Origin of the sequence: Oligoflexus sp. (assembly GCF_035712445.1) — a bacterium.
GTDB lineage: Bacteria > Bdellovibrionota_B > Oligoflexia > Oligoflexales > Oligoflexaceae > Oligoflexus.
Genome location: NZ_DASTAT010000139.1, coordinates 1 through 57,671, shown reverse-complemented (window position 1 = coordinate 57,671; position 57,671 = coordinate 1). Strand labels below are relative to the sequence as shown.

Annotated in this window: 46 protein-coding genes and 1 pseudogene (1 of these 47 running past the window's edge); 16 read left to right on the top strand and 31 right to left on the bottom strand. The window is 55.3% G+C overall.

What is annotated here, in order from left to right; all coding sequences use genetic code 11:
• The 5 genes from VFO10_RS29010 to VFO10_RS28990 all read right to left on the bottom strand — a co-directional run.
• Positions 1 to 18, bottom strand: the start of a protein-coding gene (locus VFO10_RS29010; protein ID WP_325145523.1) for a hypothetical protein. 519 nt of this gene lie to the left of the window's left edge; the window shows 18 of its 537 coding nt (coding positions 1–18); its start codon is at positions 16 to 18; the stop codon falls past the left edge of the window.
• 158 nt (positions 19 to 176) lie between these two features.
• Entirely contained in the window at positions 177 to 809 is a 633-nt protein-coding gene (locus VFO10_RS29005) for an NUDIX hydrolase (protein ID WP_325145522.1), read from the bottom strand.
• A 17-nt stretch (positions 810 to 826) separates the two neighbouring features.
• Entirely contained in the window at positions 827 to 1,504 is a 678-nt protein-coding gene (locus tag VFO10_RS29000) for a hypothetical protein (RefSeq protein WP_325145521.1), read from the bottom strand.
• Positions 1,505 to 1,564: 60 nt separating this feature from the next.
• Positions 1,565 to 2,032 (bottom strand): cytochrome P460 family protein, encoded by a 468-nt coding sequence (locus VFO10_RS28995; protein ID WP_325145520.1) that lies wholly within the window; start codon positions 2,030 to 2,032, stop codon positions 1,565 to 1,567.
• Positions 2,033 to 2,072: 40 nt separating this feature from the next.
• Positions 2,073 to 2,999 (bottom strand): radical SAM/SPASM domain-containing protein, encoded by a 927-nt coding sequence (locus VFO10_RS28990; protein WP_325145519.1) that lies wholly within the window; start codon positions 2,997 to 2,999, stop codon positions 2,073 to 2,075.
• 156 nt (positions 3,000 to 3,155) lie between these two features.
• Between VFO10_RS28990 and VFO10_RS28985 the strand changes: the two genes are divergently transcribed.
• Positions 3,156 to 4,469: a hypothetical protein gene (locus tag VFO10_RS28985; RefSeq protein WP_325145518.1), complete on the top strand. Its 1,314-nt coding sequence runs from the start codon at positions 3,156 to 3,158 to the stop codon at positions 4,467 to 4,469.
• On the opposite strand, the gene VFO10_RS28980 is transcribed toward VFO10_RS28985, so the two are convergent.
• From VFO10_RS28980 to fabA, 9 genes are all read right to left on the bottom strand, one after another.
• Complete coding sequence (locus tag VFO10_RS28980) at positions 4,466 to 5,209, bottom strand: helix-turn-helix transcriptional regulator (RefSeq protein ID WP_325145517.1); 744 nt, start codon at positions 5,207 to 5,209, stop codon at positions 4,466 to 4,468. The genes VFO10_RS28985 and VFO10_RS28980 overlap by 4 nt on opposite strands.
• A gap of 154 nt (positions 5,210 to 5,363) precedes the next feature.
• Positions 5,364 to 6,695, bottom strand: a complete 1,332-nt coding sequence (locus VFO10_RS28975) for an Hpt domain-containing protein (RefSeq protein ID WP_325145516.1) — start codon at positions 6,693 to 6,695, stop codon at positions 5,364 to 5,366.
• Positions 6,696 to 6,782: 87 nt separating this feature from the next.
• Entirely contained in the window at positions 6,783 to 7,223 is a 441-nt protein-coding gene (locus tag VFO10_RS28970) for an OsmC family protein (RefSeq protein WP_325145515.1), read from the bottom strand.
• 126 nt (positions 7,224 to 7,349) lie between these two features.
• Positions 7,350 to 9,305 carry an ABC transporter permease gene (locus VFO10_RS28965; protein WP_325145514.1) on the bottom strand — a complete coding sequence of 652 codons (1,956 nt, stop codon included), beginning with the start codon at positions 9,303 to 9,305 and terminating at the stop codon, positions 7,350 to 7,352.
• A 4-nt stretch (positions 9,306 to 9,309) separates the two neighbouring features.
• On the bottom strand, positions 9,310 to 10,308 hold the full coding sequence (locus VFO10_RS28960; protein WP_325145513.1) for an efflux RND transporter periplasmic adaptor subunit: 999 nt from the start codon (positions 10,306 to 10,308) through the stop codon (positions 9,310 to 9,312).
• Positions 10,305 to 11,528: a TolC family protein gene (locus VFO10_RS28955; protein WP_325145512.1), complete on the bottom strand. Its 1,224-nt coding sequence runs from the start codon at positions 11,526 to 11,528 to the stop codon at positions 10,305 to 10,307. The genes VFO10_RS28960 and VFO10_RS28955 overlap by 4 nt, the downstream gene beginning before the upstream one ends.
• Before the next feature lie 251 nt (positions 11,529 to 11,779).
• The gene (locus VFO10_RS28950) at positions 11,780 to 13,057 is read right to left on the bottom strand and encodes a beta-ketoacyl-[acyl-carrier-protein] synthase family protein (protein WP_325145511.1); all 1,278 of its coding nucleotides are present in this window, start codon (positions 13,055 to 13,057) and stop codon (positions 11,780 to 11,782) included.
• Positions 13,054 to 13,509, bottom strand: a complete 456-nt coding sequence (locus VFO10_RS28945; protein WP_325145510.1) for a hypothetical protein — start codon at positions 13,507 to 13,509, stop codon at positions 13,054 to 13,056. The genes VFO10_RS28950 and VFO10_RS28945 overlap by 4 nt, the downstream gene beginning before the upstream one ends.
• A 14-nt stretch (positions 13,510 to 13,523) precedes the next feature.
• Positions 13,524 to 14,114 carry a bifunctional 3-hydroxydecanoyl-ACP dehydratase/trans-2-decenoyl-ACP isomerase gene (gene fabA / locus VFO10_RS28940; RefSeq protein ID WP_325145509.1) on the bottom strand — a complete coding sequence of 197 codons (591 nt, stop codon included), beginning with the start codon at positions 14,112 to 14,114 and terminating at the stop codon, positions 13,524 to 13,526.
• A gap of 190 nt (positions 14,115 to 14,304) precedes the next feature.
• On the opposite strand from fabA, the gene VFO10_RS28935 reads away from it, so the two are divergent.
• Positions 14,305 to 15,162 (top strand): bifunctional methionine sulfoxide reductase B/A protein, encoded by an 858-nt coding sequence (locus VFO10_RS28935; protein WP_349259394.1) that lies wholly within the window; start codon positions 14,305 to 14,307, stop codon positions 15,160 to 15,162.
• Between the two features lie 21 nt (positions 15,163 to 15,183).
• On the opposite strand, the gene VFO10_RS28930 is transcribed toward VFO10_RS28935, so the two are convergent.
• From VFO10_RS28930 to VFO10_RS28915, 4 genes are read right to left on the bottom strand one after another with little or no spacing between them, the layout of a single operon-like run.
• Complete coding sequence (locus tag VFO10_RS28930; protein WP_325145508.1) at positions 15,184 to 16,071, bottom strand: hypothetical protein; 888 nt, start codon at positions 16,069 to 16,071, stop codon at positions 15,184 to 15,186.
• Positions 16,072 to 16,104: 33 nt separating this feature from the next.
• Positions 16,105 to 17,322 (bottom strand): twin-arginine translocation signal domain-containing protein, encoded by a 1,218-nt coding sequence (locus VFO10_RS28925; RefSeq protein ID WP_325145507.1) that lies wholly within the window; start codon positions 17,320 to 17,322, stop codon positions 16,105 to 16,107.
• Positions 17,323 to 17,336: 14 nt separating this feature from the next.
• Entirely contained in the window at positions 17,337 to 18,005 is a 669-nt protein-coding gene (locus VFO10_RS28920; protein WP_325145506.1) for a hypothetical protein, read from the bottom strand.
• A 12-nt stretch (positions 18,006 to 18,017) separates the two neighbouring features.
• Positions 18,018 to 18,992: a hypothetical protein gene (locus VFO10_RS28915; RefSeq protein ID WP_325145505.1), complete on the bottom strand. Its 975-nt coding sequence runs from the start codon at positions 18,990 to 18,992 to the stop codon at positions 18,018 to 18,020.
• A 483-nt stretch (positions 18,993 to 19,475) separates the two neighbouring features.
• On the opposite strand from VFO10_RS28915, the gene VFO10_RS28910 reads away from it, so the two are divergent.
• Positions 19,476 to 20,957 carry a sensor histidine kinase gene (locus tag VFO10_RS28910; RefSeq protein ID WP_325145504.1) on the top strand — a complete coding sequence of 494 codons (1,482 nt, stop codon included), beginning with the start codon at positions 19,476 to 19,478 and terminating at the stop codon, positions 20,955 to 20,957.
• Here the strand turns inward: VFO10_RS28910 and VFO10_RS28905 are convergent, their stop codons facing one another.
• A complete protein-coding gene (locus tag VFO10_RS28905; protein WP_325145503.1) occupies positions 20,958 to 21,707 on the bottom strand; it encodes an enoyl-CoA hydratase in 750 nt (249 codons plus the stop codon). It lies immediately after the preceding gene.
• A gap of 69 nt (positions 21,708 to 21,776) precedes the next feature.
• A complete protein-coding gene (locus VFO10_RS28900; protein WP_325145502.1) occupies positions 21,777 to 23,741 on the bottom strand; it encodes a 7TM diverse intracellular signaling domain-containing protein in 1,965 nt (654 codons plus the stop codon).
• Positions 23,742 to 23,853: 112 nt separating this feature from the next.
• On the opposite strand from VFO10_RS28900, the gene VFO10_RS28895 reads away from it, so the two are divergent.
• From VFO10_RS28895 to VFO10_RS28875, 5 genes are all read left to right on the top strand, one after another.
• A complete protein-coding gene (locus VFO10_RS28895) occupies positions 23,854 to 25,332 on the top strand; it encodes a flippase (RefSeq protein WP_325145501.1) in 1,479 nt (492 codons plus the stop codon).
• An 89-nt stretch (positions 25,333 to 25,421) separates the two neighbouring features.
• Complete coding sequence (locus tag VFO10_RS28890) at positions 25,422 to 26,606, top strand: ABC transporter substrate-binding protein (protein WP_325145500.1); 1,185 nt, start codon at positions 25,422 to 25,424, stop codon at positions 26,604 to 26,606.
• A gap of 15 nt (positions 26,607 to 26,621) precedes the next feature.
• Positions 26,622 to 27,542, top strand: coding sequence for a branched-chain amino acid ABC transporter permease (locus VFO10_RS28885; RefSeq protein ID WP_325145499.1), 921 nt, complete (start codon positions 26,622 to 26,624; stop codon positions 27,540 to 27,542).
• Between the two features lie 7 nt (positions 27,543 to 27,549).
• Entirely contained in the window at positions 27,550 to 29,205 is a 1,656-nt protein-coding gene (locus VFO10_RS28880) for a branched-chain amino acid ABC transporter ATP-binding protein/permease (RefSeq protein WP_325145498.1), read from the top strand.
• Positions 29,205 to 29,924: an ABC transporter ATP-binding protein gene (locus VFO10_RS28875; protein WP_349259395.1), complete on the top strand. Its 720-nt coding sequence runs from the start codon at positions 29,205 to 29,207 to the stop codon at positions 29,922 to 29,924. The genes VFO10_RS28880 and VFO10_RS28875 overlap by 1 nt, the downstream gene beginning before the upstream one ends.
• A 3-nt stretch (positions 29,925 to 29,927) precedes the next feature.
• Here VFO10_RS28875 and VFO10_RS28870 read toward each other — a convergent pair whose 3' ends face one another.
• Positions 29,928 to 30,185 carry a DUF493 family protein gene (locus tag VFO10_RS28870; RefSeq protein ID WP_325145496.1) on the bottom strand — a complete coding sequence of 86 codons (258 nt, stop codon included), beginning with the start codon at positions 30,183 to 30,185 and terminating at the stop codon, positions 29,928 to 29,930.
• Between the two features lie 609 nt (positions 30,186 to 30,794).
• Between VFO10_RS28870 and VFO10_RS28865 the strand changes: the two genes are divergently transcribed.
• Both VFO10_RS28865 and VFO10_RS28860 read left to right on the top strand, forming a co-directional pair.
• On the top strand, positions 30,795 to 31,817 hold the full coding sequence (locus VFO10_RS28865) for a hypothetical protein (RefSeq protein ID WP_325145495.1): 1,023 nt from the start codon (positions 30,795 to 30,797) through the stop codon (positions 31,815 to 31,817).
• Positions 31,818 to 32,090: 273 nt separating this feature from the next.
• On the top strand, positions 32,091 to 34,694 hold the full coding sequence (locus tag VFO10_RS28860; protein ID WP_325145494.1) for a GH36-type glycosyl hydrolase domain-containing protein: 2,604 nt from the start codon (positions 32,091 to 32,093) through the stop codon (positions 34,692 to 34,694).
• A 40-nt stretch (positions 34,695 to 34,734) separates the two neighbouring features.
• Here VFO10_RS28860 and VFO10_RS28855 read toward each other — a convergent pair whose 3' ends face one another.
• Positions 34,735 to 36,234: a hypothetical protein gene (locus VFO10_RS28855; RefSeq protein WP_325145493.1), complete on the bottom strand. Its 1,500-nt coding sequence runs from the start codon at positions 36,232 to 36,234 to the stop codon at positions 34,735 to 34,737.
• A 197-nt stretch (positions 36,235 to 36,431) separates the two neighbouring features.
• On the opposite strand from VFO10_RS28855, the gene VFO10_RS28850 reads away from it, so the two are divergent.
• Positions 36,432 to 37,826 carry an MFS transporter gene (locus VFO10_RS28850; RefSeq protein ID WP_325145492.1) on the top strand — a complete coding sequence of 465 codons (1,395 nt, stop codon included), beginning with the start codon at positions 36,432 to 36,434 and terminating at the stop codon, positions 37,824 to 37,826.
• A 32-nt stretch (positions 37,827 to 37,858) separates the two neighbouring features.
• Here VFO10_RS28850 and VFO10_RS31515 read toward each other — a convergent pair whose 3' ends face one another.
• The 3 genes and pseudogenes from VFO10_RS31515 to VFO10_RS28845 all read right to left on the bottom strand — a co-directional run bounded on the left by VFO10_RS31515 (position 37,859) and on the right by VFO10_RS28845 (position 41,799).
• Positions 37,859 to 38,047 (bottom strand): PAN domain-containing protein, encoded by a 189-nt coding sequence (locus VFO10_RS31515; RefSeq protein ID WP_414697046.1) that lies wholly within the window; start codon positions 38,045 to 38,047, stop codon positions 37,859 to 37,861.
• Positions 37,995 to 38,195, bottom strand: a pseudogene (locus tag VFO10_RS31510) (hypothetical protein); the annotation flags it as partial. The gene VFO10_RS31515 and the pseudogene VFO10_RS31510, both read right to left, overlap by 53 nt.
• Before the next feature lie 379 nt (positions 38,196 to 38,574).
• The gene (locus tag VFO10_RS28845) at positions 38,575 to 41,799 is read right to left on the bottom strand and encodes a bifunctional cytochrome P450/NADPH--P450 reductase (RefSeq protein WP_325145491.1); all 3,225 of its coding nucleotides are present in this window, start codon (positions 41,797 to 41,799) and stop codon (positions 38,575 to 38,577) included.
• Positions 41,800 to 41,934: 135 nt separating this feature from the next.
• Here VFO10_RS28845 and VFO10_RS28840 point away from each other — a divergent pair, with 135 nt between their 5' ends.
• The gene (locus tag VFO10_RS28840; protein ID WP_325145490.1) at positions 41,935 to 43,794 is read left to right on the top strand and encodes a glycoside hydrolase family 36 protein; all 1,860 of its coding nucleotides are present in this window, start codon (positions 41,935 to 41,937) and stop codon (positions 43,792 to 43,794) included.
• 39 nt (positions 43,795 to 43,833) lie between these two features.
• Here VFO10_RS28840 and VFO10_RS28835 read toward each other — a convergent pair whose 3' ends face one another.
• The 3 genes from VFO10_RS28835 to VFO10_RS28825 form a co-directional block, all read right to left on the bottom strand.
• On the bottom strand, positions 43,834 to 45,846 hold the full coding sequence (locus tag VFO10_RS28835) for an ATP-binding protein (RefSeq protein ID WP_325145489.1): 2,013 nt from the start codon (positions 45,844 to 45,846) through the stop codon (positions 43,834 to 43,836).
• Positions 45,843 to 47,009, bottom strand: a complete 1,167-nt coding sequence (locus tag VFO10_RS28830; RefSeq protein ID WP_325145488.1) for a tetratricopeptide repeat protein — start codon at positions 47,007 to 47,009, stop codon at positions 45,843 to 45,845. Before VFO10_RS28830 ends, VFO10_RS28835 begins: the two co-directional genes overlap by 4 nt.
• 134 nt (positions 47,010 to 47,143) lie before the next feature.
• Positions 47,144 to 50,047, bottom strand: coding sequence for an SNF2-related protein (locus VFO10_RS28825; RefSeq protein ID WP_325145487.1), 2,904 nt, complete (start codon positions 50,045 to 50,047; stop codon positions 47,144 to 47,146).
• A gap of 64 nt (positions 50,048 to 50,111) precedes the next feature.
• Here VFO10_RS28825 and VFO10_RS28820 point away from each other — a divergent pair, with 64 nt between their 5' ends.
• A complete protein-coding gene (locus VFO10_RS28820; protein ID WP_325145486.1) occupies positions 50,112 to 50,459 on the top strand; it encodes a hypothetical protein in 348 nt (115 codons plus the stop codon).
• On the opposite strand, the gene VFO10_RS28815 is transcribed toward VFO10_RS28820, so the two are convergent.
• Positions 50,456 to 51,268 (bottom strand): J domain-containing protein, encoded by an 813-nt coding sequence (locus VFO10_RS28815; RefSeq protein WP_325145485.1) that lies wholly within the window; start codon positions 51,266 to 51,268, stop codon positions 50,456 to 50,458. The genes VFO10_RS28820 and VFO10_RS28815 overlap by 4 nt on opposite strands.
• 203 nt (positions 51,269 to 51,471) lie before the next feature.
• Here VFO10_RS28815 and VFO10_RS28810 point away from each other — a divergent pair, with 203 nt between their 5' ends.
• The 3 genes from VFO10_RS28810 to VFO10_RS28800 all read left to right on the top strand — a co-directional run bounded on the left by VFO10_RS28810 (position 51,472) and on the right by VFO10_RS28800 (position 54,000).
• Positions 51,472 to 52,737 (top strand): pitrilysin family protein, encoded by a 1,266-nt coding sequence (locus VFO10_RS28810; protein WP_325145484.1) that lies wholly within the window; start codon positions 51,472 to 51,474, stop codon positions 52,735 to 52,737.
• 34 nt (positions 52,738 to 52,771) lie between these two features.
• Complete coding sequence (locus VFO10_RS28805; RefSeq protein ID WP_325145483.1) at positions 52,772 to 53,419, top strand: response regulator; 648 nt, start codon at positions 52,772 to 52,774, stop codon at positions 53,417 to 53,419.
• A 293-nt stretch (positions 53,420 to 53,712) separates the two neighbouring features.
• Positions 53,713 to 54,000 (top strand): RNA-binding protein, encoded by a 288-nt coding sequence (locus VFO10_RS28800; protein WP_325145482.1) that lies wholly within the window; start codon positions 53,713 to 53,715, stop codon positions 53,998 to 54,000.
• A 75-nt stretch (positions 54,001 to 54,075) separates the two neighbouring features.
• Here VFO10_RS28800 and VFO10_RS28795 read toward each other — a convergent pair whose 3' ends face one another.
• A complete protein-coding gene (locus VFO10_RS28795) occupies positions 54,076 to 55,431 on the bottom strand; it encodes a glycoside hydrolase family 125 protein (protein ID WP_325145481.1) in 1,356 nt (451 codons plus the stop codon).
• 8 nt (positions 55,432 to 55,439) lie between these two features.
• A partial coding sequence (locus tag VFO10_RS28790; RefSeq protein ID WP_325145480.1) for a DUF5060 domain-containing protein occupies positions 55,440 to 57,671 on the bottom strand: 2,232 nt, incomplete at its 5' end.

The window sequence follows — 57,671 nt, the reverse complement described above, 5'->3', positions numbered from 1 at the left end:
GAAAACCGTGGATTTCATGGTTCCAGATCCTCCTCGCCGCGTGTTGGTGTGAACAGCTATGACGGCGAGCATAGGGAATAGCGTCGCCTGAGGTCAACACAAAAACCAATTAGGGGTCTTTGAGACGCTGTGGCTCAAGGGATTGATCGTAAGAGATAAGGGGGTTTTTCCGGACCTTAGCGCGTTAAGAGACGCTCACGCAGGGCCTGCAGCTTATAAAATTGTCTGTGCATACTCCGTTCATCTGTCAGAGCTTGAGCGTCACTAAGGCTCAACCAGCGGAGATCGTGTGACTCCTCGCTGATGACAAAGGGCAGCGTGGAATCAAGACGGCACAGAAATCTCACGTCAAAGTGAAAGTGAGCCGGGTCCTGTTTGCGGGCCGGGATTTCATGAATATCAAGATCGAAGGGCAGGGGGCGCGGCAACTGGCCGGCGCCGAGCCATTCCTCGTAGGGGAAAAATTCCACCTCGGGACGACCGGATTCCTCCTGGGCTTCACGCAGGGCAGCATTCGCAACATCGCTTTCGCCATCGACATGACCGCCGAGCTGCAACCATTTATTAAGCTTGGCATGCAGAGTCAGGAGCACATGCTGACCCGTGGGATCCGTAACCAGCGCGGAACCTGTGATATGCCCTTCCACGCAGCTGCGTTCCAAGCAATCGGGCGCGCGCAGGACAAAGTCCCGAAGGCGGATGAGGGCCGCGCGTTCTTCATCAGCATCAAATGTGGGATAGGGAAGGACCCCGCTGGCCCAGGTCTTTTCGTAAGCGTGGAGCAAAGCGAGAAGTTGATTCCGGTGCATCGCGAGGTCCCCTCTTCTTAAAGACGGAAATCAGCAGCGAACAGGAAAGTCTGCTCGCTCATCAGGAAAAGGTCGGCGCGCAGATCGATGGCAGGATCCACCGAGAAAGCACCGCCCAGACGAATGTTCAGGCGATCGTCGCGTTCGACGTCGGCGCTTGCGTTGCCGAAATCGATTTCACCATCCGAAAAGAGGTAGGCTTCCAGGCCGCCGTAGAGGGAGGCGCGGCTGATTCTGTGTGTGAAAAGTCCACCGATCTTGATTTCGGTCACGGTGAAATCACGATCGACTGTGCCGCCCACGAACTGCTGCTCGAAGTTGTAACGATCGTGGGAAAGCGCGAAGGTGCCGAGGATGCTATTGGCACCCCACTGCTTGAATTCAAATTGGCCATCCACAAAAAGGCGAAGGCCGCTGCCGTCCTCGGCCCGGACATCATTACCCAGTTCGCCATCCAAAACCACACCCAGACCAGCACCCAGGGCAAAACTGGGCGACAGGGCGGCTTTATAGCCCGCCATCAGCTGAGTCGTCTCAACGTTAAAGTCACCAGTGGTTTCATAGTCGGTGTCCTGGAGAAGAAGGCCACCCGTCAGGCGTCCGCCGCTATTAACGCCGGTAACGCTGGTGTAGGCCTGGGCCTCGGCTGTCGCCAGCACAAGACAGAATGCGGGAGCTAGATAGGAAATGCGCACAGGATACTCCGAAAAAAGGCTGCAAGATACGTGAGCAACTCACAGCCTTCCGTCTTATCCTCAGTCTATATATTTTTCAAATACATAATCAGTGGCTTTGGCTTGAGCATTGTGGCATTCGTAGCAGTTCTTGACCACGTCCACGGCCTTTTTCTTGCCGGTCGCGTCGTAGACGCCATAGGCCCAGCCGCCTGTCGCCGCAGCTTTCGCCGTCTTCAGCATCACGGCGTCCATGATCTTCGCGCCCTGGCTGCTGGCGCCGCCTTCATTCTTCACTTCATAAAACGAAACGACGAAGGCCGCGCCCTCGGGATAGGTGCCGCCCGATTTCAGGGTCGGCAGAGCCTTCTTGTTCGCATAGATGTTATGGAAACCATAGAGTCCATGCGATTTGTCGGGAATCACCATGGATTTGGTATGGGTCCACATGCGGAAATTTTTGGGCAAAGGCGCAAATTCCGCAGCAAAAGCCAATCCTGCCGAACAAAGAATACTCACAACACTGAGTGCCATCAGAGATGTCTTCATGACAAACCTTTCGGTAAATGGGAAATAATGCGCGTGATATTCAGCATTGTACCGAAGATTGGGGGCGCTGCGAAGATAGTTTTCGGGCTTTATTTGCGAAGCGATCTATGAAGGGGCAACGCTGGCACAAGTCCTCGACGCGTTCTCCGCGTGCAAAGCCCTTTCTTATGCCTTCCGCGCGCGGGCCTTCCAGAATCTCCAGGAGGTTTTGCTCACTGACGTTGCCGAGGTTGATGACCGCTTCCTTATCCAGGCAGCAGGGCACGACGGTGCCGTCGGCATGAATTCCGAAATGATTGGAAAGCCCGTGACAGAAGCCCTGCTTTGAGATGATGGGGAGTTCAGGCGCGGGCCATGTGAAACGGGAATCGAAGTGCAGGTAAATGCGGCCTTTCAAAGGCAGATTTTTACGGCGACGAATATCGACCTTCAATTGGGAAAGGTCGATCGTGAATTCCGTTTCGATGTGCTGGCGAATCGCGGCGTTCGTTTCATTCAGACTCGATGGATCCGTCAAGTCCCAGAGCCTTAAATTAATATAAAGATCAGGACGTTTTTCCAGAGCCTCGCGCGTGAATTGAAAAACGCGCTCCATGTAGGGACCGACATCGCGCAGGCCGAAATTCGCCTCAAAACTGTGCACCGAGATATTCACCTGCCGCACCGTGGGATGCAGGGCCCATTCGCGCCGCGAAGCATTCAAAAGCAGACCATTGGTGGTCAGGTTCACCGGCAGCTCGTGCCGCGCGCAGGAGGCGATGAATTCCGCAAAGCGCGGATGATTCAAAGGCTCGCCCATCAGATGCAGACAGACTTCGTCGACCAAAGGCGCGAGCTGGGCCGCGAGCGGATCAAAGCTTTCCGGCTCCATCACCTGCTTTTGACGCGCGACCTCGGGGCAAAAACTGCATTTCAGATTGCAGATATTGCTGATTTCAACATTGGCGCGACGATAGGCTTTCGGCATTGTGATGCAAGGACCCCAGTGGGTTTATGAAGAATGGGACACTATTACGGATTGCCTGGTCTCGCAACTGCGCCATTAATATCAGGCAAACGTCCACAGTCTTTCCATAGTGCTCGACTATCCTGCCTTTCAAACTTTCATACAGGAGTCCCCAAGATGAAAATCCGAACACGTCCGTTTTGGATCCTTATGCTTCCCCTGGCCTGCTCGCCGCAGGACAAAAGTCCGTCCGCTGCGCCTGAATCGTCCAGTTCGGGCGTCGGTTTGAATAGCGAATTGACGTATTATGCCGATATCAAGCCCATCCTGGAATCAAACTGTGTCAACTGCCACGGGGCGGGAGGGCTGGCACCCTTCGCACTCGATGATGCGACCAGCGCCACCCGGATGCATCGAGCGATTGCGGCGTCGACTCAAAGCCGTAGTATGCCACCCTGGATGGCTGCTCCTGGCTGTCAGGATTATGAAAACGATCGCTCACTTTCCGAGGCGGATATTGCGGCTCTGGCGGCCTGGTCGCAGTCCGGGGCGAAAGTGGGGAATCCAGCGGATTATAAGGCTCCTCCTGCCCGCGCGTCCGGTTTAAGCCGCGTGGATCGCGAGATGACCCCAAGCGAAGCGTATCAACCCAAAGCCGGGACCAACGATTATCGCTGCCTCGTTCTGGATTGGCCCGAGACCAGCACGCAGTTCATCACGGGTGTCGGCGTGATCCCTGGACGGCCGGATATTGTGCATCATGTGATCGCCTATCGCGTGCCGCAGGAGCAGCTGGATGCCGTCAAGGCGCTGGATGAGGCCGAGGCCGGTCCGGGTTATACTTGTTTTGGTGGGCCGCTGGGAGGTGGCGCGAATCTTCCGCAGATCGCCTCATGGGCGCCGGGAAGTTTGGGACGCGATCTGCCGGCAGAAACCGGCCTTAAAATGGAGCCTGGATCCAAAATCGTGATGCAGGTGCACTACAACACCGAGCATGGACACAGCGCCCCCGATCAATCGAAGCTCCTTTTTAAACTCGATGAGAAGGTGTCCAGGGAAGCTTATGTCGTGCCCTTCACCAACCCCGATTGGGTCAGAAATCATACGATGCTGATTCCCGCGGGACACAAGGGAGTGAAGCATTCCTACAGCGCGCCTTTCACAGCGTATGCAGCGGCCGCAACGGGTGGCCAGCTGGCGCCGACCGCAGCTTTGCGGGTTTATTCCACAGGACTGCATATGCATCTGCGCGGGCAGACGACGCGCCTGGAAGTGGAACGAAAAAGTGGAGGTCCCAGCTGTCTTTTGGATATCCCGCGCTGGGATTTTCACTGGCAGGGGAGTTATGCCCTGAAACAGACTGTCAGCGTGATGCCGGGGGAACGCATGACATTGGAATGCACCTTTGATAATCCCGGTGCCAAGGATGTGAATTGGGGCGAAGGGACGGAAGATGAGATGTGCATAGGCTTTGTCTACGTGACGCTTTAGTCGACGGGCGGATGCAGGAGGACGCTGAAATCGTGAAGACCCTGGATATCGGTGCAGCCGCAGGCGACTTCCAGGGCTGCGAGGTCCTGTTCCAGTGAGCCTGCATCCACGATAACCGAGAGGAATCGAGGATTATCCCAGGAGCGTTTCTGCAGCCGCATGAGTTGGACAAAGGAACGCCGGCCGGAAGACGCGAACTTCGGCTTCAGCATGCAAAGAGCGTAACGCTTGCCGGGCGCGTCGCCCAGAAGACGTTCGAAGAGCAGCGCGATCGTGCTTTTATGATCGAACATCTCGCATAGACTGTATTGGGACAGGGGCAGGTTCAGAAGTTTCTGCGTCGCGGGATTCAGATGAATGCTTTCCAGCGAGATTTCACAGAGCGGCCACGATTTGGACGCCAGATCACGGAAGCCGCTTTCCAGCGCGGGACGCCAGGTTTCGACCAGCGGCCAAATTTTGTCCTGCAGATTCCTGGAAACTTCATCGGTGAGGCGTTCGTTATAATAATCGCACTGCAGACACACCCAGGGCTCATTCAAAGGCACGCAGGGCTCCACGAAATATCCCGGTGAGACCTGAAAGATCTTGGCCAGCTTGAAAAGAACATCCACAGTGATGCGCGTGTCGGAATATTCGATGCGTTGCCACGTTCGATGCGACACTCCAATGGCAGTGGCCATGGACTTCTGGTCGAGGTTCCACATCCGCCGAAGCAGAACCAATCGCTTAACTGTCATATCTGGGTTCACACGATCCTCTTCGTTGCCTGTGTGTCAAAAGCTAGCAGGAATTTAAGAGGTTTGCATGAAGAGAATGCAAGAAATCAAGCACGGCGAACGCAAACGCCACGAATGACGTTTTTTGTGATGAAAACTTACAGTTTGCTTCAGATCACGCGGAGTCGCGAAGCAAATACTCCTCCAGCGTTTCGTCGAAAGATGCGTGTTGACGGATAAACGACGTAACAGAGTCACAAAAGAAGCGGATGCCATCCGGGTCCCTCATCAGACGCTGGCTATGAAACTCCTGCATAGCCTCGTCATGATGTTTTACATGCTGCTCCAAAAACTTTTTGCAGGGATTCGAGTCGCGCAATATCACATTTTCTTCCAGGAAATGTTGTTGGATGCAGTCAAGCAGATGGCGATGACGTAAACGGACAAGGGAAAAAGGCAGGGTTTTTTGGTCAATACGATGTATCAGGTCGTGCAGAACCAATTCAATTTCGCCGTGCACGTCCGATAAAGTCAGGCGCTTGTCCATGTGAGAATGATTTTCAAAATCCCAGTCCTGATGGGATGAGGCGACGGCGCGCAGTTTGTCCTGATAGTGCATGAGTGTACGCGCATCCTTTGCCATGCAAGGGTCCTGCTGGGGATCCAAAAACCAGACCGCGCGCAGGGCCCGACTGAACATCGCCGCCTGCCGGCCCTTGATGATGCGCTTCTCTAGATTCTGCAAAAACATCTGGGGAGTCAGAAGCGGCCTTAAAAAGCAGCTGATGTTTTCCTGGCGGCTGAGCTGAAGCAGGAGGCAGGGCGCTATGCTATCGGCCAGAAGCAGGATGGGCAGGGATTCCGAGGCGCGGCGAATCTTGCGGATCAGACATCCGTGAACAAGATCGAGACTGGAAAAATCCAGGACCACGGCATCCACAATATTTTCCTGAAGTACGATCGCGATATCCTCGGTCGTATCCCGCCATTGAAGGGCGACGCTGTGATCGTCCAAAAAGTTTTGATAGGCGCGAAGGTGCTGGCGATCGCCTGTGACCAGGACGCGCAAATGTTCCGGCAGGACCAATCCCGTTTTCTGCGAGGACGTCACGCGGAGCGCCGTGTCCCGCTGCGCTGCGGTCTGTGCCTGCGGGGCCAGAGGCTCATTTTTCCGCGGCACCAGGGGCAGGGGTTTTTGAATAAAACGATCCGCCTCGCCAGGATGGGCTTCGGGTTCCGCAAGAGAGAGGCTCAAATCCATGCCAGAGAGTATGGTCTCCAGAACCAGCGGCAGAGGTTTATCCAGAAGCAGCGTTTCAAGATAATGAATCACGCGTCCACAGGCCTCGAAACCGGCGACCCGGGACGAGCCCTTCATATTATGCAGGATGCGCTGGGCCTGTTCCATGAGTGCAGCTTCAGGTTTTTTCTCGAGACTCAAAAGTATCAATTCAAGTCGGGAGAATTCTTCGTTCAGCTCGTCACGGAACACTTCACTAATTTCCATGCATGCCCTCCTCTCAATGCACTATCGAACAAAAAGAGGGAAAATACACGCCAACGCTGTCGTGCGTTTTATTCGCTGGAATTATTTTTAGAAACGAGCCTCGCCGCTGCCTACGGATTGACCATTCACGAAAACCTCCCAGGTGATCGGGAAGGCCTTCACCAGCATCGCGCTGACGCCGCACTCCTTGGTCTGTGAAAGTTGCACGGCCTCTACCGCTTTCGCGGGATCGACGTTTCCTTCCAAAAAGAAGTTGAGCTTGGCTGCAGTGAAGACCGCAGGATGCACGTCCTTGTCCGAAGTCTGGATGTCCGTGGCTATCGAAAAACTGGTGACGTCCTGCCTATGTTTTCGCATAAAAGCCATCACATCCATGGCGGTGCAGCCCGCGAGCCCGGCCGCGACCAGCTCCTTCGGGGAGGGCGCTTTGCCCCGTCCCAAAGGCGCTTTGGCATCCATCGACACTGTGTTGAGACCGGCTTTCACATCAAAAGCCAAGCCTTCCTTCCAATTCAATTCGACTTTCATAATACGTCCTTTGCTGGATGATGCGCGATGTCATCGGACTTCTGCTCGAATTCCCTCGCGAAGAGGCGGCTGAATCCCTATTCAGCCTGCCTCAGGGGAATTATCCATAAAATGTGCCAAACTTCGCTATTCGTAGCGGAGGGCGTCTATGGGATTCAATCGGGCGGCCTTACGGGCCGGATAGATGCCGAAGAGTATGCCCACACCCGCGGAGAAGACGAAGGCGAGGGTCACGGACGCAGGCGTAATCGTGGTATTCCATCCCGATACCGCCGAAAGGGTCACTGTGATGAGGATAGCCAGAGCAATCCCGGCCACGCCTCCGACCAGGCTCACCACCACCGACTCGATCAGAAACTGCCAGAGGATATCCGCGCGTCGGGCCCCGATGGCTTTACGCAGACCAATCTCACGCGTGCGTTCGGTGACTGATACGAGCATGATGTTCATGATTCCAATGCCGCCGACCAAAAGCGAGATGGACGCGATCACGGACAGGAGCACGGTCATGATCCGCGTGCTTTCACTCAGAGCGTTCTGAATATCGGCCATATTGCGAATCGTAAAGGCATCCTCCTGCCGGGATGGGGGAACGCGTTTGCGCGCGTACATCAGCTCCTGGGTGCGGTCCTGGACTTCGTCCATCTGGTCGGCGTTCGTGACCTCGATCTCGATGAAGTCGACATATTCCTTGCCCATGACGCGATGCATGGCCGTTTCCACTGGAATCAGAATGCGATCATCCTGATCCTGAAAACCCGTGGCGCCTTTTTCCGGCAGAAGACCGATGACCTGAAAATTGATGCGGTTGATCTTGATCATCTCGCCGATCGGATTCTGACCGCCGAAGAGTTCCCGCACCAGCGTTCGGCCGATGACGGCGACGCGGGCCCTTTGCTGATTCTCCTCTTCCGTGAAAAAGCGCCCGACATCGGGCACCATCGCATGCATGCGCGCATAGGATTCCGAGCAGCCGGTCAGCGTCGTGGACCAGTTCTTATTGCCGAAGGTGACCTGGCCGCGACTATTGACGTTGGCCGTCGCAACATTCACGCCGGGCACGCGCTTTTGAATGAGTTCCGCATCCTCGACCGTGAAGCGCGTGACGGCACCGGCCTCGGACATCGCACCACCCGGTCCGCGCGAGGCGCCGGAGCGCAGCACGAGAAGATTCGAACCTAAAGATGACAGCTGATTTTCAATCGCGGATTGCGCGCCTTTTCCCAAGGCCAGCATCGCAACCACGGCCGCGACGCCGATCATGATGCCGAGCATGGAAAGACTGGTGCGCACCTTGTTGGCCGCGAGGGTCTTGATGCCCTGCACGAAATGCTGCCAGATGTGGCCCAGGCCTGAGCCGCCCTGGGTATCGGCTTCACTCAGGCTCGGGGGATTTTTCACCGTGGGAAGGGGCGCGAGCCTTTCATCCGATTGGATCTCGCCATCGCGCATGCGGATGAGGCGCCGCGCCTGCTGACCGATCTCGTCTTCATGAGTCACCATGATCACGGTGATGCCCTGCTCGTTCATGCTGCGCAGAAGGGCCATGATTTCCTTTTCACTGCGCGAATCCAGGTTTCCCGTCGGTTCATCGGCGAGCACCATCAAAGGCTTGTTGATCATGGACCGGGCAATGGCCACGCGCTGCTGCTGGCCCCCCGAGAGTTCGTTGGGTCGATGTTCCATGCGGGTGCCAAGACCCACGGCTTCGAGCACCTCGTGGGCTTTTTCCGCGGTCAATTTCCCTTCGGAATAAAACAGCGGAAGCGCCACGTTCTGCGCAGCGGTCATGCGCGGCAGAAGATTGAACTGCTGAAAGATGAAGCCCAGCACTTTCCTGCGGAGAACAGCCAGATCATCCTCGTCCAGCTGCGAAACCTCACGACCGTTGACCAGATAGGATCCCGACTCCGGCACATCCAAAAGACCCATGATGTGCATCAGGGTCGACTTGCCGGAACCGGAGGGGCCCATGATGGCGACGAAGTCACCATTCTCGACCGTGACCGAAACATTGCGCAGCGCATAGACCACGCTATCGCCCATGCGGTAACTTTTGTTGACGTTTCGCAGTTCGAGCATGCGTTTACCGGCCTCCTCTGTTGCCGCTGCTTCCACGCGGACGGCCCATCGGCATGAAGGGGTTGCCGCCAGCGGCGTTGCTTCCCATCGAAATATCGGCGATCAGGATCGTGGCGCCTTCTTCCAGACCCTCCAGGACCTCGGTGCGCTTGCCATCGTTCACACCGATTTTGATCGGATGCTCGATCGGTTTCTTTTTATCCTTGGGATTGGGCAGGAGCACGGAAGGCTTGCCGTCCACGAATCGTATGGCTTCACTGGGGATGGTGAGGGCCTGGGGTTTTTCCGAGACGAGGAAGGTGACGTTCGCGGTCATCCCGCTGCGCATGAAATCAGGGGTATTATCCGGCAGAATATCGACGGTATAGGTCGTCACGTTATTCACGGTCTTCGCATCATAGGCGAGCTTTTCCACTTTGCCGGGAATTTTTTCCTTGGGATAGGCATCGAGCACGACGTTGGTGGTCTGGCCCTTCTTGATTTGAGCAAGGTCGGTTTCATCCACCTGGGCCTTGATCGTCAAACGATTCGACATCGAGAAAACGGAGTCCGCATTCGAGAAGGTCTGACCCGCCTCCACATTGCGCAGGATGATGGTGCCATTGATCGGAGCCATGATCGGCGTCGGTCGATAGAGTTCCTCCCAGCGTTTCACCTCGGCCGCGCCTTTGGCCCGCGCCGCATCCAAAAGCGCCGCGCGTTCGGTCGAACTCATCCAGGCGAGGATCTGGCCTTTTTTCACGTCCTGGCCTTCGGCCACCAAAACCTCTTCCACGCGACCGGCGATCGGCGGTTTGATCTCCAAACGGTTTTCCGGCTGCACGATGCCGGTGCTGAGGATCGTGATCTGCAGGTCCTCGCGCGTGACCTGGGCTTCGGTATAGCTTGCGGTGGGAACGCTCTTCTTTTTCTTATAGTAATAATAGCCTCCGCCCGCAAGAATCAGGACGACGCCCAGGATAATCCAAATTTTCAGACGGGATTTCGACTTCGCTTGACTCACTGCAGTGCTCCTCTTCCCTGCGCTTGTTCCCATGCGGCTTCCGCGATCACTCGATTGCCTTGACTGGATAGCACCGCGCGCTGCCGATTGATCAGATCACTTTCAATCAGATCCCAGTCGTCAAAGGTTGTCAGGCCATTGTTATATTTACTGCGCGCGATTTCCGCCCGCAGCGTGACGGCTTCCTGGAAGCTCTCATCCACCTTCAATCGCTCCGACGATTCCAAAAGGTTGACGTGCGCCTGGCGCAGACGGGCCACGATATCGCGCTCGGCATTTTCACGCGTAAGGCTCGCAGCCGTGAGACGATTGATCGCACCCTGCCGCGCATAGTAATCACTGCCGCCGGAAAAGAGGGGAACGGTCAGGACGAGGCTGAGCGACCAGCTTTGATTTTCGGGAAAGAACTGCTCATCCTGCCGACCGATGCTGCCTTTCACACCGAGCTGCGGATAAAATCCGGCCCGCGAAAGGGAGAGATCGGCCGTGGCGGTCTGCTCCTGGGCCACGCTCAAGCGAAAGTCAGGCGTGTTGCGGGCCAGCGCGGTGAAATCGACAAGACCGGGAATTTCGCCGATGGGAACGTCATTGCGCAGTTCATAGCTGCTGTCATCCCCTCGGCCGAGGACCTTGTTCAAACGTGAACGCGCCACGTTCAGATTATCGCGCGCCTGCATCTCTTCAAAGCGCGCCTGGCGGAGATAGGCTTCAGAAAGCCTGACAGCGCCCTTATTTTCCTGGCCTCCCGCGAAGCGGAGTTCGACCAGCCTCAGGTTTTCTTCACGACGCTTGATGATATCCTGATAAAGACGAAGGGAACGCTGCGCCTGCATCATGCCCGAGTATGAAGTTTTCAGATCATAGGAAAGGCGCGCCTTCAGAATCCGGATCTGCTGCTCGGCTTCCTGAACGCGGGCCTGAGCCTGACTCACGCGCGACTGCGTGGCAAAGCCATCGAAGATGGTTTCACTCGCTTGAATCGAAGCGCCATAGATGTCCTGGGTGCGCGCCTGCAGTTCGGAGTAACTCGAAGGCCGGGAATTTCCCGCGCTCGCGTCGCTGCCGTTCACGCCTGCTGTAAAGCTTGCGCTCACCTCTGGCAGATAACCGGCCCGAGCGACCTGCACATTGGCATTGGCAGACTGCAGATTTTCCTGAGCGGCTTTGAGTTCGGCATTGTTGCGACTGGCCTCGCTTACCGCGGCTTGCCATGTCAGCAAACTTGGGGCTGCATGCAAAGATGAGAAGGGAATAAGAACGCCGCTGAGGAAGAGCAAGAGGCTGAGACCATGGTAAACCTGGGTTCGAAGCCTGGGAGTAATCACATATTCCATCGGGATGTCTTTCTGGGCTGATTCTGTTCTTGTACGGATTTACCGCAATCAGCCAGGACAAGGCAAGGTGGGATCTAAAGGATATCCTGGCATGGAGAGGGCTCGGGTGAGCGCCTCCCCTGCAGGGTTTCAAAGGATCAGTAGGCCCATTTTCTGAAAACAACGCAGCTATTGACGTCACCAAAACCGAAGCTGGACTTGGCAGCCACCTGAATGGCCTTGTTTTTGGCCTCGTGCGGAATGCTCGCGGCAATCTTCACGATATCAGGATGCAGATCCTCGCTATTGAGCGAAGGATGAACAAAGCCTTCATGCATCTGAAGGACTGTGGCAATACACTCAATCGCCCCGGCCGCGCCCAGAGCATGACCGATCATGGACTTGGTCGAGTTGATCAGTGGGAATTTTTCCGCGGGTAATTCAAGGGCCGACAGCCAGTTGCCGACTTCCAAAGGATCAGCGCCGGTGGCCGTGAGGTGACCGTTGATATAATCGAGTTCCTCGGACTGTATACCTGCATTCATCAGCGCATCGCGAATACAACGGCGCACGCTGTAGGGGCTTGGGGCTGTCATGCTTCCACCCCGACGCATACCGCCGCAGTTGATGGAGGCGCCCAAAACTTCAGCATAGATCCGCGCGCCGCGGGCTTCGGCGGATTCCAGGGATTCAACGACCAAAACGCCGCCGCCGCTGCCGGGAATGAAGCCTTTGGCTGTGGCGCTGAGTGGTCGCGAGGCTGCCGCGGGATTATCGTTGCTGTTACGGTTCAAAACGCGCATGGCATCAAAACCAGCCCAAATATAAGGATGCGCACCTTCCGCGCCGCCGACCATCATACGCTCGGCCAGGCCATCGCGAATGCGCTGCACGCCCATGATAAGGGCCTCAGTGCCCGTGCTGCAGGCGCTGCTATTGGTCGTGACCTGATTGCCCAAAGCGAAGAGCCCACCGAAACGGGCGCTCACTGAGCTGGCCATGATCTGCTCAATAATGGTACTGCCGAGGCGCCTGACGTTACCGGCGCTGGCCTGGGGAATCACTTTTTCCGAAAGGGTATCGACCCCGCCGATGCCCGTGCCGATGATGGCGCCGGTTTCCTCGTTCACATGATCGGAACCGAATTCCGGCAGGGGCAGGCCCGCATCCTTCCATGCATCCACGCCGGCGATGCAGGCGAAGGTCATGGCGGTGTTCATGGCCAAAAGCTCATCCGGGCTGAAGTAGGATGTCTTCACACTATCAATGTTCTGAGGAACGCCCGCGACCTGGCAGCCGAATTTGAGCTGCTCAAGTTCCGGCTGATGACGCAGACCGGATTGACCCTGGCGCAGAGCCTGGCTGAAGGTCGCCAGACCATGACCATTGGGGGCCACGACGCCCATACCTGTAACGACAACGCGTCTTGTACTCATTGCTTTTTCACTCCCATACCGGACAGGGTGCCCCGAGCGATCAGTTCACCCTGCTCGTTATAAAGTTCCGCTTTCGACCGAATCTTGCGGAAACGCCAGCTTTGCTTTTCGCCGTGCACGCGCACTTTTTCACCGGCATGCACAGGTTTGAAGAATTCCATCTCCACATCGGTGAAAAGAGTTACGTATTCCGCCGGATTCAGGCCCTTGCCGCTTTTGGCATCGATGTCGATGAGATGCAGGCCCATGGCCACGACCACGGTTTGCGCCACGGTTTCGATCAGAATGGTTTCAGGGACCTCGCGTTCCTTTTGATAGAAGGGCAGGTTCGGGTCGAAGGTATATTCTCCGATGATCGTCTGCGCGTCGAGATCCACGATGCGATCGAGGAAACGAAAAGGATACTGCTGGGGCACCATTTCGAGAATGGATGCTTTGATGTCAACCGTCATGCCGGACACTCCTCTTATCGAACCAGGATACCGCCGCGCGAGTTGGCTGATGGCAGCGGATAGTCGGGATAATTGATACCGGTGAAGCTGCCGACACGGGCGCCTTTGATATTATAAATCGGTTGATCATCCACCAGGACGCGCGCATCACCGACGGCGATAGCCGCGCCTTTGCCCTTCAGAATGGAAAGACGGCGAATGTTCACTTCATAACGCACAACCTTGTCATGCGGACGAATCTGGCCCAGGAATTCCACGCTCTCGCAGCCCAGCGCGCGACCGCTGCCAAGGCCGCCATTGGCAAAGCAGTAGAAACCCACGAGTTGCCATACCGCATCGAGGCCAAGACAGCCCGGCTGTACAGGATCGCCTTTGAAGTGGCATTGGAAATACCAAGCGTCGAGTTGGACATCCTGCTCGGCAATGATGGAGCCGGTGGAGCCATTGCGCTTCAATTCGATAATGCGATCGAACATCAGGAAGGGAGGCGCGGGAATGCGGCCAAACTCGGGTATTGGAGTATCTTCCACAAGCAGGCCATTGGCATGGGCGATCAATTCCTGCTTGTTAAAAGAGCTGCGCTCTAGAAATTCTGCGTAAAGCATTGAGAAACTTCCTTCGATTGTTGGGACTCATCCTCTTACATAACCTTTGTTAGCTTTCGCTCCAACTGTAATGTTGCTTACCCGCCGCTCTTGCGAAAAGTTTACACAAGAACTAGGATTTTTTTGTTTGTATTTCAGAGTAGAATTTAGGCGATTCTTCGCAGTTTCACCCCACTCAGCAAGGCATATTATGTCACAAAGGCAACTAACACCCTTCGAAAGTTGGGTGATGGAACAAAAAGGTACCGAGCGTCCCTTTACGGGGCTTTACGTCAACACCACAGCACCTGGCGTTTATCACTGTAAAAAATGTGGAACGGCGCTGTATCGCAGCGAAGACAAGTTCCATTCCGAATGCGGTTGGCCGAGCTTTGATGATGAAATTCCTGGCGCCGTGGAACGCAAGACCGACGCCGATGGGTCGCGGACCGAGATTCTCTGTAAAAACTGTGGGGCTCACCTTGGCCATGTCTTCAAAGGCGAGCGCTTTACCGCAAAAAATACCCGTCACTGCGTGAATAGCGTCTCCTTGGAATTCCAACCGACCAAAGTTCCGGGCGTGCGCACCGTGGTGCTGGCGTCGGGCTGCTTTTGGGGGACGGAATACTATCTGGGACGCATACCGGGCGTATTAAAGACCGTGGTCGGGTATACCGGCGGGCATGTGGACAATCCGAGCTACAAACAGGTATGCACGGGGACGACGGGGCATGTCGAAGCCACGGAAGTGACCTACGATCCGGTGCAGGTGGACCTTGCGGAAATTCTGCGGGTGTTTTTCGAAACCCACGATTTTTCGCAGACGGATGGGCAGGGCCCTGATATCGGTCCCCAGTATTTATCGGTGCTGTTCTATGAAAATGATGAAGAAAAAAAGTTGGCCGAGGATTTGATTGGTCAGCTGAAAGCCAAGGGCATGAAAGTGGCGACGGCTTTGAAGCCGCGCGTCAAGTTCTGGCCAGCCGAGGATTATCACCAGCATTATTACGAAAGCAAAGGTGATATCCCCTACTGCCATCGGTATCGGGAGATCTTTACAAGGTCGTGACGGGCCAAGCGTCCCTGATGATCAAAGCCCTTCGCCTGTCCGCCATGGACCGATCGCCGTGTTCACAGGACCTGCGTTGGTACCCTGATGGGCGCCGGCAGGAATGTTCGGGCGTATGCCGCCGTTCAGCGAGGGGTCGATGATTTTCAGGTTCTGACCACAGGCGGTGGCGATGTCCTTATCCATGAATTCATAGGCGAAGAGTCCGCTGTGACAGGACTTGCAGGACTGCAGCGCCGTGGCCACATTCTGAAAGTTCTGCGGGGACTTGCATTCCCGATAGTTGGGAATGCCATCCAAAAGAGCATCAGCCAAAGGCTCAAGGGCCGAGAAACGCAGTTTGATCGAAGCACCCGCGCTGATGTTCTCAAAGCTGATCGTGGTCAGTCCTGCAAGAGGAACCGTACGGCCTTTGGGAATTTTCAGGTTGATGTTCTGTCCGATCGGATACTGGGTTTCCTTGCCACCATCCATCAGCACCAGAACCGGACGATACAAAACAAAGCCGGTGTTGGCCGGAGTCTTGACCGCCATGTTGCTGAAGGTGATGGACGCAGGGGCCGCACCGGCCGCTGCGTTCACAGTGAGATTTGTGGTAAACGAGGCTCCCGTGAGAGCCGGTTTCGCCGACGCAAGATCGAAGCTCATCGTACCGGCGGCCACGGTTACGGCGGTGGTCGTGGGACCAGCCGGAATCGTTCCATCCACCGGAGTCGCGGGCGTCGCTCCCGTTCCAGGAGTCCCCGGGGATGGTTTCCCATCCGCGCTGGTGCCTGGAGTCACGTTCCCTTGTTGTCCCGGTCCCACAGCCGTGGTCGGCTGCGAACGGGAAACTTTAGGTGCTTCTTCGGCACAAGCGTTGAAAAGCAGGCCGACCATAAGCAAAGCAGACAAGGGAGCGCGCCGCATGATTGCATCCTTTCTATCAAACGTTAAGAGCGATTAGACCTTGCTGATCGCTGTGTGTGGGTTGCCACCGAAGCCCTGCACCACCGCAGCGGGAGCCTTGGCCACAGTCGCGACATAACCCCAAAGACCGTTCACACCGGGTGTGCCGCCGGGCAGACCGACGTTGGCGTCCACTTTACCTGTGGTGCCGAGTTTCACGTTCGGGCCGATCACGGTCGCCACAGTTACAGACGCATGGTCCGAACCTGGAAGCGAACGGGCGAAGTCACCGAAGATCACGACGGTCACGTTGCTGGTCGCGGTCACCATGCGATCGGTGAACACTTTCAGGCCAGGCATGATGTCCTGGGCGAAACGCTGACGGGCGCGAGCGCCGGATGTATCACCGTGCGTATCCCAGGTCAGAGCGCCACCGGCGACAGCCGTGACCACGTTCGAACCGGAGCGGATCATCAGTTCCGCAGCGGCGAACTTCGCCATCATGCTGTTGACAGTGGTGCCGGTAAGGTTATACGCGGTCATCAGTTCCTGGGCGTTGAACGGTTGCGCAGGCTTCGAAAGAGTATCGAAGGCCGCTTTATAACCGTTGGTCATGCTCACCAAAGACTCAGGGTTACCCTTGAGGCGCTGCTGAGACATCTGCTCGGCCGCCGTGATGCCTTTGGCAGCGAATTCACGCTTGGGCATCGTGGGATCGGGAGCACCGCCGCCGAGGGCGTCGATGGTCGATTTCATATCAGTGATCTGCTGCAGCGATGTTCCACTGACAGCCGTGCCGGGACCAGGGGCCATCTCAGCGCCGACGTTGGCGGCTTTGATGGAACCGCTTCCGCCCATGCCGGCAGCCAGTGTCAGAACCGGGCTGACGTTGCCAACCGTAAATTGAGCGGCCTTGGCGCTACCGTGAGCGGCGATGCCGTGAGCCACACCCACCGAAGCCATGTTCGCTTTCGCGAAGGCGCCGAGGGTGTTGAAGGTGCTGTCCACGACAAGACCGTTGCCGAGGTTCAGCATGTTGGCGTTCGTCACACCGAAGGTGCCGGCGCCGCTGAAGGAGTCGGCCGAACCGAAGAGAGCGTTACAACCACCTGGCAGGAAAACGCAGAGGACTGCCGATTGGGTGGCGGTTTGCGCCAAGGCTTCCGGGGTCATGATACCAGGGACCATGCCGCCAAGGGCGAGGGCGCTGGTGGTGCCGGCTGTCAGCTTGATAAGATCGCGACGTGAAATATTGTTCTTGTTGCTGCTCATGATCGTGTTGCTCCTTAGTAAGCGAGAAAGCCGGCTGCTGTTAATACCGATGCCAGGGTATAAGCCCAGCGTGCCTTGATATCCGTCTCTGCAGCCGTCACCACCAGGGCGACGTTCTTACAAGCATTCACTTCATCGACGCTGGGCAAACGGTTCCAGGCCTGACGGGCGAACGTTGTGCAGTTTTCCGTTGCGGTCGATTCGGTCGGAGCGGCCGCATATTTGCTGTCGCTGCCGGCCAGAGCCAGACCTGCTTCATAAGCGACGCGATAGCTGGTGAAAAGCGTCACGGCGCTTGCTTCGGTCGTTACATACCAGCGCTCGGGAGCTGCTGCGAAAGTCGCTGCGTTCGCGGTCAGCGAAGCAGGTACAGCGCCCATCACGCGGGTGTATTCACCGGAGAGCGAGGTATAAGGTTTCACGCGGAAACGATCACCGTCCTTCGCCACTTCGGTCGGACGACCGGCGACGAGGTTCACGTTGCCGAAGCCTTTATACTGTTTCCCGTCGGTCAAAGAACAGGTCAGCATACCGGTTGCCGTGGGATCCATACCGGGATTATTGGGATCCACGTTTCCACTTTGGGTGGTGCCCACGGTGGTGCCGGACTGAATCTTGGGAGCTTTGCCGCAAGCCATGAGGCCTGCTGCGAGAATGATCGAAAGGCCTATAGTCATTTTCATGGTTGGTCTCCGTTATTGACAGAAGCTTGGGTCTTTGGCCACAGTCGACAGAGCCGACTGGATCATGCCCGATGTTTTGAGAGCGTCCACACACTTGTCAAACACGGCGGCTTCGCAGGCGTTTTCTTCACGACCATAAAGGTACTGGAAAACGGTGCGGCAGGCGTTGAACACAAACTGCTCGGAATCAACCATGGCGTTGACGAGTTCCTTGTCGTCTTTCAGCATCAGGCCGCCCAGAACTTCCTTGGGGGTGCCGTCGGTCGGCGTGAAGGTCACGTTGTTGCCTTGACGCTGGACGCGGGTCAGAACCTGGGCGGTTTTATCGAGAGCGTACCAGCCATCGTAGTGACAGCCTTTACAAGCAGGAGCTGCGCGGCCGGTGGCCGAAACGTCAGCACCAGGAGCGTTGGTCGTTGCCACTAAGTGAAGACCAAGGACGTTGTTTGGCAGGCGATAGGCCGAGTTCAGTTTCAGACCGGTCAATTCGTTACCAGCGTAACGAAGGAGCCAGGCCTGGCTGCGGAAGTAACCAAGGCCGTTGGGGTCAGGCTGAACGCTGACAGTACGGGCATTGGCGGCGCCAGTGGCGACGATGTTATAGGGACCGTTGAAGAGCTCCTTCCAGGGCTTGGCATTCTGCATGATGTACTTGCTCAGGTGATACGCACCGTCCTCTTCGGTCGTGGCACCAGGAGAATCGTTCATGATGCTATTGATGAAGCGGGCGAAGCGTTCCTGAAACGCCGCGTCGGCGATCATCGCATCGACTTGCGACTGCGGATCGGTGCTTTGCAGCAGTTCGGGTGTTGGGGAAGTTCCCAGAAACGCTACTGATAGACGAGTCGCGCAGCGGACGTTCTTACCGGGATCAGCATCATTCTGAGCCTGGGCTTTGCTGCCGATCTGCAGGCTGGTGAGCACACCGGCCGCGATGGCCAACACCGCTCCCACTCCTATGACCGTTTTTCTGATGTTCGTCGACATTCCAAATCTCCTGATGCTCTTGAAAATGTTGTGCTCCTTCCAAGTGCATTGCATGTGCCAGAGTGGGCCTTGAAAAACTTCTCAATCAAAACAGAAGACTGCAAAAACCCTTACAAAAGACGTAAGGACGAAAGCTCTGTCACTCAAATTGGTGTTTTTCGTTTTAGCCTGGAGTTTGGCCTGTTTACAAATTTAACTCTGGTTTTCGCGGGCGGGTAACGAAGGCATTTCCACCCAGTTTTTTCATAAAGCAGAACTATTTCCGAGTTTTAGAATTTTGGACCAGGTTCACGAGGGATTTCTGCCCAGGATTCTGACGCCAAGGAAGAATTTGGACAGTGGAGGGGCCCATTGCCCAAGGAATTGACAGCCTAATCTTGAGAATTGGATCCGGAAGTTAAAAGTTTTTTTCGTCTGCACCAAAAGCGAAGCCGATACGACCTTAAGTTTTCTCCACGTGCCTGGTGAATAGAGGGAGGTTTTATGCCTCTGTTTACGATTCTTATGAGTCTCCTGCTTTTGCAGGTGCTTTTGACTGCGAGTCTCTTTTGGGACCACAGGGGTGGCCGGATGCTGCTTTTGCATCTGGGCGCGCAGACCCTCTGCTGGACTCTTTTGAAGCATTTAGAGGATCCTTCATCGCAGCTCTTCAGCCTCGGCATGGAACAAACCGTATTCTGGGCCAATATCCTCCTCGGTTTGGTTTGGGTGGATTGGTCGCTGGCGTCACGCCCGATCAAAATCCTTTTCGCAGGACTCATACTCCTGGGCGCTGCCGCGTCCTTCCTTGAGCTTTTTGAATTTGACGTCGCGCTTTATGTGGCGGGAACGCAGATCGCCTTGCAGCTCGTGATTGCCTTTCTTTTGGCGCAAACGATCCAAAAGGATCAGGATGTTTCCCTCTCGGCTTTTTTAGGCGGATGGCTGGGCCTTATGGCCATTCATCTGTGGTCCCTTGTGAGCGTTCTCGGCTTCGAGCAGGAGCCGGACATGTCCTCGCAGTTCATTGGCGCTTTCATCGCCGGTACGGCCGCCTGCTTCCGCCTTGCCTGGCTTATGATATCCGAGCGGAATCAGGAAATGGAGCGCCTCAAAGACGAGCTTCAAGCCCGTGACGAGGCTCTGGAGCAAAAAGATAAGCAGGTGCTGGAGGTGTCCGAACAGTTCCTGACTTTGGAAAAAGAATTCTTGAAAATGGAGAAGGATCTGAAGCGGAGCCAGGCGGAGCTTTATCAGCAGGCCAAGACCACAAGCCTCGGCCAATCCTCGGTGCAGATAAGTTATCAGCTTCAGAGCATGCTGGTCGGCAGCATGAATCGGCTGCGGCGCATCGTGCAGGGGCTGGAGGATGCGGGGCATCGCGATTCCGCTGTGTGCCAGCAGCTGGCCGTTATTTTAAAAAGCATGGACCAGGCCACGATCCTGACCAGCTCTTTGCAAAAATTCGGCGGCGGCCGCAAGGAATCCGCGGATGCCATGCTCAATGTTCAGACCTGGCTGCAGGAGGTCATCAGCCTTTGCGATCAGCGTATGAAAAAGAGTGACATCCACCTGGATATCAAAGATGAAGCCGGCGACCTTTGGGTGAAAGGGCGGGTGGCGGATCTGATGCATGCGCTCCTGATTCTTTTGAACAACTCCTGCGAGGCGCTCGAATACAGTGAAGTGAAACGCATCACGATCGAACTGAAGCGCGTGGCGCACGAAGGTCAGGAATGGCTCCGCTTCATTATCAGCGATAGCGGCCAGGGGGTACCGACCGGCATCCGCGCGCGCATCTTCCAGCCCTTCTTTTCCACCAAGAATCAGGGGCAGGGAAGTGGCCTGGGCCTGACCATAGCCTCGCGCATCTTTGCCGATCACGGCGGGGGCATTCAGCTGGATGCCGAAGCGCTGGCCACCACCTTCATCGTCGAGCTGCCGCTGCAGACCTCGATGCCCCAGCTTCACGAACAGCTGCCCTGATCATTTGCGGGCGAAGAAAGCCTGGATCGCCTGGGCGACTTCAGGTGAACGAAGCCTTTTGATGAAGGCGTCGCCTTCCACGCGCATATGGTTCAATAGCTCGGCCTCCTGACTTTTCTTCAAAAGAGCCTTGGATTCCAGCATGGCCGTTCGCGGCTTGGTCGCCAGGATTGCTGCGCGCTGCCGCGCATATTCCAAAAGCTTCGGCTGCTCGACGATCTGATTGATGATGCCATGCTGCAGAGCGGCCTTGGCATCGAAGGCCTCACCGAAGTAAAGAAGTTCCTGGGCGGCTTTGGATCCTGCTATACGGGGAAGCAGAAGGCTCGATCCTCCCTCGGGCACCAATCCGAGATTGATGAACGGCAGTTGGAAACGGGCGTTGTCGGCCGCATAGACGATATCAGCGTGCAGCAGCAAAGTGGTGCCAATCCCCACCGCAAAGCCTTCGACGGCACAGACGATGGGTTTAGGAAAGCTGGCGATCGCGCTTAAAAAATGGAAGACCGGGGCATCGGTACCCGAGGGCGGAGATTCCAGAAAATCTTTCAGATCATTGCCTGACGAGAAATTATTCCCCGCGCCCCAGATCAGGACGGCCGCGACCTCGGCCCGTTGGGCGGCCTGGTTCAATTCCTCAGTCAGCTTTGAGTACATGGCGTTGGTGAAAGCATTCTTGCGCTCAGGACGGTCCAGGACCAATTCCAGAACGGAACCTGCGACAACACTGCGGATACCATCGGTGCTCATAGGGACTCCCTCTTCGTTCGATCAGAGGCCCATCATGCGGAAATTTAGGGGATATGCAAGCGCTAACACCTACGCAGCCAGCAAACGACACAGAAGGTAGGAGGAATCGTCTTCCAGCGTAAGCTGATTCCTCTGCATCATCTGCCCAATATCCCCATGAATGCGGTCCATGGAAAATTCCGGGCGGATATGTTCGGCTATGGCTTTCAGATGATTGCGCTGGCCGTTTTCCGCTTGATCCAAAAGACCATCGGTGAAGAGGAAAATCACGTCCCCTGCGGTGGCCTGCCAGGAGTCGTGACCAAAATCGGGTTCGTCGCTGATCCCCAAAGGCGAGCCGCCTTTCAGCATGAAATGCTGGCCCTGGCGGCTGCTGATCAGAACAGGTGTATGCCCAGCGTTGCGATATTCGATGCGATAGGTTTCCAGATTGATGCAAACCAAAGCCATGGTGGCCATGAGTCCGGTGTTTTGGGCCGTCGTTCGCACCACATGATCCAGCCGATCCATGAGAACGCGCACCAGCTCCGCGTCGGAGAGGGATTGCACGGGTTCGGCAGCGGTCAGGCCATAAAAGGCCCCATGCAGTGCCCCGGTCAGCAGCGCCGAGGGCAGGCCGTGGCCGGTGACATCCGAGATGGCGAGGACGAGGCGCCGCCGCGGGGCATCGTACGCATAGCCCAGCCAGTCGCCTCCGATCTTGGCGCTCATCTGATGCGAGCTGCGAATTTCAAAGAGGGGATTGACGCTATCGCTTCGAATGAAGGCTTCCTGCACCGTATGGGCATCATCCAGGCTCTGCTCCAATTTTTCACGAGCCTCCTGCTCCTCGCGCTGTTCCCTTTGCGTGCGGCGGAACTGATCACCGACCGCGACACCCAGGAGGATCGCCTGGATCGCAGCGCCGAGGATGGGAAATTCAAAGCGGATCGTTTCCTGCCATTCAGGGCTGGGCGCAACCCACAGATTCAGGTCCTGAATGAAAACGAGGGCATTGCCGATCAAAACCGGCAGCCAGGCTATGGAAAAATATCGGGCCGGAGCATAGCCGCGCGCCCAGATCTTCAGACCGAGGCCATAGTAAAAGAAGATGCAGAGCATCGAAGCCAGGACGGAATACTTCATCACCTCAGGCGACATATCAAAAATAGCCCAGCTGATAAAAAAGAGCGCGCGCAGAGGCACGAGCCGGATCACAAGATCAAGACGCGGACTGTGATTCTGCGTTTGCAGCGTATCCCTGACGAAGAGAGCGCCGAAGATATGAGTCAGCTCGCCCAGCAGGATCGCGGCCCGGTTGGACCACCAGGGGGACTGAGGCCACAGATAAAGCCCGGCCATCTGATTATAGGTGAACTGATAGACGAGGTGAAAGAACAGCAGCAGAAGACTGTAATAGAGAAAATTCAGGTGACGCGTGCGGATGAAAATATAAAGCGTCAGCATATAGGTGAAGACCATGACGCCGGCATACGCGCCCAGAAAATAGGCTTCGCGTTTTTCCTTGGCTTCCAGGGTTTTTTGCGTATGAATCTCGGGATTCAGATTCATAGCGTGATCAGACCTGATCCGAAAATACCAGAGTCCCGGACGACCCGGATCCAAGGTGATGCGAAAGGCCGGAGATCGGGTGTGGTCCGACGGTGAGCGGGGCACGCTCAGGCCTGCCTCATAAACAGGCTGGTCCCGGCCCGGGACGAAGACCTGCCAGTGACTCAGCAGCGCGGAGTCGAATTCGATCCAATGCGGCTGCGCGTAAAGATCTTGATGCGGCGGCAATTCCAGGCGAACCCAGAGGGTGCCGCGGGTGAAGCCAAATCCCAGGGAGCTTTTGGGAATAGTTTGAAAATCCTGATTTTGCGCTGCTGCGAAATCGCTTTGACCCGTGGCATCGAACCAGTACTTCAGATTGTCCCCATGACGCTCGAATGTGTGATCGGCCTGCGCGGGCCCATCACCGAAGAGGACGAGCGTCGCAAGCATGCTGAGAAGCAACGCTATCCATGGGGTCTTGGGAAGATTCCAAGGGGTCAAAGTCCACCTCCGCGCCTCTTCAAATATCGGGTGTTTTTGTGATTTCTAAAGATCCCCGGGGTGCTACACTGAGTAGACAGCAACGCCGCTTTTTGAAGGGGATCCGTGACGCATGGATGAGACGCAGCCGCACAGCATGCATCGCAAAATCGCTCGTAACGTCTCCCTTCTCAGTCTGTCCGTGGGCATGACCATGCTGATCGGTCTGGCCCTCAAGATGATCCTGCCGCGCATCATGGGCCCGGAAAAGATGGGGGTCTTTTATTTCGCGGATTCCTTCACCACGGCGTTCTTCGCTTTTCTTCCGCTTGGTTTCACGACCTATATCAATCGCACGGTGCCGAGCGACCACGGGCATGTGCGGGATATTTTCGGAACCATCGTCCTTGTGGAACTCATGATGGCCGCCCTGATTTCCGTGGCCATGTTCGTCGGTCTCTGGGTCTTCAAACGCGATGCGGGGGCCGAGACCTGGAGCACGGTGATGATCATGGGCGTCTATGCCGCGACCTTCAACTTCCAGCGGAACATCCTGCAGAAGATCTTCATTGCCATTGACCAGGTGCGTTTGGTTTCCATCATCAACGTCGTGGTGAAAATCGTTCTGGTCGGCGGCTGCTTCATCGTTTTCAAACTGCATCCGACCATACTTTTGGTGGCGGTGATGCATGCCCTCTCGGAAATGTTCGGCCTCGCTTATATGATGCTGCAGGCGCGGCGTCAGCAGTTTTTCGGCGCCGGATTCAACAGCGATCGGCTCCAGACGCTTCTGAAAGCCAGTCTGCCCTTCTATATCGCGGGTGTGCTGACCACATTTTTTACCGAGACCGACACCAATATGCTCAGCTTTTTGAGCACGGATATCGAGGTGGGCTACTTTGGTTCGGCGAATAAGCTCATCGGCGTTTTCCTCCTTCTCATCCCCATCCTGCAGAGCTCCTTCACGCCGGCTCTGTCGCAGGCGCTGCATGATGGGCAGGGGCAGTTTGAAAAACTCTATAAGCAGCTGATGAATCTGATCCTGGTTTGCTGCCTGCCCCTCAGCATCGTGCTTGTGCTCTTTGGCGACTATATTTCGCGGCTGCTTTACGGGGATGGTTTTCAGGCCAGCTATAAAATTCTCTGCTTTCTGGCGCCCGTTTTAACGATGATGTACATCAATACCTTTACCGGAGCCTGCCTCTATCTTTCGAGTTCAGGTGGAAAGATTTCGCGGATTTTCATCGTGGGCTTGATCATCAACGTGGTGCTGGATTATTTCGCCATTCCATTTGGTATGAAATTCGGTCCTGGTGGTGCCGGTGTGGCTGTTACGTTCTGCACCTTCCTCTGCGAAGTTTACACCTTTTTGGCGATGACCCGCATCTTTCCGAACCGTGTCCTGGACATGAAGCTCTTCAAAAATATGCTCGTCATCCTTGCTCCCTGCTGGCTGGGCATGATTTTCTATGAACTCATGATCGCTCTCAACTTCTGGCAGCGCCTGGGAATCGCGGCTCTGGTCCCGTTTTATGCGCTGCTCACGCGCCTTGTAACGATGACCGAGATCAAGGCTTTTACCAGGTTCCTGCGTTCGACTCTTACTTCGTGACATACTTATTCTTCCGTGATGTTTGACAATTCGCCGGCTTTTGGGCAGTTTTATCCGACAGTCCATCCCTCTTCTCTTTGGAGAAAGCCATGCGTGCGAATCGAAGCGTTCAACGGATCGTTCTGGGCGGTGCCCTTCTGATCCTTGCCCATAGTTCCCGGCTTTGGGCCGTCGTCCAGGGGCCCCTGCCTATCGGCGTGGCCGTGTCGCAAACCTCAAACGTCGCTCTGCTCGGTCAGGAGCAGGTCATCGGTGTGCGCCTCGCCGAGGAATATTTCAATAGCAAGGGTGGTGTCGGCGGCACGAAGATTCAAATACTGCTCGAAGATTCCGCCGCTGATGAAGCCTCGACCATCAATGCCTTCAATGCGCTTCTGCGAAAAAACGTTCTGGCCATCATCGGGCCGACTCTTTCGCAGCAGGCTTTTGCCGCCGATCCTTTGGCTGATAAGGCCAAGGTGCCCGTGATCGGTCCTTCCAATACGGCCAAGGGCATACCCCAGATCGGGAATTACGTCAGCCGCGTCTCGGCTCCGATTGCGATCGTGGCCCCGCATGCTTTGGAAGCTGCTTTGAAGCGCAATCCGCAGCTGAAGAGTGTCGCGGTTCTCTTCGCGCAGAACGATGCCTTCAGCACCTCGGAATCGCAAACCTTCCAGGAGGCGGTGAAGGCCGATAAACGCCTGCAGCTCGGCACCGCGCAGAAGTTTCAAACCACCGATACGGATTTCACGACTCAGGTGACCGAAGTGATGAAGGTGAAGCCTGACCTTGTGATTATTTCCGGCCTGGCCGCGGATGGCGGAAACCTTGTGAAGCAGCTGCGGCAGCTCGGTTATAAGGGTCTTATCATCGGCGGTAATGGTCTGAATACCCCGAACGTTTTTCCCGTTTGCCAAAAATACTGCGATGGAATTCTGATCGCCCAGGCCTATTCTCCAGAAGCGCCCGATCCGATGAACAAGGTCCTGGTTGACCTTTATCAAAAGAAGCATAAGAAAATGCCCGGGCAGTTCACAGCCCAGGCCTTCACTGCCGTTCAGGTCGTAGTCGAGGCTTTGAATGCCCTGGATCAGAAGAAAAAAATCACCAGCTACGATCTGAAGGATCTGCGGCAGGATCTGAACAAGCAGATTCTGAGCCAGAGCTATCAGACGCCGCTCGGGGCCATCAGCTTCGACAAGGACGGCGAGATCGTTCAGAAGTCCTTTTACGTCGCTGAAATCAAAATGGAAGCCGATAACAAAAACGGAACATTCGCCTTTCTTAAATAAGCGGAGCAGGTTTTCATGCTGCAAATCCTGCTGAATGGACTATCCATCGGATCGGTCTACGCGCTTTTTGCTTTGGGCTATGCTTTGGTTTTTTCGCTGCTCGGCGTGATAAACTTCGCGCAGGGCGCCGTCTTTGCCATCGGTGCTTACTTAACCTGGAGCCTGACGAGCGGCAGCTGGGGCGGTGGCCAGCTGCCTCTTTGGGAGACGGATGTTCGGCTGCCCTTTCTTCTGGCCGCAGGAATCTCCATCGTGGTCTGCGCCGCGCTCAGCGCCCTGATCGAACGCTTTGCGTTTGAACCTTTGCGCCGCCGCAAGGCCGAGCCTTTGCTTTACCTCGTTTCGAGCCTGGGCGTGGCGATCGTCCTGGTCAATGCCCTTCTTCTGATTTACGGCGCGGAAACCCGGAATTTTGATTTGGAAAGCATGAGTTTCATTCCTGTGCTTGTGGAGTGGGGTGAGCTACGCGTTCGCGGCATTCAGCTCGTGATCCTGGCCATATCCCTTCTATCTTTGGCGGCGCTCCTCCTTATCTTCCGCTTCTCCATGCTCGGCAAGGCCCTGCGCGCCGTGGCGGAAAATCAGACGACCGCGAGCCTTCTGGGCATTCCTGTTCATCGTACGATAGTTCTGACCTTCGCTCTGTCCGGGGCGCTCGCGAGTCTTGCCGGTACCCTGGTCGCCAGCGGTTTCAGTATTCCTGGTCCGCATTTCGGTCTGCTCTTTGGCCTGAAAGGACTGGCGGTCATCGTGCTGGGCGGCATGGGCGAGATCTCCGGGGCTGTGCTCGGCGGCCTTATGCTCGGATTGATTGAAGCCGCTGTGCCCGCAGAGTATTCGGGTTACAAGGAAGCGGTAGCCTTTGCCCTTTTATTCGTGGGTCTGATGGTGCGTCCGCAGGGTCTTTTGGGACGGCGGACTCTGGAAAAACTTTGAGATCATTATGCCGGAATTGGATGCGTTCATAATTATTGTGATGCTGCAGCAGGCTCTGCTCGGCATCAGCCTTTACGTGCCTTTGATGAGTGGTCAGCTGTCGTTGGCCTCGCCCGCGTTTTATGCGATCGGTGGTTATCTCGCAGCTTTGATATCGACCAAAATGTTTCAGGACGCTGAAGGTCTTTATCCCTGGACCTGGGTGCTCGCCGAGATGCTGCTGGCCGGTGTTCTTTGTTTTATCCTGGCCCAGGCTATCGGCCGCATGGTGCTGAGGCTGCGCGGAATTTATCTGGCGCTTGCGACGCTGGCCCTGGTCGAAGTCGTGCGCGTGACCTGTTTGAATCTGGAGTGGACCGGCGGCGCGATTGGAATCTTTTCCATACCGCAGGTTTTTGAAGAGCAAAAGGGCTATCTTTGGCTGTTTTTGCCGCTTTTTTTGCTGATCCTCGCCGCTGTTCGCGGGCTGGAACGCGGACGTCTGGGTGAAGCCTTTCGCGCTCTGCGTGAAGATGAATATGCGGCCGCGGCGATGGGGATTGATCCCGCCCGCTGCAAGACGCTGGCTTTTGCGCTCGGGGCTGCGATCGCAGGGATTACAGGAGTAGCCAGTGCCCATCTTCTGAATACCTGGAATGCGCGGCAGGGCACATTTGATGCGAGCATCAATATCCTTGCCTACGTGGTCATCGGCGGGCCCTGGTCGGTGTGGGGCGCGGCTCTGGGGGGCGCGATGCTTTCAGCTTTGCCCGAGGTTTTAAGACCGCTTCAGGATTATCGCCTTGTGGTGAATGGAAGCCTGATAGTCCTCGCGAGCCTCTATCTGCCGCGCGGACTCATTCCCGATCGCCCTCGGCGGCGTCCGCGTCCTCAATCCTGGCCGGCTCTGCGGGAGGCAGGCCTGCCGAACCGTGATACGGTTCTGAAGGTGGATCAGCTGGCTGTGCAGTTCGGTGGTCTTAAAGCCGTTCAGAATCTTTCGCTGGAGATTCGGCGCGGAGAAATCTTCGGACTCATCGGCCCGAATGGAGCCGGGAAAACCACGGTATTCAATGCGCTGACAGGTTTTGTGACGCCCAGCTCGGGAGCCATTTCATTTTTGGGCCAGGACCTGACGCGTGCCTCGGTGCATCATCGAGCGCGGCTCGGACTCATGCGAACCTTTCAGAACCTCAGGCTTCTTCGCAAGCAGACCGTTTTGGATAACATACTTTCGGCCACCCATCGCTTCTCTGCTCAGGAAAGAAAGAAAATCTTTCCCGCGGGCGCTGCGGCCGAGGCCTGGGCCTGGATGGAATTCGTCGGGCTTTTGGATAAAGCGGATCGCTCTGCAGGGGATTTGAATTATGGGGATCAAAGGCGTTTGGAATTGGCCCGGGCTTTGATGTCACGACCTGAGGTGCTGTTGATGGATGAACCTGTGGCCGGCATGAATCCCAGCGAAAAGGCCGGCATGCAGGCTCTGATTCGCCAGATCCGGGATCGCTTTGGAATCACGGTGATCCTGATCGAACATCATGTGCCGCTTGTTTTAGGTATCTGTGATCGCATCGCGGTTTTGAATTTCGGCGAATTGATCGCGCTCGGTGAACCGGCCGTGATTCAAAATGATGCCGCTGTGCGCAAGGCTTATTTGGGATCGGCTGAGGAGACGCCTTTATGATGTCCAAACCCCTTCTTCAGCTGGACCAGGTCTCCGTTCATTATGGAGGCATTCAGGCCCTGAGGGATGTTTCGCTGAGCGTCGCGTCCGGTGAGATCGTGACTCTGATCGGGGCCAACGGCGCGGGAAAAACCAGCTGTCTGCGCGCCATCTCGGGTTTGATTAAAATCGGCGGCGGCTCCATTCAATGGAATGGTCAGGATCTGAAAAAAATGGATGCCGCCCATCGCGTGCGCCTTGGACTTGCGCATGCGCCCGAGGGCCGCATGGTGCTCGCGCAGCAAAGTGTCGAGGATAATCTTAAACTCGGAGCCTTTGTGCATCGGCGCGACCGGGCAAGTGCCGAGCAATCCCTCGAAGAAGCCTACCAACTTTTTCCGCGACTTCGGGAAAGGCGTCATCAATCGGCCGGAACCTTATCGGGAGGCGAGCAGCAGATGCTGGCCATTGGCCGTGCATTGATGGCAAGACCGAAGCTTTTGTTGCTCGATGAACCGAGCCTCGGACTGGCGCCGCTGGTGGTCGCCGAGATCTTCGATCGCATGCGGGGACTTAATGAAAAGGGCATGGCGCTGCTTTTGGTTGAGCAGAATGCGCAGCTGGCTTTACGTTTGGCCCAGAGGGCCTATGTTTTGGAAAGTGGTCAGATCGTTTTGGAAGGGAAGGCCCAGGATCTTCTGCGCGATTCCCGGGTGAGAACCGCGTACCTGGGCGCCTGAGGATTAAAGGGATACGATGCCTTCGATCAAAGAGGCTTTTTGATAGACGGCGATGATATCATCCGAAGCCTCGATACGTGTACGGAGGCTGACGGATATATATTTACCCGTGCGGGAAAGTTTTTCTTCGATCAGGCCTGTGGGCAAAACGTCCATCAGTTCATCTTTCTTGTGCAGCGGCACGATGAACTTGAAGAGATAGTTTGAAGGCCAGGTGTGCACCGTGTCCAATCTGGTTTTAAGCTGTTCAAAAAATGCCATGGGGTCACCCTTTCTCCCTGAAAAATACAGGGCCACCCCATCTTAGGGGAAGCGGAAAACAATTGCAAGGACCGCGCCTTACCCGCATGGGTGAACCAGGCTTGCGTCGCGAGTCTTTCGCCCAAAGCTTTTTTTGTCCAAAGACATCAACAAGATAACGTTGTGCCTCCTCCAGCCTCCGCATCCAATTCTCGGAGGCCTCCGGGCTGGACTTGGTCTTTTCGGCATGCATCCGCAGAAAGTTGGTGCGGACATCTGGAGCCATGTGCAGGCCATCAACGCAGACATAAATCACAGCGTTTTTCTCGATCCGTTCCCAGACTGAGTCGCGCTGTTCCCAGATGCGATCCTGCACATAACGGAAGCCACTTTTCGCATCATGGGAAAACGCCAGCTGAAGATGAGCGGCATCGTTTGCGGCTGACTTGATTAGTGGCGTATGGAATTCTTCCCAGCGTCCAGCAGCAATCTCACTGAATAACAAGAAGTCGGCAAGCTTATGTCAGGCAAGATCTGCCCGCGCAGGCACACAGCCCCTATGTTAAGTTCAACTGGAGTCAAATAGAAATAGTGCAGTCGCCAAACTTTCACGAGAGAGGATCTGGCGTTATGGGTAGCTCACTTCATCCGTTAGCGTCCCTGGCCTTGTCTATGGTTCTGATCAGCTGTGGTTACAGTGAGCAGTCCAGCGAGATTACGAAGGATCCAAGCCAAGGACTGGGCCTCGCAGCATACAGAATCAGTGCCTTTGAATTGAATTACCTGAGCAATGCTGTCGATGGGCTTAGGGACAAGGTCGAGTGCACGGCACGCAAAGCGATCAAGGTTTTCGAACCCGATGCTGACGGGCGCTTTCCGGTTTTGCTTTACTTTACGGGAAGCTGGGCAGCATTTGACTCCAATGCAGCGATGGAAATCATTAAAGAAGCAGCGGGTCAGGGCTTCGTCGCAGCAACTGTGGAATACCCGAATAATACATTACCATCCTTTTGCAATGGTGCAGCTGGAACCTATAAATTGCGTTGCATCTTTTCCAGCAGTCACAATGCGGAAAGTGCTGTAAGCGCTGTCTGCTCGCGCCCCAAAGCTGACTGTGATGGACTGGGGATTGTGCTGGCAGGATTCAGTCAGGGTGGGGCTATTGCTGCCATGGGCCGCAATTGGGATCCGAGGATTCGTGGAGCCTGGACCATGGGCTATGGTGATGCCAATTCACCCTGTGATGTGCACGTCGCGGGAACCGAGCTGGGCAGTTCTGCTGCTCGGGCGCTGGACAACGAGCGCATTCGCTTTTTCCGCGGGCTCAATGAAACGTCCACTGTAGCGCTGCTGAACCGTTTGAGCGGGCGCAACTGTGCGACCGGGGCAACGTCCTGTCTGAATGGGCCGGCCGCATCGGGCTGGTTTCGTCCGCTGAATACCGAAATAACAGCAGACCTGAATCCCAATAAGCACTGCTTTTTTCAAGCCAATGGCAGGAATTCCTTTGGCGCTTTGAAAGATTGCGCTACTCCAGATGCGCTTGACCCCAAATGGGTGTCGCGGCCCACTGGTCAGACATTTCCTCATGGCATATTTGAAAACGTTCAGTGGTTGAAAAATTCCGTGCTACCGCTGGGACCGCAAAGATAGAAAAAATAAAAGGCGCTCGAAGCCCAGGATGCCTTCTGTGTTTTCTCGATTTGACTGAAGCGTGACAGGTCTACCCTCCAATTTCTTCTGCAAAATATCCGACTTTTTAAGGATTTTCAACGCCGTTGGAGTAATATCTGCACAGAGCACGCCCATCACGTCATGATATCATAATATAGCCATACGAGCTTCCATCTGAAAAAGGAGAGTGGCGTCATGCAGTATAGGAATTCCGTCAGAATTCTGGCGTCAGCCATCTGGGTTGTATCGCTCGTGAACCTGGCTCAGGCCGCTCCCGATGACTCCTTGAATCCGAGTTACGGCAGTGGGAATCACGGCGTTTGGGTCGAGGACGAGTTCGGACTGCCAGCCTATCAATACACGGGTTGCACCGATGTCTTAAAACCCTGCATCGATGGGCAAGACGTTGTTCATCAGCTTGGTAATGATGGAGTCAACGCACTCGCCCATGGTGATGGTTACGTGGAGCTTTATAGCGCCCGCAGCTATCATCGTTTCGCCAACCATTACAATGAGACTGCACGTGACTACGCTGGTGGCTTCGGTTGGGTGAAGGACGGCAGCAGTACGTTCAGCACTCTTTGGAAAGATCGCCCAGCCAATAGCCGCTACGAGCGCGTTTTCGGTATGGGGTATTTCAAGAAGACCATCGAGGTCAATGGATTGCAAGTTGAACACTATATTTACTTGAGCGAAGGTGAAGACGCCGTTCTTCGTGAGCGCATTATCTTCACTAACAAGTCTCCTCTCCCTAAATCGATCTCTTATGTCGACTACTGGGATGTTGCCTGGTTCCATCCCCGCATTATCAGTGGAAAGGTCTCGTCGGAATACGATGACGCAACTGTTGTAACTGCCTATGATGCTGAGCAGAGAGTTCTGAAGGCTATCGGTCAGTCGGAGGCGCGGGATAAGGAGCGCCCAGATTTTTGGCGGGACCCTGTGCCTCAAGTCTCCTTTGTCTGGCACAGACGGGACGCCCCGCAAAGCTTCGAAACTTTGCAAAGCGCCTTTTTCGGCAACGGAGATCGACAACTTCCTGAAGCTCTTCGGCTGAGTTCACTGCAAAATGGTTTGCACGCCGAGGGTACGCTCCACAATCAGGACAGCGTACTGGCAACGGAGAGAAGTTTTGTCCTCGCGCCAGGCGCTCACAAAATTCTCGATCTTGCGTTCGGCCTCTCACCTCAAGATGAGCTGCCCGCGCTTGTCAAACGCCTGGAAAAGCAACCTGATTTCACACTGCCGCGCATAGCTGCACGATGGGCACTCAAAATTCCCCGTGTCAACTTCCCTGGACATTCCTGGCTTGGACGCGAGCTGGCATGGAGCTACTACTATCTGCGATCTGGGGTGCTGCGTGAAGACTTCTTCGAAGCCAGGAACCTCAATCAAGGGAGTATCTACCTCTATGAGTGGGGCACCAACTCAGGACCTCGTTCAACATTCCGGCATCTCCTGCCACTCATCTATACCGATCCTGATCTGGCCCAGGAGAGTCTTCTCTATTTTCTTCGAGCTATGAAACCGAATGGCGAACTCCCCTATTCGACGGCAGGCTATGGAGCCTGGCACAAGCAGGACTTAACGCCGAGCGACCACAGTTTCTGGCTGCTCGCTGCAGCCCTCGAATATGTCCATGCAACTCGCGACTATGGATTCCTCGACAAAAGGATCAATTATTGGTGCGAGGAAGGCAAGGGGCGCTGTGGTAATGCCACCGTTTGGGAAATGCTTGTCGCAGCCTACCTCTATACGAAAAACGAGGTGGGGACTGGATCCCATGGTCTGGTGCGGCTCTTGAATTCGGACTGGGATGACTTCCTGGTGCTTTTCTCCCCCGATCGCAGTTCCACGATCAGTCTCGGGGAATCGACGATGAATACAGCCCTGGCCTTGCAGACCTATCCCGCATTTGCTGAGCTTGCTGAAATGCGCGGTGATTTTGTAACTTCGAATTCCGTAAGGGAAGATTCGGAACGACTTCGCACTGCGATGCTTGAGCAGTGGCGTGGCGATCACTTCAATCGGGGCTATGTTTACACTGCAGCTCAGCAGCCGGTGGAATTGGGCGCGAAATCGGTATGGATAGCTTCAAATGGGATTGCGCTGGGCGTTCCTGGGCTGATCGATGGGAGCCAGCGCCAGCAGCTCATCGCTCGCATGGAACGGGAAAATTTCAATACATCGCCAGTTGGGTTGGCGGCCATAGGGTCTGAAGTTTTTGAAGGCGGAACGCCAGGCAATTGGTATTCGCTTGCTGGACCAACGATCGAGAGCCTCCTGCTTCAAGGCGAACGCGACTTGGCTTTCCGCATGTTTTTGAAACAAACTTTGGCGAATCATGCGGCCGCACATCCTGAATATGCTCCTGGAATCTGGTCCGGTCCAGACATGTATTTTACCCCTCTTGATGAGAAAGCAAATCTGGGTAGGGCGGGTTCAACCTGGTGCTTTCAGAATATGTGTATGGGTCATCTTCCTTATACCAATATGTTTGCTCATAGTGAGCCTTTGCTCAGTAGCCTGCGCGTAGCCGGCGTTCGGGCCGATGCGCGTGGCTTTGTCGTCGATCCCGGAGTGCCAGGACCATACTCATGGACCAGTCCTCGTTTTGGATTGATCTATGGTGAAAATTCTGTTGTTGGGTGGATGCGTGCCATCGCTAACGACAGTCTCAGTTATCGTATTCGACTGCCTGACAGCATGCGTGATGACCCGCAGGTCCTGGTCAACGGGATCCTGGTAAGATCCCAGCTGGAATGGAAAGCTCGCGGTGATGGGAGCATGGAGAGATTTGCGGTCTTTGATTTGCCACTGCACGCAGAACAATACGTGCACTGGCTGCTCCATTAAGAACTACATAGTCGGATGAATGGCTCCCGATAAGGCCTCTTCATAGCATATCATCCGGCATGCTCAGCATTCGTGATAGGAGTCGGTTCAGCCAAACCATCTGCCTGTGCATGAGCGCCTTGTCGAGTTTATCGATGTTTGCATGAGGCGCAACCTGAACGAGGTAGCTGGGGCCCGTGATGAATGTTATGGTAGGGATTCCTGCTCGATAGGGACCGGTACCTTCACCATAGAGGTCCTTATAGGGTGCAAGCACATAGGTTCGAGAAAGATCGCTCGAGGCCACCGCATCGATCGCCAGTCGCGTCAGTCCCTGGCTATTACCAACTCCGACGATCGCAAGCTCTGACTGACCCGTTGGTCCGTATACCCCAGTAGTTTTGTCCTCTGCCCAGTTCATTGTGCCTAAGTGCTCGGGGGCAAGGGCCGCTTTGATGCGATTTTTGATCTCGGGATGTTCCTTTAGGAAAGTATCGGAGTGCACGGCACCCTCGCCTGATACCATGTGGTTTCCTGAAAGCAGGAAGAGGATATCGCGAGGTCGGCATTTTAGAGGGAGACGCGAGAAGTACTCGACCATGCTCATGACGGCGGGAACCCCATTCTCCTCAACAGCGTTTTGACCATCTGAATGCGTAAGCACAAGTATGGCTCCTTCAAGCGAACCATTACCGGGCAGTTCGGCTGCGAGGTAATCGACTTCGCTGTCTTTTTTGATGGCCGTGAGCATAAGTTTGGCTGTGATGGGCCCTGCCGCCATCAGAGCACGGAGTTTCGCTCCCTGAATGCGATCCAAGTGAAGCGCTGGCAAGCCTGCATATTGTTGTTGATGGGGATAGAACTGCCCGTTCACCTCGGCCGGTGAACGATCGATTATGTTAATCATGGCAACGGCTCCGTGCTGACGAGCCAAGGCGAGATCGGGCGCAATCCCCTGAGATGGCATCCTTGAGTAGTCTTCGTCTTCTGCTGCCGGATCTTTGGAAAACAAGGTTAATGGAGCAAGGGCTGCCGTCGTGACTTTTGGAATGGTAAGGTCAGCGAGAACGATCTTACCCTTGACGTCTGTATTTTCGTAGTCTGAAGCCTGACCTGTTTGCACGTCGACGACAGTGGCCGTGACACCCTTTGCGGGGGTTTCCCCCGAATAGGGGCGATAGTAGGCAACGGGAACTATGTGCACGCGGCCATGACTATCTTTAACCCGCAGTGACCAACGCTTTGCTTCCCAGTACTTGAGCGGCGTTGGATAGCGTTTGACACTGAGTCCATAGGCATTGAACTGCGCTTCGACAGAGTCGAGATAACGTCGGTGGATAGGGCTTCCTGCATGGCGAAAATTGTAGCTTGCCATATCCAGAGTCCTCTCCCACAAGGCATCTGAACTCATCATGGCACTCTCAGGAATGTCGCCTGGCACTGGACACTCGCTGAAGGTGTTGGCGAGCTTGGCATCGGGTATCATCACATTAGGACTGGCCCAGACGGGCGCTGTCCATGCAAGCGTCGAAAATCCCAAAAGTATGATGGCAAGGCGCATTGCGAATCCCATTTCAGTGGAAGGTCAATGGATTAAGTTCACGGAATATTGTTGCAAATGTTTCATCGTGATTCAATTCACATTTGTTTTAAGGTTATGCCTCTGCCCACTGGCCCGCCCTAAATTTACCAATATGTTGTTCCCAGAAATTCTGTGCTAAATGTAGTTTCATATTTGGGAAATGGGGGAGGGCGCTCGTGGAAACGACTGCGGAAGGCAAAATTGCTGGCCGTGAATCTCTGATGAAGAAAGCCAAAGTCTATGCACCTTCGGCTTTCTATGAATGGTACTGCCTCGTGGTTTTGCTCGGAATCTACGTGAACTCCTTTCTTGATCGTTCTATTTTAGGGCTGCTGGTCGGCCCGATTCGCGGCACCATGGGTCTGAGTGATTCTCAGATCGGTTTTTTGATGGGCCCTGCTTTCGCCGTATTTTATACCATCGCCGGACTGCCTTTGGGTTGGCTTGCCGATCGCATGAGTCGCGTGATTCTGATTGGTGTGGGACAGGTTTTCTGGACGATCGCGACCGTAAACTTTGGAATGGGACGCAGTTGGATGCACCTGGCTGTGGCGCGATCGTGCGTGGGTGTTGGAGAAGCGTCTCTCACCCCAGCCGCCTATTCCTTGATTGCGGATATTTTTCCTCCGCAGCGCCTGGGGCGAGCCCTGAGTATCTATGGAATGGGTATCTATATCGGTGGCGGTCTCGCCTCCATGCTCGGCGGCTTTATGGCTAAGAGTTTTCAGCTGGATCAATCCTATCAACTGCCCCTGATCGGAGAGCATCTCGGCTGGCAGCTGGTATTTTTCCTGGTGGCTCTGCCCTCTCTGCCTCTGACCCTGCTTCTTTTTACTTTGCGGGAACCGCGCCGGCGGGGGCAGTTGCGCTCTCAAACGAGCGGCCAGGTGATGAAGGTTCCGTTATCCATGTTCGTGCGTTATGCCATGGAAAACAGGGGAACGTTGGTGGGACATACTGTTGGTTTTTCCCTCCTCGCCTTGAGCGGCTACGGAACGTCGGCCTGGATTCCAGAATTTTTCATTCGTCTGCATGATTGGTCGCCGGCTCGGGTGGGTACGGCCATTGGCCTTATCACGATGATCTTTGGACCGCTCGGCATCCTGCTCGGTGGCTATTGGGGCGATCGCCTTCTGCAGAAGGGGCACACGGATTCAAAGCTCCGCGTTTCACTCATGGCAGCTGGCGCATGGTTGCCCTTTGGTATTGCCGGTCCTTTGATGCCAAGTGGAGAACTGGCTCTGCTTTGTCTCGCTCCGGCCCTCTTTTTTTCGTCCATGCACTGGGGGATTGCACCGGCCGCGATTCAGGAAATCATGCCGAATCAAATGCGCGGTCAGGCCTCGGCTCTCTATCTTTTCGTCATCAATTTAATTGGCCTGGGGCTTGGTCCCATGACCCTGGCTCTGGTCACGGATTTTGTTTTTAAGAACGATCAGGACATCCATCTGTCGCTGGTGCTGACGACAACCGTGGCCACCCTTCTTGCGATTCTGTGCCTGAGTCTTAGCCTCTCTCATTTCCGTGCGAGCCGGAAGCGCTACGACAGCTGGATTCAGTCGCAGGCCTAGGAAAAACCCTGGGCAGACCCAGGGTCCGTGTCTTAACGTTTCACGCCGCTGGTCCAGCCATGGCCTGAATAAGCTTGCTTGTCCGCGCTGCCACTCTTCAAAAAGCATGATTGCGACGCAGCGTGCCAGGTATAGCCCGAACATGCCGTTTGACAGGTGCAGGCGGCTTTATAGGTGCCGACGTTCGCGGTTCGATAAACGGCAAGGTCGTTGCCCAGCATAATCCTGGAATTGATTGCTCACTTTGAGATAAGTGATCCAATCGGGGTGACTGTAAAGTTTGCGATCAGAGTTATAGCTTTTCAGATAGCAGGTCTGCGATTGCAGATGAAAAGTGGCTCCGGTGCATTGATTTTGGCTCAAACAGCTGTCGGCGCATTGAGCGCATTTCCTTCACTCAAGTTTTTTGGAAGCGAAGAAAGACTTCTATGGAATCTATGACATCAGGTATGCACGGCGACACGAGTGAAACAATGAGGCTCCAAAAAGATGCTATCCGTATGGGAGGATTACACAGTAACTCGTGCCGATTTATCTGTAAAAATGCGTGCGCTCTGGCTGTGACCACAATGCTCTGACTTCATCGAAGAATCATGTGGCAAGGAGGGATTGAGAGCAGTGCGGTAGTTTAACTAAAACTCCCGCTAACTGCCTCAATCAGCTATGAGCTTTGAAATTCCTACAGCTCTCGGTTCCAGCTTGGCTGATCGCTTACCCGACTAAAATTGAAGCGGACAACAATCAGGGCTCAAAGCTTTTTTTGTCCAAAGACATCAACAAGATAACGATGCGCCTCCTCCAGCTTCCGCATCCAATTCTCGGAGGCCTCCGGGCTGGACTTGGTCTTTTCGGCATGCATCCGCAGAAAGGTGGCGCGGACATCTGGAGCCATGTGCAGGCCATCACCGCAGACATAAATCACAGCGTTTTTCTCGATCAGTTCCCAGACTGAGTCGCGCTGCTCCCAGATGCGATCCTGCACATAACGGAATCCACTTTTCGCATCATGGGAAAACGCCAGCTGAAGATTGACGAGGCCTTCTTGGTGAAAGCCTTCCATTTCGCTTTGATAGATAAAATCCTGCTCGGCACGGCGGCAGCCAAAGAAAAGGAAGGCAGGGCCCAGGCTTCGCCCCTGATTTTTCAGCGCCCGACGTTCCTGCAGAAAACCGCGGAAAGGCGCGAAACCTGTGCCGGGTCCGACCATGATGATGGGCTTTTGCGGATCGTCCGAAAGTGTGAAAGGCTGGGTAGGGGCTTTCACAAAGGCAAAGATCACATCACCCGGCTCACGACTTTGCAGGTAGGATGAGCACACGCCTTTAAAGGTTCCATTCTGAGCCAGGGAAGGAGCCGCAATCACGCCGACTGTCAGGGAGACAGTTTTCGGCTGCATCAAGGGTGAAGACGAAATCGAATAGTAACGCGGCCGAATCGGAGCGGCCATATCCAAAAACGCGTCCAAAGGCAGATGACAGGTCGGGAAAGCCGTAAGGACATCATAGATGGACCGACGTTTGTTCAAAACTTCCTTTTGATAGAGTTCGTTTCCGGCATCGCTGTCCTGAGCCCAGGCCAGAAGAGTTTGCCGCTCCGACTGCAGAAGACAGCAGCTGGCCATCGTTTCGAGGTGACGGCGCGTTACCACCTCCTGCAGTTCGATATACTCACGCAGGATTTTGCCCAGAGCCACCGGCCGGCCTGTGGGAAGGAAGCCGCCATCATTCTGCGACTGTTCCAGGGTCACCAGTGTATCGGTCGCATAACCGAGTCGCAGGGCCACAGCCTCGACCACATGTTCACGATTGTGGGCAAAGACACCGAGATGATCCCCGACGCGATAGCTGATGCCTTCAGGCAGCTGCAGTTCGATGTGCCGCGTGGAACGTTCCGCGCCGCCATCATCAGCCACTTTTTGCAGTTCATGATTGGCCGTTACCCGGAAGGATTTCGCCTGGTAGCTGGCATGCAGGGGACGCAGCGGCGAATGCTGCACGACCTGCACCTGATAGCGGCGGGAGCTGGGCCTTGTGACTATGCGGGCTGGAAGTTCCATTTCGAGTTCTTCAAATGTTTCCTTCCAGAAATTTCGCGTGAACTGCTCGCAGCCATTTTCAAAGTCAGCGTTCGCATCCGCTTCACCGGCCTTCAAAATCCGAATGCCCCCGCGCTCGGCAAGAACGCGATCAATTTCCCTTGGAAAGGCCTGAAAGGTTTTCCACTGAGTATTGCCGCAACCCAGGACCGCGAAGCGAAGCCCATCGGCGCGGAAAGTCTCTGATTTTATCCAGGTCGCAAACCGAAGGGCATTGTCGGGTGGCATCCCGTTATAGGTCGCTGTCACGATCAGAACAATGCCGGAATTCGGCAGCGCATTGACGGCTTCATCCAGCGCGGCCACACGGGAAACAAAGCCCAGGCGTCGACCCTGTTCACCGAGCCTATGGGCCAGCTCTTCACTGCTTCCCATATTCGATCCATAATAAATCGCGAGGGCAGTTCCATGCCGCGGCAGGGGCGTTTCCATTTCGTCTTTGACCACGGGCGCCGGACGATCCTCGGGCTTTAAAGCCACGGGCGGCCGATGCAGCGGAAGTCGCAGCAGGGCTTTGATGCGAAAGTCAGCGGGCTTGAGGGTCACCGTTTCCTTGATCTTCAGCTGATAGTCGGGTTCGCCTTTGATTTCGAAATGCTTCAGAATCAGAGCCAGGGCCACGGTGGCTTCGACCATCGCAAAATGCTGACCGATGCATGAGCGCGCCCCGGTTCCAAAGGGACGCCAGGCGTATTCCGGTATTTTATCCTCGGCACCCGCTGCGAAACGTTCGGGATCAAAGACTTCAGGATCCTTCCAGACGGCCGGATCCCGATGCAGGGACGGAAGAAGGACTAGAACCTCCTCGCCCTTTTTGATTTCGTAGCGGCCACCGATGATGGTGTCTTCATAGGGCGTGCGGGCGAAAGCCGGTGCGGTGGGCCAGAGCCTAAGCGTTTCCCGCAGCACGCGATTCAGATATTTCAGTTCGCCGACGTCCTTGAAGCTTGGCCGATAATCCGGATCACGTCCCAGAACACGATCCACCTCCTCGACGGCTTTGGACATGACCTCGGGATGGCTGACCAGGAAGTAGGTGGCAAACGAGAGAAGACCACTCGTGGTTTCATGGCCGGCGATCAAAAATGTGATGAGCTGATAGCGGATGTTCTCGAAATCGAGCTTTTCACCGGATTTTTTATCCACACCATTCAGCATCAAAGACAGAAAGTCGACCTTGTCCTTGAACTTATCGATATTCTTATGCCGTTCCGCGAGCAGCTCATCCACGACGCGAAACATAAGATCACGCCCGGCATTGAATTGCCGATCGGCTCTTTTATCCAGGGCTTTTTGCAGCTTGGTGCGCTTCAACCGCGCCTGGGAATCCTGCAGGCCCAGGAGCATCGCATCCAAAAAAGGATGGAGCTGTTCCGACGCGAACGATCGAAAGCGATAATCAAAACCACAGAGCGCGATGGTGTCGAGCGTCATACGGGTGAAGTCGCCCGAGACGTCGATCCCGCGCTCCCCGACCACCTGCCATTTTTGAAGGAGCTGCTCGGCGACTTCGATCATCTTCGGCAGATATTCTTTCATCTGCTTCAGACCAAAGCCGGGCAGGAGTATATTATGGGCCTTGCTCCAGTTGGGCTCACCTGGAAGGGCTGTGAACAGGCCATCACCCGCAAAACGCCGAATTTCGATCAGAAGGCCATGCGTGGCTTTATGAAAGCGCTTTTCATCGCAGAGTTCCTTGACCAGCTCATGACTGCTCACCACATAAAAGCGCGTGCCGGGGATCACCAGCTCATAGATGGGGCTATACTGCCTGGCGAGAGCCACCAGCTCCTGGACGATGGTGTCACCAAAAACCTGAGGCAGGTTACCGATAATGGGGAGACGCGGAGGATGTGGGATCGGATGCACAGCCGTCATAAGCGTTATCCTCGTCATGATGATGGAAAGGATATCCTACCATAAGCATGAATTCTTTGCTCGCCAGCGGTACGAAATGGAAGCTTTCTTCAAGACGGTTTATAAGGTTAGGAACACTTCAATGAGGGGGACCTCATGACCAAATTTCTATGGACGTTGACGCTGGTCAGCGGACTGGCTCAGGGCTCGACTTCGCTGGTTTTCGAGGATCAGCGGGTACGAATGAATGATTTTACCCGGGGGCTTGACCTGGAACTCACTCCCGTTATGCGTGGGGAAGGGGGAAACTGGATCCCTGCGGAATCCTGCTCGGTGAGCGAACAGATCCAGATCTGCGACTTTCCCGGACGGGGACGCATGACCCTGAGCACGCTGGGAACACAGCTTGCGCTTTCCTTTCAGGCTGCCGGGGATACTGAATTTCAAGGCTTTGGTTTGCAGGGAAGCCTCAGGATTCCAGGCGTTCGAGGCTGGCTCTCGCAAGGATTTCAGTCCTGGTCGCAGACTGGAATCATTCAGCTGGCTGCGGAACCCTCGGCCGTGAAACTGCAGGAGGCCCTACAAAAAACGGGTGAGGATGAAGTTTATCGAAGGGGCAAGGAACTGTCCTGGTGGATGAGTTACATCGGCAGCGATCAGGCCAGTTTTCTGGCCGGTGCGACGACCGCGGCGCGACTCAAGTCCTATGTGCAGTTTTTTCAAAGCGGGCCTGATGTCTATGGCGTGAAGCTGATCAGCGGCGCCGGTGAAAAGCTGCGGCTCAAGGCAGGGGAGGGGATTCAGGAAAACTGGTTCCTGGGGCTCGGGCCGGATCTTCAGAAGCATCTGGACGCTTATGCGGCGTCTTTGGAAACACGCCGCAAGGAATTCAGAAGGGCGCCTTTGATCGGTTGGAATTCATGGTATGACCTTTGGGATGATGTGACCGAAAAGGATTTCCTTGCGAATATTCAGCCCGTGCAAAAATTCTGGAGCCCGCGCCGGCCCGATGCGCAGCTGACTCTCACTTTGGATGATGGCTGGCAGAAGGAGTGGGGAGATTGGGAGCCGAATGCAAAATTTCCTTCGGGTGTGAAGGGGCTCGTGCAAACCCTCAAGGCCGCGGATATGCATATGGGCCTTTGGATTGCGCCTTTGCTTGCAAACCCTGCGAGTGAAATCGCCCGTCTTCATCCCACGTGGTTTGTTAAAGACGCTGTGTATCGAAATCCCAAAGGCGTTGATCTTTTGGTTTTGGATGTATCGCAGCCTGTGGTGGCGGCACATCTGCAGGATACCATTCAACGCCTGGTAGGCTTCGGTGTTGAAACGCTCAAGATTGACTTCCTGTTTGCAGGCGCTTTGGAAGGCAAACGCGCCCAGTCCTGGACAGGCATGCAGGCTTATCACGAGGCTCTGCGTTTGATTCGTGAGGCGGCTGGTGATGATATTCTTCTGCTCGCGGTCGGGGCGCCTCCGCTTGCCACGCTGGAATACGCCGATGCCTGGCGTGTCGGTGGTGATATCGCATTCAAACCAGCGTTCCTTGGGCTGCCGCGACCGGCTCCCAGTTTCATTGCGAACCAGGCGCGTTCGGTTGCAGGACGCCAGGCCTATTGCCAGGTGACTCTGTGTGATGCGGATCCTGCGCTTTTACGGGCTCTATCTCGCGATGAGGTCGAGGCCGGGGCCTGGGTGGCGGCCGCGACGGGTGGGGCTATGGTGGTATCCGATCATCTGCCGCGTCTGGATTCTGAACGTTGGGGCTGGGGTTATACGGGGCCGCAGGTTCAGAATGGACTTTCCAGTCAGCCTGCGCGGCTCGCCAGCTATTTTCCCGCGGAAATTCCTGCTGAATTGAATAACATGAAAGACAGGCTTTTTACCGCCGAACAGAAAGTTCCCGAGCTTTGGCTTATGCCGGATGGAACACGGGTCTTTATGAATTTTGGCAATGGCAAGAAAACGGTGGAAGGGGTCACGGTTCCCAAAAACGCTGCGCGCATCCTGCCGTGATTATCAGGCAGTTTTACCGCTTTGATGCTGCCGTAATCATCACGCAGCTTTACCGCTTTGATCCTGCAGGGACACACCGGGAATGCGCAGAGTAAAACAGGTGCCTGATCCCGGTTTGGTGGCAATGGTGATCGAACCGTCCAACTTTTCCACTTCGGCCTTGACCGCAGACATGCCGACGCCTCGGCCCGAGGTCTGCGATATCTCGGTCGAGGTGGAAAATCCATCCAGGAAAATAAGAGCGTGAATCTGATCCCTGTTCAATCTTTGCAGCTGCAGCTCGGGCAAAAGATTTTTCTTGCGCGCGACTTCCAGGATGCGATCAGCGTGAATACCGGCCCCATCATCTTCGATCACGATTTTCAAGCCGAAGCCCTCATCCGGCCCCATGCTGAGCCTAAGGATCCCGCGGGCAGGCTTCCCAGCGGCCACACGATCATCAGGCGATTTAATGCCATGATCGCAGGCGTTGTTGACAAGGTGCACCAGGCTTCGGAAAAGAGGCGAAAGTGATTCGATATCGGTGCGCCAGCCGTCGCCGATTATTGTAAAGTCGATATCCCGGCCCAGCTTTTTCGCAACCCGATGCACACTGTTATGAAGCGGTGCGGTCAGAATGCTGAGGGGGCGGCTGCGAAGGCCTTCCAGTTCCTTGATGAGAACCTTGCGCGTGCCACTTTCCACATCCCGCGCCAGAGTCAGAAGGCCCTGCAGCTGCTCGCCGGTCATGGTATAAATATCCTGGCGCGATTCCTGGTAATCCATGTCCAGAATTTTCTGATGCCGCTGCAGAAAACGCTGCATCTGCTCTTCAATATCGGTGGCGGCTTTTTGAATGAAAGCAAAGAACGCCGCATCACTCGATTTCTTCTGAGCCACCATCGTTTCCATGGCATGGATGCGCTTTTGCAGGAAATCGAGATTATAGACCCCGCTGTTGCCTTTGATGGTATGAAGGACGCGCATGCAGGTTTCACGCTGTTTGGAGCTGCGCAGCGTCTGCAGGTCATTTTTAAAATCAGCGAGGAATTCCAGGAATGCATCCCGGTTCTGCAGTATGGAAAAGAGGCAGTTCGAGGTATCGAGCTGTTTCTGATAGGCCTGCTGCTGAAGCACGGTTTCCGTAACATCGGCAGCGACCACGATCACGCGATCGGGTTTATTCTGTGCATCGCGGATCAGAGTGTAGGCAAGGTCAAGGCTGCGATTCTTCACCGTCATGACCTGCCGCGGCAACATGCGCAGCGTGACATCGGTGGGCATGAAGTCTTCGAACAGCTGCTCCAGGGACATGCGCAGAAATTCTTCCTTCTCATCACGGAAGCCAAGGGTTTTGCCCAGGGGCTTTCGTCCTGGATCGCGACCGAAGAGGACGCGGCAGGATGCGGATGTGGTCGGTGCAATGGTCAGATCTTTTTTGATGATGAAAAAGGCTTCCCTCAGGTTATCCAGGATCTCTTTATTCTGCTTCAGGATCGTCGCCAGTTCCTGGGCGAACTCCTTCTGGGTTTCGGCATTGATGCGGGAATTGATTTCGGACTTCAACTTTTCCTTGGAATGTCGCAGCGACTGCATGGTGTCGACGACTTCCTTGTTCTTGGTTTCCAGAAAGCGCGTGGCTTCCGCCATCCGATGCAGGGTGCGGAGCTTCGCCAGCAAAAGTTCGGGCAAGGTGCTGACGCTGATGTAGTCGGAGACGCCTGTTTCATAGGCGGCGACCATGAATTCCGCGTCCATGTTGCTGCTGATGGCCACGATCGGAATCAAGGGCCTGATCTGGCGGATGGAATTGATGAGTTTCAGATCCTTGAACCCTTCCAGAATGCGGCACTCCAAAAGTACGATATCTGCATCCTCCAGAAAGATGCGGACATCGTCTTCGTAGTGAGCCGCCGTCACCTGGATGGTCGGATTCTGCGCTTGAAAGGTCTGGACGAGGTCCCGCGCGCCGCGATCGGTCACCGCCACCAGACGCAGCTCATAGTCCGTCCCGCCGCTTCCGAGCAGGTCGTTCAGAATATCATCATCCAGGGCCGATCCAAATTCGCTCATGCTGCCGGATTCCTTTTGCGCAGTTCATCCAGCTTCTCGCGCGCCTTGGGAAAGTTGGGAGAATACTGAAGGCAGAATTCCAGATAGCGGGCCGCTTCATCATTCCGCTTCATCTGGATCGAACACATCGCAAGGTTGAAGTAGACGCGTGAATCGGTGGGATTCAGGCGCAGGGCCTGTTCATACGATTCAATCGCCCGGGTATGATCGCCCAGCTTTTTAAAGCAGACGCCGCGAAGGTTATAGATCTCGTTGGTCATGCCGAACGAGCTTTCATGCTGCTGAGTATAATCCAGCGCGCCTTCCATATCGCCTTCATTGTAACGATCCTTGCCCAGGCACAGCAGAAATTCCGGTCGTTCGATTCCAGCCCGCATGGCCGCGTGGCACAAGGGAGCCGCGCTGCGGAACTGCTGAAAGTCCATCAGGAGTTTGATGGCCTTGGTGTAATAGAAACCGTTCGGCACCTGGTCCAGGATTTTTTTCAAAAGATCAAAGGCCCGGTCCGACTCGTTTTTCTGCAGATGAATCTTCGCCTGCAGGAGCGAGCGCGCCGGGGAATCCTCATCACTGCGCGAGAGTTCCTCGATCACCCTGTCCGCCTGGGCTGCCTGCTTATCCTGCAGAAAGGCCTGGGCGAGGCCCATCGAGCTTCGCGCGCTGTTTTTGGTCAGGCCGCGCAGCTCGGAGTAAAGTTCGATCGCTTCCTTCGATTTATTGTTCAGGAGCGAATCCTTGGCTTTGGTGTACTTGTTTTCCACCGTGCCCGAGGTGTTGAAAAGGGAAAGCGTCGAATGGATCGTGAAATCGAGGTCTGAAGGCTGCACAGGGAACTGCAGATACTTGATCAGGCCATAGCGTTTCAGGACATCATCGCTTTCCGGCTGGGCATCCTTGCCAAAGAGGATCACGGGGATGTTGGGAATACGGTCCGAGGTTTTGATTTCCTTGATCAGGAGCCAGCCGGAGATAAAACGGATGTTCTGATCGCAGATCAAAAAGCCAAAGCTCTGTTCGGTCATCTTCTGCAGGGCTTCGATGCCGTTATCCATCAGATGGATTTTATTCAGTTCCAGTTTTTTGAGCGCTTTCAGGATTGTTTCCGCATGATCCTTGTGCGCCGACAGCACCAGAACGCTGAGGTCTTTATCATAGTTTCCCAAGGTGAAACCACTCCTCTGTCATGGCCGGAAAGAGCTGGGCCTTGCCTGAGATATCGGCGGATTACGGTAGGGAGTTGACCCCTTTGGATAAGGGGGCGCCTGGTTTTTTGATAAAACCAGGCTGTTTTGCGTGCTCAAGCGAGAAGTTCCAGAAGCTCGTTGCGGGACAGGGACGGAATCGCCGCTCCTTCGCCGACCGCAGCGGCCGCCAGGGCGCGCTTTGCAGCCTGCAGCTCCAGTATTTTTTCCTCGACGCTATCCAGGGCCACGATGGGATGAATCATGACCGTGCGGTCCTGCCCAATGCGATGCGCGCGATCCGCAGCCTGATCCTGCGCCGCAGGGTTCCACCAGGGATCGAGGATGAACACATGATCGGCCTGGGTCAGGTTCAGACCCACGCCTCCGGCTTTCAGCGACATGATCAGGACCGGAGGACCATCGGGATTTTGAAAGGCATCGACCACGGCCTGGCGATCGTTCGTGCTGCCGTCCAATCGAAGATAGCGCATGCCCGCTGTTTGCAGGATCGGTTCCAAAAGATCGAGAAGGCTGGTCCACTGCGAGAAGACCAAAGCCTTGTGTCCCTCTGCCAGAGCCACCTCCAGACTTTCCATCAAAACGGTGAGTTTCGAGGAATGCGGTGCAGACTGCTGAGGCAGCAGCGCGGGATGACAGCAGGCCTGCCGCATTCTGAGCAGAGCTTCGAGGGCCTCGATCACCGAGCCGCCCGCCTGAAGTTTCTCGACCACATCACGGCGCGTGGCCGCCTGCAGTGCGGAATAAAGCTCACGTTCTTCCGGCCAGAGTTCGGCATACAAAACTTTTTCGATGCGCGGTGGCAACTCAGGGGCCACATCACGCTTGAGACGCCTTAAAATAAAGGGTTTTATGATCTGTCTCAAACGGTCTGCCACGGCCTCCTGACCATCCTCGATAGGCCGACTGAAGCGTTCCCGGAAATCCTTGCGCCCTCCCAGCAGGCCTGGATTCAGGAATGCAAAAAGACTCCAAAGATCATCCAGACGATTTTCCACAGGAGTTCCCGACAGCGCGAGCCGAAACTTTCCCTGCAGTTTTTGAACAGCCTGAGCGATGCGACTCTCGGGATTTTTGATGGTCTGCGCCTCATCGAGCACGAGGGTATTCCAGGTGATGCCGGCAAAGCGTTCCTCTTCGCTTCGGACCAGTCCGTAACTCGTCAGCACGACATTCGCAGACGGATTCCATTGCCTTTGCGGACCGTGATAGATCACAACCCGCAGATCAGGGCGGAAGCGTTCCAGCTCACGTTTCCAATTGGGCAGAACGCTGGTCGGCGCGATGATCAGATTGCCTTCCGGCGAAAGAGTGGCAATCGCCTGAACGGTTTTCCCAAGACCCATGTCATCGGCCAGGAGAGCCCCGAGTTCCAAAGCTTTCAGATGCTGAAGCCAGGCCACGCCCTGCTTCTGATAGGCCCTGAGTTCGGCTTTGAAATGCGGCGGCAAACGAACATCAGCCTTATGAAAATCAAAGTGCCTGAGTCGCCGGAACGCGGCCAGGTCGGGAGGACTGGCTTTACCTTGCTCTTCGAAGAGTTGTATGACCTGGGGCAGGGCCGCTTTGGGGAGCGACTCCTTGTTTTCCTGGGCCAAAAGAAGATCCAGGACCATTTTTCCAAAACGTGCGAACCAATCCTGGGGCAGTTCCGCAAAACCACCATCCAGCAGCGGAACCAGACTTTCCCCGCGCTCCCAGGCTTTCAGAGCCGCCGCTCCATCCACCTGATTTTTTCCGGGCGAAGCTTCCAATTCCATATCCAGTTCAAGGCGCCCATTCCGCCAGCTCACATCCGCTTTCAAGCGCCCCATTTTACGGAAATGACGGAATCCATCGCCGCTGATCGCACCATCCCAATTCTTGAAATGTTCGACCATGCGAATGGCTTCAGGCGCTGCATAGAGTCGGCCCTGATAAAGTTCCATACCCCATTGCCGCCAAAGATCATCCTTGAGTTTTCGTTCCCGATCCGGATTGCGAATGGGAACCTCGGAGCCGGTCGGACGGAAAACGCCATCACGAATGCGCGCTATCGGAGGATCGCCATAGACGAGGCCAGGCTGCAGCCAGAGTTCGTGGCCACGCGCCTCCAGATAGAGATCGAGCCTTGCCTCGGCATCGACGAACTTCGGCATATTGCTGGCGGTATTTTCAATGCGAAAGCGCCGTTCCCATTTGGGAAGCGTTTCACTCGAAAATTTTTCAAGATCACGCAGGGGAACATGAAAGCCATTGACCAGCATCTGCCGCTCTTCCGGATCCAGCTGGATTTCAGCCTGGGGATGCAGGCCTTCGGCGCTCAGCACCGCGCCGTTGCTGAAGGTTTCGATGATGCGCGCATCCCTTTTTCCCAGGACATGAATGCCGATGCCCTCGTCCCGAATGGCAATCACAAGGCCCAGAGGCTCGCGTTTCACAGCACAGGGTTGACCATCAAGCGTGACCTCCGCCTCGATCAGCAGTGGCAGAATCCGCGCGAAGGTCGCTGCCTGCAGTCGGCCACGGCGATCGCCTTGCAGAGCGGATTCCACGGCAAGGTCAACCTTGGTGGGCGTGACCGGAACACTGGTCACGCGACCGGTGGAAATGCTGGTCAGAGGCGTTGTGAGCAGCTGCAGCTGACCGTCGAGATTGATCACGCGCTCAAAATGCAGAGCCCCGTGATCGCGCGTCAGCGCATGCACGATGGTGCCGGCCGCTGTTTTCGATTTGGGCAGCTCCTGACCCTGCTCGTGCGCTCTCTTGAGCGCGATGATCGCTGCGGCCACATGCGGACAGGGATCAACCTTGCAGGCACAGTCGCGGTTCCAATCCAGGTCATCAGGAAGAAGAGTGATGACGGCGCTGACTCCGGTCTTGCGATCGAGCACGCGCAAAATAATTTCTTCATCCGTGCTACGGTCACCCGTTACCGCGTCCTGTCGCGCAAGTTCCACGCCGCGTGACCAGGCGTCCTTGCTGGCATTTTCGCGTATCGCTTCAAACAGATCTTCCATAGCCCTCGGAACCTCAGTGTGTTATTATGGCTTTTAAATCAGCCCATCCTGGAGGTCTATAAAGATGCCTAACCGCGGAGTGTCTCGCAAGCCCTCGACATTGACGGTTCAGCTCGATGACACACTCCTGGCGCAGCTTGAACGTCAGGCGGCGCAGTATCTTATTTCGGTGGATGAGTTGGTGCGACGCGCTATCAAGGAAAGCCTCGCAGCGGAAAGCGCCAAGGCGCCGAAAAAATCCCGTCCGAGTGCCACCCGTCATGACGAAGCGCCCCTGGATGCCTTTTTGCCCGAAGGCGTGGATCCCTTTACCCCTGCGGATGTCGTCACGGGACTTGCGAGTAATTTTGAAGAGGTCCAGGCTCGTATGCGCTTTGCGGGTACGCCAGCGTTGCTAAGGGACCTCGGTTAAAGCGCCTCAAGATAAAGTTTCAGTCTTTGATAGTGCCGCTGGAGACGGACGAAGTTTTCCTCGGCGCCCCCGCGATCGGGATGATGAACCATGGAGAGCTGCAAAAATTTGCGGCGCAGTTCTGTAGCTCCCAAGGCGCGCAGATCCTTGGCCTCCTGAAATCCGAAGTATTCCAGGGCCGCACCCATATCCTCGGCTGCATAGGCTTCATAGCGCTTCCAAAAAGCGCCCATCATCTGCTCCAGATCCGCTTCTCCATACAGAGAAAAATTTTGCAGATCCGCGTAATAGCGAAACATGATCGCCTGTTGACTCGCAGCGGCCGCGGGAATCCAGAAAGCTTCGGCGGCATGGGCTGCGCAGAATATACCAGCGGTGGACTCATGACAGGACCAGAGCGAGATCGCATCAAAGGCCCGGCAGATTCCACGCGGCCTTGCACTCACATGAATTCCAAGCGGTGAAAAGCCAAAGATCGGCAGACTCTCCAGTCCCTGCATATGTTGCCAGCTGTCCAAAAGTTCCTGGCGGAGTCCATGATCGACGTCAGCATGATTCAGATGAAAGAGAAGCTGCAGTTCCGTCACGCGATAACGCAGCGCGAAGCTCAACGCGTGCATGCCCATCCATCCGGCCTGCATCGCATCCCGGTAAAGATCAGCCGGAATCAGTTTTTTTAAAAGCACCTGATCGGGAATCGCAGGCGGCCGGGCCAGGGGCAGATCCGAGCGCGGCCCCTCGGGTTTTTGATCGAGCAGAACCGCGAAAAGCTGGTCCGGATCCATCCACCTGAGGAGTGCTGTCAGCATAAGAATTTCTCCCGTTTATTCCGGAGATTGTAGCACAGGCCCGGGCCAGGGGATGGCATAAGACCTGCTCCATTATAAGCAGAATGCGCGCCTGCGGATGCTTGTGGAATGGAGCTTGGATGCTTAAGGTATTTAAATTATTAATGATTATGGTGGTATGGAGCCAGCTCCCGGCACCCCTTTTCGCTGACGAAGTTTCCGTCATGCGGCCAGTGACGAGCTATACGCTGCCTAACGGCCTGAAAGTTTTGCTCTATCCCGATGTCCGCGAACCCACTCTGACTGTCAATGTCGTCTACAAAACCGGCGCGAAACATGAAGGGCCTCGCGAATATGGAATGGCTCATCTTTTGGAGCACATGGCCTTTCAAAATACTCAAAATTTCCGTGATATCCCCCGTGAACTGGAACGCCGCGGCGCCCGCTTCAATGCCAACACCAACGCTGATCGCACCACCTATTACGAAACCCTGCCGGCCTCACCGCAGAATCTTGATTATGCTCTGGCCATGGAAGCTGATCGCATGAGCCTGGCTCTTTTAACGGAAAGCGCCCTGCAGCAGGAACTCGTGGCTGTGAAGAAAGAATGGGAGAACAGCGGCCGCTCGGGTTTTCAGCCCCTGCTTCAGGAGATGATGGCGATCGCCTATCCTCATCATCCCTATGGCCGTGATACCTTCGGTCTGGAGGCGGGCCTATTGCAGGCGCGCCTTGAGGATATTCAGGCTTTCTATCAAAGACGCTATCATCCTGGTCTCGCCGTATTGAGTATCGGCGGTGCCTTTGCGATCGAGGACGCGCAGCGCCTCATTGAAAAATATTTTGCTCCTCTTTTGAATCGGACTGCGACCCTTGATGAACGCGCGTTCGAGTTGAAGCCTCAGTTCAGCGAGAGAATGATCGTGATTCCCAAACCGGGCGGCCCATCCTATGTCGGCCTCATCTATCGCGCCATGCCGGGAGCGGATCCTTCCTTCGTCGCGGCTCAGGCTCTGGTGCATTGCCTCAGCAGCCACAGGGACAGTCCGCTTCAGAAGAAATTAATTCAGACGGGTTTGGCTCGGGAAGCTTTTGGATTCGTGCAGCAGTCGGTGGATGAAGGCTTCATCGTCTTCATGGCCAAACCCGGGCCGGGGCGTGATGCTCGCGACCTTCTTCAGCGCCTGGCGCGCCTTGTGGAATCATCCGCAGGAAGCTGCCAGGACAAGGATCTGCGTCGATTCCAGGCGGAGAACACGGCGGCCTGGGCCGATGTCAACCGCAATGTCCGCGCCTTCACCATGCAGCTGGGCGAATTCGAAGTGCTCGGCGATTGGCGCCTGATTCAGAAGGAACCCATACGGAGTCAGGAGCTTCGTTTGGAGCTAGTCAAAAATGTTGCACGCTGGCTGACGCCGCACAACCGGACGGCCGGTGTGCTTGATCCGAAGAGCAGTCACTCTCTCGCTGGACGCCGGGATCGGCCTTGACCTATAATCAAGGCAATCAGCTTTGGGTGTGAATATGATTAAAGGCCGCGTCCTGCTGCTCGATGATGACCGTGAGATTCTTGAAATCTGCCATGAAGTTCTCAGCGCTCAGGGCTTTGAAGTCAGTACCTTCGACGATCCCATGAAGGCGCTCAAGGCACTCATCGAAGGGCACAGGACCGATGTCATCATTACGGACTTTCGTATGCCTGGGATGAATGGTCTGCAGTTCCTGGAGCAGCTTAAACTCGAAGGTATCCTGACGCCAACGGTCATGTTCACAGGTGTCGCCGATAAGGAACTGGCCATCAAAGCCCTGAATGCGGGCTGCCATGCCCTGATCGAAAAACCGGTGCGCAATCAGGAGCTGATTCATTATGCCGAGCAGGCTATTGCCTATGGCCGCTGGGAAAACATCAGCGGACGTCTGATTCAGGAATGCCGCGATCTGATCCGCCTTTTGCGCAGTCTCTCGTCTGTTTATGAAACGCGCTTCACTCAGGCCGAGAACATGGTCTATCAAAACAAGAGCACGACGTCTTTAAAGCCTGTCGACATCCAGGGCTATCTGAAAAATATCGCGCAGGGCAGTTCCATCGAAGCGGAAATTGAGAATGCGACTGAACTCGTGGAGGCTTTGACACGCGAGCATCTTGAACTGCAGGCCAGGGTCCGCCGCTGATCAACCCGAGGCCTTCCTATTGGGGTTGTCGTCCTAAAAGGGGCAAACTTCAGTGGAACTTTGGCAAGATAGCGCCCTCCTTCTGAACAAAAATATTCGTCGTTCATTTTTTGCGATTGTTCTTTCGATGGAGCATGATAGAATAATAAGAAAGTAGCCTCGCACGTCTCTTCATGAAGGTAAAAGCAGCCCTTGTCTCTTTTCCCCTTGTCATTGCGAATGCCAGGTTTCCAGTGAAGCTGTTCTCGAACAGTGTTCGCTTTTTAAGACTCTTTTGTTAAGGTTTTGTCTGTATGAGTAAAAAGTTGTTCATCGGTGGCTTGAATTTCAGAACCAGTGAAGACGTTCTGCGGAGCGTGTTCGAAGCCATCGGCGAGGTTGAAGATGTGAAGATCGTCACGGATTACGAAACAGGCCGCTCCAAAGGTTTTGGTTTCGTGACGTTCGTGGATGCTGCGCACGCCAGCGAAGCCATCACTCAGTACGATGGTCAGGAAGTCGATGGCCGCCGGGTCAAGGTTTCCGAAGCGATCGACAACAGAAAGCGTGGTCCCCGCGACGCGCGTTCCGAAAGTTTTTGATCGAGAATAGTCGTGAGATTATGATCGTTTCAAATATTCAAGAGGCACAGGGTCAGTCCCTGTGCCTTTTCTCTTTCACGCCTTGAAACTCAAAAGCAGTTCGGGCTGCGTGCGGTAAAGGGTAACGATCAGCTCACCGAAGAGCGAGTTCGCCCAGCCGAACCAGGAACGCGTGAAATTCCCGGGCTGACCGCAGGCGAAGGATTCATGCATGAAGCCTGTTCCCGCATGGCTGCTCATCAGGATCCGCAGGGCTTTTTTGATCTCATCATCACGCTCACTGGTCAAAGCATACATCATCAAACTCAAAGGCCAGATGGCGCCAGTTCCGGTATGGGGGCTGCCTATGCCTTCGTGTTCCGGCCTTCTGTCCTCTCTTTCGCTCTGGAAAAAATAGGGATTGGCCCGACTCCAAAGCTTTTGCCTCGTACGCAGATACGTGGGATCATTCCGGGAAACATAGCCGAGGTAGGGGAGCGAGAGAAGACTCGGGATGTTGGCGTCATCCATAAAAACCCGGCTGCCATAGCCGTCCACCTCGTAAAAAAAGACCGGCCCGTCGCCGGCATCAGCCACAGCCCATTCATGAATCCCGGCACCCAACGTCGTCGCCAGCCGATTGCACGTTTCGGCAAGGTCCTCGACGCCCAGGATCTGAAGAAGTTCGGCCGCGTGCCGCAGGTTCACCACCATCATGGCATTGGATGGAATGAGATAAGGAAAAATGCAGGCATCATCCGAAGGGCGAAAGCCCGAAGCCACAAGACCACAGGGCCGCCCCGGGTTGCCCTGGCCGCTGAGGGGCAGGGTCTCGGTCGCGATATCGGACACCCTTTGAAAGCGATAATACTGACCCCGGTCCGCTCCCATCTGCTCTTCCGCTACCGTGCAGATGAGACGAACCGCCTTCACCCAGGCGGCATCGAAGACGGCTGTGCTGCCGGTATGATGCCAGTAGCCATAGGACAGACGCAGGAACGAGGCGAGACTATCGAGTTCCCACTTTCGTTCATGCACGCCCGGCTTCATGTCGGTCCTATCGCTTTGCCAGGGACTCATGCGCGCATCCTGATAGAAGGCGTTGGCATAGGGATCAATGTGAATGCAGTGCACCTGACGTCGAATCGTGCCCTGGACCAGACGGTCCAGGCCCTGGTCCTCTTTCATCAAAGGCAGATAAGGCCAGATCTGAGCGCAGGAATCCCGCAGCCACATGGCCAGGATATCCCCGGTGATGATGAAGGTGTCAGGACCCTCGGCATCAAAGAAAACTGTGGTGTCGAGGGTGTTGGGAAAGCAGTTTTCAAAGAGCCAGGCTAACTCCCCGTGCCCCAGAAAGTCCTTGATTTCCCGAATCAAATGCTCGACCGCCGGACTTTTGAAACAGCGCTGCGCTTCCGGCGGCCGACGGCTCGTAAAGGATTGTCCCATGCAAGGCCTCATTGGTTTTTATTCGAACGGATCAGTCTCGCCAGTGTTTGGCGAGGCCTGATCTTGAACGCGATATCATTGCTGAAGCGCGGCAGCTCGAAAGCCAGTCGGCCTCCGTCCGGCTCCAGCTTCGCCGTGTCGATGACCTTGCCCTGATAGGTGTCCCAGAATTCAAGGTCATAGAGCTGATCCTTGAAGTCGGGCAGAGCGATCTTCACATCCTGATAGGCCAGCTGCTCGGGCCTTCCTTTTGGGTTCATGCCCAGAGAATCGCACAGCCAGAACATGGAAAGATCGGGACTCTGAAGCCCGATCAAATCAAAATCATAGGTCTGATCCCCGACCGTCATGCGCAGTTTCTGGGCGAAGGGTACGAAGGGGTGCTGACGCCGGTCCACGCCTTGGGCGAAGCGAGCGAGACCCGCAAAGTGATAGTAAAGGTTATTCGGTTCAATATGGGAATCCCACCACCAGGGCATGGCGTTGCCGCTGGCGGGCTGCATGAACTGACTCCAAAGTCCCGCATGCAGAAAGACGCCGGTCTTATCCTGATCATCCCCGCCATTGGCCGCGTCGCTGCCGAATTCGCCTATGAAATACGGCTTTTTATACTGGCTGAGTTTGGTGTTGATGCGGGGCAGCTGCTTGACAACATTCTGCGCATAGATATGGTACTGCGAGAAGTCGATCACCGGCAGCTGATAGACATCGCCCATGGCGTCCCCACCATAACTGGTGGTGGTAAGATGCTGATAGGGATCGAGCTGTTTCACATAGCTGGCCATTTCCAGATGCCAGGCGTTGACGTTCCGCTCATTGAAATTATCAGTGAAGCTCACTTCGTTGAAAAATTCCCAGGCCATCACACGGGGGCTCGCGGCCCATCGGGCTATGATATAGCGCAGACGTTTTTTATAAACAACCTTGGCCTCGGGGTTGGTGAAAAATTCATCAGGACTGGCTAAAAATCCGCCGTTGATCACATTGTAGGGATTGTTCGACCATTCCGGATTCACCTTGCTGCTGTAGGCTCCATGGAAATCAAAGACCAGCTGCAGGTAAAGGTCATGGGTGTCCGCCTTCTCCAAAAGCTCATCGAGTTTTTGTGCCCGCTCCAAATTATAAGCGCCAAGCCCCTGGAATTGGCCCATAGGTTTCCATTCAATGCCAAAGCTCCAGTTCGTCATCCAGATCCGGGCCCAGTTCTCGCCGTGCGTCGCCATCCGCTCAAAGTAGCGATCGTAATCCTGGAAGGGAAGCCAAGCGACGTTCTGCCCGATCGGATAATAAAAGCGTCCAGAATCAAAACTGAAGTACTGGGGAGATTTCGGATCCACCCGAATAAAGCCATCGTCCCTGCCGGTCTCGGCCCGGAAGCTGAAGATCTCGCTTTGAACAAATTGCCCACGGTTTTTAACCGAGACGCGATAGCTCCATTCGCCCGGCTCGGTCGGCGTGAAGCGAATTTTCCAGACAGCATCACGCACCGGCTCGACGCCTGTGACGGTGCCTGCATAAAGAAAGCCTGGTATTTCCATGGTCCGTCCCCGGGGTGAAGTGAAGGTGGCCTTCAGGTCCAGCTCGTTCGGATCATAGGGATCAAGAACAGCTGCATTCATATCCACAGTCCATTCCCAGGGTCTATAGACCTGGGCCACGCCGTCCGGCCTGATGATTTTTTGAAAGCGAAGGATGGGCTGAAGGGGTGGATGGCCTTTGGCCTTTTTAAAATTCAGTTCAGGTCTTGACTGGGCCCTGATGTGGTCGAGATAAATACTGCCGGGTTCATTCAGCTCCCGATGAAAGCTCAGAATCAAAGAGCCGATCGCCATGTCAGGCTTTAAGGGAATGTGGCCCTGTTCAGAATCCCAGGCCGTAAAACTCCCGTCCAGAAGCGGCAGCTGGATATTGCGATTCCAGCCAGGCTGCAGGACGATGGACGTGCGTTCATAAGTGCGGTCGGCATCAATTCCTGCGTGAAGGCGCAGCGGCGCTGTGGTCTCCACAAAAATATCGAAGGTAAAATCCTGATAGTCGCTGGCCTTTCCCAGAAGGGAGCGACGCAGAACGATGCCTCGCGGATGAGGCTCCCCCCCGGCTTTTTCAAACTGCAGGCGCAACGACTTCTTTCCGTGCGAAACATGCTGCGTATCGGCGCTGAGAGTGCCGCCATCCCCCCATTCCTTGACCTCCCATGGCAGGCCGCTTTCAAAATCATCAAGAATCAACCCGGGCTCCGC

What these genes read in the sequence shown, in the direction of transcription:
- VFO10_RS29005 (WP_325145522.1), bottom strand. Translation starts at nt 809, where the DNA reads ATGCACCGGAATCAACTTCTCGCTTTGCTCCACGCTTACGAAAAGACC.
- VFO10_RS28995 (WP_325145520.1), bottom strand. Translation starts at nt 2,032, where the DNA reads ATGAAGACATCTCTGATGGCACTCAGTGTTGTGAGTATTCTTTGTTCG.
- VFO10_RS28990 (WP_325145519.1), bottom strand. Translation starts at nt 2,999, where the DNA reads ATGCCGAAAGCCTATCGTCGCGCCAATGTTGAAATCAGCAATATCTGC.
- VFO10_RS28985 (WP_325145518.1), top strand. Translation starts at nt 3,156, where the DNA reads ATGAAAATCCGAACACGTCCGTTTTGGATCCTTATGCTTCCCCTGGCC.
- VFO10_RS28980 (WP_325145517.1), bottom strand. Translation starts at nt 5,209, where the DNA reads ATGACAGTTAAGCGATTGGTTCTGCTTCGGCGGATGTGGAACCTCGAC.
- VFO10_RS28975 (WP_325145516.1), bottom strand. Translation starts at nt 6,695, where the DNA reads ATGGAAATTAGTGAAGTGTTCCGTGACGAGCTGAACGAAGAATTCTCC.
- VFO10_RS28970 (WP_325145515.1), bottom strand. Translation starts at nt 7,223, where the DNA reads ATGAAAGTCGAATTGAATTGGAAGGAAGGCTTGGCTTTTGATGTGAAA.
- VFO10_RS28965 (WP_325145514.1), bottom strand. Translation starts at nt 9,305, where the DNA reads ATGCTCGAACTGCGAAACGTCAACAAAAGTTACCGCATGGGCGATAGC.
- VFO10_RS28950 (WP_325145511.1), bottom strand. Translation starts at nt 13,057, where the DNA reads ATGAGTACAAGACGCGTTGTCGTTACAGGTATGGGCGTCGTGGCCCCC.
- VFO10_RS28945 (WP_325145510.1), bottom strand. Translation starts at nt 13,509, where the DNA reads ATGACGGTTGACATCAAAGCATCCATTCTCGAAATGGTGCCCCAGCAG.
- fabA (WP_325145509.1), bottom strand. Translation starts at nt 14,114, where the DNA reads ATGCTTTACGCAGAATTTCTAGAGCGCAGCTCTTTTAACAAGCAGGAA.
- VFO10_RS28935 (WP_349259394.1), top strand. Translation starts at nt 14,305, where the DNA reads ATGTCACAAAGGCAACTAACACCCTTCGAAAGTTGGGTGATGGAACAA.
- VFO10_RS28930 (WP_325145508.1), bottom strand. Translation starts at nt 16,071, where the DNA reads ATGCGGCGCGCTCCCTTGTCTGCTTTGCTTATGGTCGGCCTGCTTTTC.
- VFO10_RS28925 (WP_325145507.1), bottom strand. Translation starts at nt 17,322, where the DNA reads ATGAGCAGCAACAAGAACAATATTTCACGTCGCGATCTTATCAAGCTG.
- VFO10_RS28920 (WP_325145506.1), bottom strand. Translation starts at nt 18,005, where the DNA reads ATGAAAATGACTATAGGCCTTTCGATCATTCTCGCAGCAGGCCTCATG.
- VFO10_RS28915 (WP_325145505.1), bottom strand. Translation starts at nt 18,992, where the DNA reads ATGTCGACGAACATCAGAAAAACGGTCATAGGAGTGGGAGCGGTGTTG.
- VFO10_RS28910 (WP_325145504.1), top strand. Translation starts at nt 19,476, where the DNA reads ATGCCTCTGTTTACGATTCTTATGAGTCTCCTGCTTTTGCAGGTGCTT.
- VFO10_RS28905 (WP_325145503.1), bottom strand. Translation starts at nt 21,707, where the DNA reads ATGAGCACCGATGGTATCCGCAGTGTTGTCGCAGGTTCCGTTCTGGAA.
- VFO10_RS28895 (WP_325145501.1), top strand. Translation starts at nt 23,854, where the DNA reads ATGGATGAGACGCAGCCGCACAGCATGCATCGCAAAATCGCTCGTAAC.
- VFO10_RS28890 (WP_325145500.1), top strand. Translation starts at nt 25,422, where the DNA reads ATGCGTGCGAATCGAAGCGTTCAACGGATCGTTCTGGGCGGTGCCCTT.
- VFO10_RS28885 (WP_325145499.1), top strand. Translation starts at nt 26,622, where the DNA reads ATGCTGCAAATCCTGCTGAATGGACTATCCATCGGATCGGTCTACGCG.
- VFO10_RS28880 (WP_325145498.1), top strand. Translation starts at nt 27,550, where the DNA reads ATGCCGGAATTGGATGCGTTCATAATTATTGTGATGCTGCAGCAGGCT.
- VFO10_RS28875 (WP_349259395.1), top strand. Translation starts at nt 29,205, where the DNA reads ATGTCCAAACCCCTTCTTCAGCTGGACCAGGTCTCCGTTCATTATGGA.
- VFO10_RS28870 (WP_325145496.1), bottom strand. Translation starts at nt 30,185, where the DNA reads ATGGCATTTTTTGAACAGCTTAAAACCAGATTGGACACGGTGCACACC.
- VFO10_RS28865 (WP_325145495.1), top strand. Translation starts at nt 30,795, where the DNA reads ATGGGTAGCTCACTTCATCCGTTAGCGTCCCTGGCCTTGTCTATGGTT.
- VFO10_RS28855 (WP_325145493.1), bottom strand. Translation starts at nt 36,234, where the DNA reads ATGCGCCTTGCCATCATACTTTTGGGATTTTCGACGCTTGCATGGACA.
- VFO10_RS31515 (WP_414697046.1), bottom strand. Translation starts at nt 38,047, where the DNA reads ATGCTGGGCAACGACCTTGCCGTTTATCGAACCGCGAACGTCGGCACC.
- VFO10_RS28845 (WP_325145491.1), bottom strand. Translation starts at nt 41,799, where the DNA reads ATGACGGCTGTGCATCCGATCCCACATCCTCCGCGTCTCCCCATTATC.
- VFO10_RS28840 (WP_325145490.1), top strand. Translation starts at nt 41,935, where the DNA reads ATGACCAAATTTCTATGGACGTTGACGCTGGTCAGCGGACTGGCTCAG.
- VFO10_RS28835 (WP_325145489.1), bottom strand. Translation starts at nt 45,846, where the DNA reads ATGAGCGAATTTGGATCGGCCCTGGATGATGATATTCTGAACGACCTG.
- VFO10_RS28825 (WP_325145487.1), bottom strand. Translation starts at nt 50,047, where the DNA reads ATGGAAGATCTGTTTGAAGCGATACGCGAAAATGCCAGCAAGGACGCC.
- VFO10_RS28820 (WP_325145486.1), top strand. Translation starts at nt 50,112, where the DNA reads ATGCCTAACCGCGGAGTGTCTCGCAAGCCCTCGACATTGACGGTTCAG.
- VFO10_RS28815 (WP_325145485.1), bottom strand. Translation starts at nt 51,268, where the DNA reads ATGCTGACAGCACTCCTCAGGTGGATGGATCCGGACCAGCTTTTCGCG.
- VFO10_RS28810 (WP_325145484.1), top strand. Translation starts at nt 51,472, where the DNA reads ATGCGGCCAGTGACGAGCTATACGCTGCCTAACGGCCTGAAAGTTTTG.
- VFO10_RS28805 (WP_325145483.1), top strand. Translation starts at nt 52,772, where the DNA reads ATGATTAAAGGCCGCGTCCTGCTGCTCGATGATGACCGTGAGATTCTT.
- VFO10_RS28800 (WP_325145482.1), top strand. Translation starts at nt 53,713, where the DNA reads ATGAGTAAAAAGTTGTTCATCGGTGGCTTGAATTTCAGAACCAGTGAA.
- VFO10_RS28795 (WP_325145481.1), bottom strand. Translation starts at nt 55,431, where the DNA reads ATGGGACAATCCTTTACGAGCCGTCGGCCGCCGGAAGCGCAGCGCTGT.